This is a genomic window from Streptomyces sp. NPDC052040, from assembly GCF_044548405.1.
GTDB lineage: Bacteria > Actinomycetota > Actinomycetes > Streptomycetales > Streptomycetaceae > Streptomyces.
The window spans coordinates 136290-192002 of record NZ_JBIUBV010000013.1 but is presented as its reverse complement, the minus strand read 5'-3'; the positions used below and the strand labels follow the sequence as shown (position 1 = coordinate 192002).

Sequence of the window (55713 nt, the reverse complement as noted above, 5' to 3'; positions counted from 1 at the left end):
TGCCCTGCGTGCCCCCACCCTGCGGCCGAACCCTCGACGGAGGGATCAGCGGCTTCGCGCTCCCCCACAGCCCGTCCGGAACAATCCAACTCCACTCCACTTCTGTGTCGCCTGGCGGCCGGTGGTGGGGCGGCGAACTCCTTGTCTTGCTCCTGGACTTGGGCGCACCAGGCCCCCGGCATGGGCTTCTTGCGTCGGTCGACTCCCGGGTGGCGTCGCGCTGTTCCCGGTCGGTGATGTTCGCCCCGTCCTGCCGGAGTCAGCGGGTCAGCCGAGCAACGCGAGTCTCTTGCTGCGTGTTGGCGGTGGCTGCCGTGATCCACTGGATGCGCCAGGTCTGGTTGCTGTCATTTGTGTGCTGGGAGTGGGTCTGAAGTGCGACGTCGTCATGCGAGAAGCCTGGGAGGTCGAGGACTTGGTTGTCCTTGGTCACCAGCTTCCAGCCGCCGCCTTTCCCGTTCCACACCGGCACGATGCGCCACTCCTGCTGGTTGTACCCGCACGGGTACATGAACAGGTCCTGGGGGGTGGACTTGGGCGCGTGGGCGACGCAGGACCCCTGATTCTTCAGCCGGAAGTAGCCGCCAGCAGTGTGCTCCATCGTGAACTGCTGGGAAGCGCTGCTGGTGCCATTGCTTTGCTTGACCTTCGTACCCTCGCGGGTGGCGAACTTGCCCGACTCGGTGCTTTGGAGAGTCAGGGTGGCCCCGGAATGTCCGATCGGGCTTGCCGGCCACTCGCCCGCATCTGATCCGCTGGTGATGATGTTCACTTCGCAGTGGCCCCAGCTGGTGGGCCTGGACTTGAAGACGGCGTACTGGCTACGCACCACTTCACCGGTGAAGACGTTGTGCCCCTCGAACCACGCGCGCCACCTGTCAACGTCATTGCCGACATTGGAGACCGTCCGTGCCGGGTCAGTAGACGGATAGTCGAAGTAGTGGGCTGTTCCATTGAACTGGCCGCTATCGGAATTGTAGCGCTGGATCACCATCTTGACGTCGCTGAACTCTGCGTTCTTGGGCCATTCCCATACGATGTCGTGCACCTTGTTCCCGGTCAAGGAGCCGCAGTATCCCGGGGTGATTTTCGGCGTGAACGGCAGCACGGAGGAGGCTGCGCGGCTTTCTTTCCGGCCATTGTCTGCCCCGGCCGCTTGGGCGGTGCTTCCTGTACTCAAGGCGACTGAGGCCACTGCCGCTGCCGTGGCAGCGGCGAGAGACACCCTGCCGAGCCAATGCAGTTTTGTCGTCAGAATTCCAACGGAGTGGGACGTTCGAGGCATGGATCTTGCAGCCTTTCGGTGGATGGCGTCTGATCTGGACGGGACGCTGCCGTTGGGCGGTCAAGACTTGCTTGGGGGTGGGCGCCGAAGGCCGCCGGAGCACGGCAGTTGCACACGGGTCCACAGGTCCGGCAGCGTTAGCACGGGTGCTGCTGCCTTGTCCTTGGCGGCTATCCTTCCAGCGTGTTGAGGCTGTGATCCACGACGAAGGTTGCAACCTGCGCAACTAAAGTTGCATCTCCCGCGGATGGCTCATGCACTGTGTCGAGCTCTGGGGGGAAGGAGCTGCTGAACGAGCACGCGGAGCGCGGCGGGGTCGGCGTCGTCGTGGGTCGACGGGCGGTGAGCTCCGCAGGGCGCTGGGGTCTGGTGGCGTGGGTGCGGCGCCGTGGCGGCGACGTTCAGCGCGGCCGTCCCTGGCGACTGCCGCTCGAAGAGCGGGTGTTGCTGGTGGCCGCGTGCGGGCGCACACCGCGGCAGGTGGCGCCGCTGTTCGGAATCTCGAAGTCCGCGGCGGACCGCATTCTTGACCGTCTCGCCGCTGCTGGCCATCTCGTCGTGGCGATCGGGATCCCGAGCCCGGGTCGAACGCGCCCTGCCCCGGCTGAAGAACCGGAAGATCCTGCGCGACTGCCGATTCAAGGGCACCGGCGTTCACCGGGCCATGCTCGGCATCGCCCGACTTCACGCCTCTCGCTCTCACGGGATGAGCTGGCTCTGGTTCACAGCGAAGGTGCCCCGTCCATCCGGCGTCGTGACGCCGTCCGGCGAAAGGGAGACAGCCACGACTTCGTCGCCGCCCATCGCCTCGATGTAGCTCTGGACCTCGCACCCCACCGCGACCCTCACCGGGTAGACCGACTTGGGGGTCGGTTGCGGGTCATGACCTGATGTGACATGCGACAGGGGTCCGGCATGACGAAAGACAGCCCTGAGAGCTGCTGGAGGCCGCAAGCATAGGAGGGAAGACGGCAAGTGCCCGCACGTCTGCTTCCAAGCTTCCGTGGTTCCGAACCTCCTGGAGTCCTGCTGTGCCCACGACGATGCGCTCCTGTCCGCGCACGCCCCGGAGGCTCCGCCGGCCGGGGCCTGGACCGAAGCAGTCGTCCCCTCACGCCCTCAAAGGCCTGTGTTCAGCCTCGATGAGGTCAGCTACGCGTTCGATCCGTCGCTAGAGGGCCACGAGTTTCCGGACGTGCGGGGCCGCTGCCCGGGACCCTGCCCTTCTCCTGGTCCCGTGGGGCCTGGAGCCTTGAGCGTCCCACCCTCGGTTGCTCACCGGGCGGCGCATTCCGCCCGCGCAACGCATGCGAGCTGCTGAGCCCTTCGAATTCCGTCCCCTTTCCACACCCTCTGAGAGGACCCTCATGCTTCGCAAGATGCGGCTCCAGCCTATGAGGCGCGCACCGCTGCACGTACTCGTGCTGGCCACGCTGTTGGCCCCGCTGTCCGTGACCCTGCCGATTCCAGCCCATGCGCAGAGCGACTCGCAGCTCCCCGCCGTAGTGTTCGTGCACGGCATGAACGACACCGCAAGTGCGTTCGACGCGATGAAGAAGAAGTTCGCCGCCGCCGGATGGCCCGAGGGCGATCTGTTCGCGTGGGACTTCGAAGGCTGGCGAGACTCCAACACGATCAACGCAACTCGGTTCGTGGACGCGGTGAACGAGAAGTTCGGCAGGACACGCAAGATCGCAATCGTCGCGCACTCCCTCGGAAGCATTCCCACACGTTTGGCCATCCAGAACAGCGGCAGGCCCTATTCTCCTGAGCAGGTCACCCACGAATTCGGGAACCGGGTGGCCAGCTGGACCTCGTTGGGTGGACCCAACCTCGGCCCAGGGCAGAAGTGGTACGTAGAGCTGGGACTGGGGGTGGCCTGTGGCAAGGGATTGCTGAAGGATCTCGTCACCGCCTCCACGTGCGAACTCAACGACTCCGGGTTCATGGAGCCGCTCAACACCAACCCGACTCCGATGCCGACCGACTACGAGGAAGTCATCTCCGCCGACGACGGCGTCATCGACAATGGCGTATCGGGACTCCCGGCTGCCCCCAACAACCGTTCCGTTCACATCGACGGTGTCAAGCACGGAGACCTCCCGCGCAATGACAAGGTCATCGACCACGTGGTGAACCGTGTCCGGGAGTACAAGGACGGCCCGCACATCGTCGCCGACTCAGTCTTCCCGCCCTCGAATATCACTGCTACCACCGTCACTCACGGCCAAATCACCACCGTGACGAGTTTCCAGGGCTCCGTCGACCCGAAGGCGAGCAAGGTCCGCGTGGTCGTCAGGGACACCCCGCGTACCGTCGTCCGCGACGAGTTCGTCCAGCAGAGCGGCGGTTACTGGGAACTGGAAATTAACGGAAGCATCCGCGGTGGCGACTTCAGTGTGACCGTCACCGAAACAGTCAATGGGGTGGCTCATGAGGCCACCCAGCAAGTACGTGCGTAAGAATCGCCACCCCTGATGCTGCTTCCTGATGTCGGCTGTTGCGGACGTTGTGTGACGCTGGCTGGTTGCGTGCCACCGGTCGGAACCCTTCCCAGGGCAGAAAGTCGAACACCACAGCGTCGAGGCTTTCCCGACTGCTGGGTGGCGATGCACCGCCCCTGCTTCAGGCGGTTGAAGCACCCTTCCATGGCATTGCGGCGTCTGTAGACCCGCTTGGCGAAGGCCGGCGGTCGGCCGCCTCGGCTGCCGCTCCGGGTCCGGCCGGTGATCTGGCCGGACCGCTGGGGCAGTCCGTGGGCGATGCCCCGCGTCGCAGCCTGGTGCGGACGGCCTTCGGCTGTAGCCCCCGTCGTCGGTGACGTGGCTGGCCTCATCCGAGGCCGGCCCGGTCCGATCCGGGGCACCCGTATCGCGTCCAGCACAGCGGTGAAACGGGTGCGGGCCGCGTGCCGGTGGGCCCGGACGATGCTGGAGTCGCCCGACACCAGCCCTTCGATGCCACCTGCCGGGCCGGTGTTCGCCCGCGCGGCCTGAAGCATCCGCCCGGAGATCCCGTCGCCTGCCCACCGAAGGAGACGGGAGTGGACACTGGCCCACGATCCATGCCGCCCGGCACGTCCCGCCACGGGACCCCGGCCCGGAACTTCCGGGCGGTCCCGTTCAGTACCGTCCGGTCATCCCGCATCGGCCGCCCCAGCCCGGCCCGGGGCAGCAGGGGCCGCACGATCCTCAGGTCCGTGTGCGCCGCCGCCACCGAGGAGGGCCGCGCTCGAACGGTTCGCCGAGTTCGCCCACGCCCGGGGGAGGGAGTACCTGGCGGTCGTCAGGTTCTGGGAGCACACCTGGGTGGGGGTGCCCCCCTCTGGAGGAGAGTTCCCCCTGTTCCCCCGGTTCGCCCACGAGATCCGCGGCATCGTCTGCACGCACGACGCGATCGAGGCCGTGAACGCAAGGATCCGGCGGGCGGTCAAGGCCCGCGGACACTTCCCGAACGAGACCGCTGCCCTGAATTGCGTCTGCATGGCGATCATGTCCTTCACCCCCCACCGACACGGCAGCCGAACGCTGTCCGTACGTGATGGGTAGGTGGAACGTGACGTGCTCGGTACGCGAGATGTGCGCTTCGCGCTAAGGTTGCGGGGCTGGAGGTGCTGCATGTCCGAGCTGTTCGATGCCGTCGACGCGCTGGTCGCGTCCCGTTCGTCGTTGCCGCCCCCGGCGGAGCGCAGGCGGCTGCGCCTGGCGCACGGTCTGACGCTGGACGAGGTGGCCGCTGCCTTGCAGGTGCGGCGGGCGACGGTCAGCGGCTGGGAGGTCGGCAAGACCGAGCCGCGGCCGCCGGAGCGCGATGCATACGCCCGCATGCTCAAGCAACTCGCCGAGCTCTACCCGGCCAACGCTTCGGTGCCTCACGAGGACACGGCGGCCCCCGCGGCACCAGCCGTACCACCGGCTCTCGCGCAACCGGCAGTCGTACCGGCCCGGCTCCGTACGGCACCGGCCGCGGAGGCTGCGGACACCGCACTGCGCCCTGCCGCCCCTGCCGCTGTACCGCGCCCGGCAGCCGGCGGCGCGCCGACGTCGCGCCGCCCAGCCGTGCGGAGGGCGGCCCCGGCCGGAACACCGGCCCCCGGCTCCGATGCGCGTTTCGAGAACGGTCCGCTCGCGGTCGTCGACGTCGAGGCAGACGGCCAGGTGTCGGCGTACTGCGTCGGCGGTCTGGTCCTGGACGTACCGGCGAAGTCGATTCCGGCGCTGGTGGAGTGGACGCTGCGTGAAGGGCGGTTCGGTCAGCCGAAGTTGTCCGGGCCGGGCAAGGACGCCGACCCGCTGGTCGTGCTGACCGGGGCCGCGTGCGAGCACTACGGCCTGCCCGTCACGCTCACCCAGCAGGAGCGCCTGTCCGGGCGGATCCCGGAAGGCCACAAGGTCATCAAGCAGCTGACGCGTGCCGGCTGGCAGCTGACCAAACGCGGCTTCGGGCCGTGGGCGAGGATCTACCGTCCCGCGCAGGGTTCGGAGCGATCCTGCGTGCAGTTGTGTATTCCGTCGTGGGACGCGCTGGACACCCGGCACTGGGCCGGTGCGGGGCAGCTGCCGCCGGCGGACCTCGCCCAGTTGCTGGGCACGTATGCGGCCCGGGTGATGACGCCGCGCGGTTCCACCGCCGTGACCGGTCTTGAGCTGATGACCGCGCTGCATCCGCCGACCCGTGCCTCCGAACCGGATGCGGCGGGCAGGCGGCACTCCGAGCACAATCCCGGTTCGCTGGGCAAGGATCCGGTGGGCTGCGCGCCGTGCGAGGCACCCGACGGGCACCCGCTCCTGGCGGACCTGCCGCGCTTCCATCAGCGCACCCCGGCCGAGGTCCTGGTGGAGGAGGCGTACGACTGGGCGCGCCCGCTCACCGACGCCGAATGCCTTCGCCCTCACCTGGTGGGTATCGATGTGAACATGGCCTTCGCGGCCGGTGCGAACGGTCTCACGGTCGGCCTGGGCGCGCCGACGCACGTCAAGAACCCCGTCTTCGACGCGAGACTGCCCGGCTCCTGGCTGGTCGACCTCAGCCACGTCGACCTGTCCCATGTGAAACTCGCAAAGGAGTGGACGGACCTGGATGGCGAGCTGCTGCCAAGTCCGTTCACGCCGAAGGGTGACCGCCCGGAGGGGCCGGCCTGGTACGCGACGCCCACCGTCGCCTACGCGGTGGAGCTCGGCTACGACGTCACGCCGGTCGAGGCGTACGTCCGCCACGACAACGGCCGCTACCTGGACGCCTGGTACAACCGGCTGCGCGACGCGTACATCGCCACGATGGCCGACCTCGGAGTGGGCGCGGACCTGCCGCCGGAGGAGTTCCTTGCGGCGATGGACGGCTACCGGCAGCGTGATCCTCAGCTGGCGATCGTGGTGTCGGCGATCAAGGCGACCGTGAAGGGCGGCATCGGCAAGCTGCGCGAACGTCCGCGCGGCGAGGGCTGGAAGCCCGGGCAGCCGTGGCGGGCCCTCGCCCGGCCCACCTGGCGCCCGGACATCCGCGCCGCCGTCATCTCCCGGACCCGGATCAACATGCACCGCAAGATCGTCAAGCACGCCGCCTTCACCGGGCAGTACCCGGTGGCCGTCCTCTCGGACTGCGCCGTCTACGCGTCCGGCGGGCCCTCCCCACTGGACTTCCTGCCCTACCGTGACGGCAAGCCGCTGCCCGGCGGCTTCAAACTCGGCGTGAACCCGGGCCTGGTGAAATGGGAGGGTACCCAGAGCGTGCTGTGGGGTGAAGGCGTGCGCGAGCAGTTCAACGCCCCGGAACTCAACCTCGCCCGCTACATCAAGGACGGCACCGTCACCGACCAGGACACCGGGGAGTAGGTGAAGCGCGATGAGCCTGTTCGGCGACGGCCTGGACGCCGCGGTGCAGAAGGCGTTCACCCGCCCGGCGCCCAAGAACGCGCCCGCGCAGATGCGCTACCTGGTCAAGCAGCTCAAGGGCACCAGGGCGGTCGCCCAGCTGCTCCGCATCTCCCAGCGCACCGTCGAGCGGTACGTCAAAGACCAGATCAAAAAGCCCCGCCCGGACCTCGCCGCGCGCCTGGAGGCCGAGGTGAAGAAGCGGTGGCAGCCGCAGATCCGCGCCAGGGCACGGCAGAAGGCGGCGACCACCGGCGGCATCGTCATCGACACCCGCGCCCGGATCGGCTACACCGCGCCGATCGGCACGACGGACGAGGCCCGGCTGCGGCACCTGACGGTCGCGCTGCCGCCCCACTACGCCGCCCGCCTCTTCGACGCCCAGCAGGCCGGCGCCGGCGACCAGCAGCTCCAGCAGATCGCCGCCGAGGGGCTCAAGGAGGTGTACTTCCAGGACAACGGCCGCCGCGCAGGCCAGCTGGAGGAGGTTCGGCTCACCGAGGTCGAGCATCTCGAGTTCGACCTGTAGACCGGCGCCGGGGCGTTGTCGTCCCGTGGGCGATGTGACAGAGCACTTCCCATGGCGGATGTGCGTGTGAGCCGGTCCGCGACCGGCTCGCGGCCTGCCCGAACCACCGCGGCAGGAGGCGGCCCTGCACCGCCAGTGCCCACCTGTTCCTGTCCGGGACCCAAGGACCGCGGCGTGGAATCCGGTCAGCAGCGTCTGGATCGAAGACGGCCTCGGAATGGCCGCCCGCCGTCTCCGCGAGGACCGCCTCCTGGACGCTGCCGAGGCCGTCGGCGGGGTTTCCCGCGGCTCTGCGGCCTGACCGTCGGCCCGGGCCCGCGCCGCACCGCCACGGCCAACGAGGCGGCCCCCGTCGAGGACAACCTCCGCACCTCTGGGCCGGTCCCGCAGGCCCGGGTCGACGGCAGCGGCTGAACGCGCCTCGGAATCCCAGCCGGGCCGGACAGGCCACCGTCCTTGGCTTGAGGGCCTACTGGCGGGGGACACGGTGGAGGCATTTCGACTTGCCTATCGGGAAAGCCGACGCTAACTTTCCGCATGGGCAAGTGAATGCGGGGGTGTTCGGGCCTCATCCGGTCCGGTGTGCCCCGGCGGTCCAGCAATGTCTTCGGGGAGGCGATGGCATGACCACACCGGTGGATGCCGAGCGGGCCTGGCAGGATCTCCAGCGGATCCGGGTGCCGCAGGAGCGGGTGTACGACGAGATCGAGCGATGCGCGCACGGTGACCCCAAGTCGACCTACATCACGGCCGCGATCATGTGGGTCTTCCTCGCCGGCTGGGGGCTCAAGCTCCCGGTGTGGGGGCGGTGGCTGGTGCTGGCAGCTTATGCAGGCGCCCTGGGCGCCCTGGCCGTCGTCTACAGCCGCCGCGCCAGGATGCGGCTGCACCGCTCCCGTTACAGCTGGCGCAGCTTCGCCACGTTCATCGCGGGCGGGTGCCTCACCGGCGGCACGATCCTGCTCTCCGGCCACCTGGCGGACTCACTCGCCCTGCCCTGCCCCAGCGTGATCACGGCCACCGCCGCGGCTGCCGTGTTCGTCCTCTTCACGGGACCGGCGAACCGCTGGGCGGTCGGCACACTCCGCCAACGCGCGCTGCACGGCCACGCCGCACAAGCCACTCACGAGGAGGCAGGCCCATGAGTACCCCCACGGGCTTCGACGAACTGATCCATCCCTCCACCCGGTTGGTGATCGTGGCCCTGCTGTCCGCCACGGAATGGGCCGACTTCCCGTTCATCCGCGACAGCCTCTCGCTCAGCGACTCCGCGCTCTCCAAGCAGCTGCACACCCTGGAGGAGGCCGGGTATCTGGAGATCCGCAAGGAGGGCGGCGGGCGCAAACGCCGTACCAGGGTTCGGCTGACGGCCCGTGGACGCACTGCCTTCGAGGGCCATGTCGCCGCTCTCCGCGCCATCGTCGAGGGCGCGGGCCCCGCGGTGGCGCAGCCGACAGCCCCCGAACAGCAGCACGCGGAGACAAGCCGATGACCAGCACCCCCAGCATGGCCGCCGACTCTCGCCAACCGGTCGTCCTCGCACGGGAGTTACGGATGTCGTACGGCGGCACCGAGGTACTCCAAGGCGTCGACCTGGACATCCGCCGCGGAGAGATCTTCGCCTTGCTCGGCCCCAACGGCGCCGGGAAGACCACCACCGTTGAGATCCTGGAGGGCTTCCGGCAGCGCTCCGGCGGCGAGGTCCGGGTCCTCGGCAAGGACCCGGCGCACGCCGACGACGCCTGGCGCGGCCGGATCGGCCTGGTGCTCCAGTCGTGGCGCGACCACCGCCGCTGGCAGGTCGCCGAGCTGCTGCGGCACTTCGCGACGTACTATCCCGATCCCCGTGACCCCGAAGAACTGCTGGAGTTGGTCGGTCTCGCCCACCGGGCCCGGCACCGGGTCGACCAGCTGTCCGGCGGCCAGCGCAGGCGCGTGGACGTCGCGCTCGGCATCATCGGCCGCCCCGAGCTCCTCTTCCTGGACGAGCCAACCACCGGCTTCGACCCCGAGGCACGGCGCGAGTTCCACGACCTGGTCGAGCGGCTGGCCGCCGACGAGGGCGTCACCATCCTGCTGACCACCCATGACCTGGCCGAGGCCGAGCGTCTCGCCGACCGAATAGCGATGCTGGTCAACGGCCGTATCCGGATCTCCGGCACACCCGCCGAGCTCGCCCGGCGGGCAGCCGCACAGGCGGAGGTCCGCTGGACGGCACCGGACGGCGCGCCGCGCCGCGAACGCACCGCGGATCCCTCCCTGCTGGTCTGGGAACTGCACCGCAAGGCCGACGGCCCCATCGCGGACCTGGAAGTCCGCCGCCCGACGCTGGAGGACACCTATCTGCACATGGTGCACGAGCACGCCGACGGCACCGCGGATGCCGTAACCGCCGACAACGTAGCCCTTGTGGGCGCTGGGAAGGGGGACGAACGATGCGCATGAGGGAGACGGACATGACAGCGGTGCGGCACAGGACCGCGCGGGGCGGGACCGGCACGCCGGACGGGGCTGCCGACAGGACCACCGGCCGCCCGACATGGGAGGACCGTGCCCGCGGCCGACGGCGTCGCTCATGGCAGGCCGGGCTGCGGCGCGGTGGTATCGAGGTGCGTCATCTCCTGCGCAACCGCAAGGAGTTCATCGGCCACCTCAGCAATGTGGTGACCGCCCTGACGGTCGCCTCCTTCATCCACGACGACCTGCCCGGCACCCATGTCCCCGCGGCGCACCTGACGATCGCCGGGTTCACCGCGTATCTGCTGTTCCAGGTGGGGCTGATCAACCTCCCGCAGATCCTGGTGACCGAGCGCGACGAGGGCACCTTGCTGCGGTTGCGGGCCACGCCCGGCGGCATACCGGCCTATCTGGTCGCCAAGTCCGTGCTGATCGTCATCGTGGCGATGGGCATCGTCACCGTCCTCTTGGGCGCCGCCGCCCTGTTCGTGGACGGGCCCCTGCCGCACAGCCCCCGCGGCTGGCTGACGCTGATCTGGGTCATCGCCCTCGGCCTGCTCGCCGTCGTACCACTGGGCGCGGCCATCGGCGCCGTACTGCCCAACGCCCGCGAGGCACTGGCGATCATCATGCTGCCCGCGATGGCGCTGCTGGTCACCTCGGGAGCGATGTTCCCGATCGGCCAACTACCGTTATGGGTACAGGACATCGCGTCCGTCTTCCCCCTCCGCTGGATGGCACAGGGCGTGCGCTCGGCCCTGCTGCCGGATGACGCACAGGCGGGGGAGCCCTCCGGCTCCTGGCAACTCCCTACGGTCGCGCTGGTACTCACCGCCTGGGCCGTCATCGGCTCCCTGCTGGCCGTCCCGCTGCTGCGCCGCGCCGCCCGCCGCGAGTCCGGCTCCCGGCTGACCGAACGCCAGAGCAGGGCCGCATGAGCGGCGCGTTCAGGGGGTGATGAGCCGCAGGGACGCGAGTGTTGTGCTGCGCGGCCGATGAAACTCTGTGGTGATCACCGGGTGGCACAGGGAGACCTGACGGGTAGGCAGTGCGACCGGCTGGAGCCGTCGTTGCCCGGGGCGGAACAGGAAGGGGCACGGGCGCTAGGGTGCAACGGTGACTTCTCCGAGGGAGGACCCGATGCCGCTCGGCGAGGGCGATCGCGACACGGCCGTGCAGCGAGTGCAGGAGGCGTACGCCGAAGGGCTCATCTCGCACGAACAGTTGGAAGAACGCCTCCATGGCGCGCTCACCGCCACAACGCACAGCGACCTCGTTCCGGTGCTGACCGCGCTCGCGGCGAAGGAGGGCGTGGACTCCGCATCCGCGATTGCCGCTGCCAGCGGGCGGATCACGCGGCGCGGGGCATGGCACGTACCCCGCTTCCTCACGGTCCGGTCCGCATACGGCAAGGTGCGCCTGGACCTGTCCCGGGCGGTCATCGAGCATCCAGAGGTGGACATCGAGTTGCACCTGGGCAGCGGCAGAGCCAGGATCATCGTTCCGCGCGACGCGATCGTCGACCTCGACGACCTTGAGACCAAGTGGAAGGACACGCGCTACCGCCCCCTGCCGCCCTCCCGCCCCGGCGGCCCGCGGATCCGGATCCACGGGACCATGGAGTTCGGACGGCTGAAGGTCCGCCACGCGCGGCGTTGAGGAACCGCCCCCCCCGCAGGATCCGGGTTCCCCGCCGGGTGGAAAGCCCTGCCGCGTGCGCCCCGGGACCCGTACGGCGGGCACTGCCGACCGGCTCCGCGCGCTCAGGCGGTGACGGCCGCGCCGAACCAGTGCGACAGTTGGCCGAGCAGATCCCCCTGCTCCTCACCGACCCACGCCACATGGCCGTCCGGGCGTAGCAGTACCGCGGGTGCGTTGAGTTCGCCGCCGTTGGCGAAGTCGTCGCAGGCGTCGGGTTCCTCGCTGATGCCGATGACGTGATCGACCCGGTCCGCCCAGCCCTCGACCGAGAGCCGACCCGTTCGGTCGAGCAGCAGCCCCCGGCCCTCGTGCATCAACTCGTAGAGGCGCCCGTGCTTCAGGGGAAGGTCCCGCAGCCGTCGGCCCAGCAGTTCATGGCCCTCGCCGAGGTCGTAGCGGACCGAGATCGCGGTGGCCAGTCCGGTCATGTACCGGTTCACCTCCTCGAAGTCCATCAGCCTGGAGAGCAGGGCCCGCAGCGCGGTCGCGCCCGGTGCGGTCCCCAGCAGTGTCATCTGGGCGCGGGTGTTGTCCAGTACGGCGGCGGCCACCGGGTGCCGTTCGGAGTGGTAGCTGTCCAGCAGGCCTTCGGGGGCCCAGCCATTCACCTCCGCCGCGAGCTTCCAGCCCAGGTTGAACGCGTCCTGGATGCCGAGGTTGAGGCCCTGGCCACCGGTCGGCGGGTGGATGTGCGCCGCGTCACCGGCCAGCAGCACCCGGCCGACCCGATAGCGCTCGGCCTGCCGGGTGGCATCACCGAACCGGGACAGCCAGCGTGGTGAGCGGGCCCCGAAGTCCGTGCCCGCGTGCGCCCGCAGCTGCCGCCGGAAGTCCTCCAGGGTCGGCTCGGCCGCACGGTCCTCGGCCACGCCCTCGGCGGGCACGACGACACGGAACACACCGTCCCCGAGAGGCATCGCGCCGAATCGCAAGTGGGTCCTGCGGACCTCCGCCACGACAGCGGCGATCTTTTCCTGATCCTCCGTCATCTCCATCTCGCCCAGCAGTGTTTCGACCGTCGCTGGCTCGCCCGGGAAACCGACCCCGAGCGCCTTGCGGACCAGGCTCCGGCCGCCGTCGCATCCGACGAGGTAACGCGACCGCAGCCGTGTACCGTCCGCCAGTTCCACGGTCACCCCGTGCTCGTCCTGGCTCAGCCCGACCGCCTCGCAGCCGCGTCGGACCTCGGTGCCGAGTTCGAGGGCGCGCTCATTGAGCAGCCGCTCGACGACGGGCTGGGGGACGGTGATGCCGTAGGGGTGCGCCGTGTCCAGCCGCTCCGGCCAGTCCTTGTGGATACCGCCGAAGAAGCCGCCCACCCGGAACTTCTCGCCGACCGCGAGAAACCGGTCCAGCAGGCCGCGCTGGTCCATCATCTCGACGCTGCGTGTGTGCAGGCCCTGCCCGCGGGACTGCGCGGTCGGCTCGGCCAGCTGCTCCAGCACCACCACGTCCACGCCGTGCAGCCGCAACTCGGCGGCCAGCATCAGACCGGTCGGTCCGCCGCCGACCACGATCACATCGATCATCACAACCCCCGCCGTATGAGCTCTTGAGCTGTGCCGTGCATCCCTGATTTCCCCAGGTCCCGGCTTCGAGCGGAGATTGTGCAGCACACCGGGGGCCTTGCCGCAAGGCCCCCGGTGCGCTATAGGTTGAGAGTGGCAGGGAGCGGTCGGCTCCTTGCCTTTGTTTTTTTGGCTTTCTGCTTTTCGCAGTCCGTCCTCTGCTGCTGCCGGTCCTGTGCCGCTGCCCGTTCTGTGCCGCTGCCGGTCTCGCGTTGCGGTCCGTCCCGCGCTGCCGTCCGTCCTAGCCGAACGGTCCCTCGCTGACGAAGCGCCGCAGCTGGCTGGCGAAGGTCCTGGCCTCGTCGGCCGACCAGTCGGTGAGGCTGCTCTCGATATGGGTGGACAGGCGCTGGCGCAGGACGTCCACGATGCGCTCGCCCTCCTCGGTCAGGGCCAGCAGCGTGGCGCGCCGGTCCGCGGGGTCCGGCTCGCGCCGTACGAGCCCCGCCGCCTCCAGCCGGGAGGCCCGGCGGGTGACGCCGGAGCGGTCCAGTCCCACATCGGGAGCCAGGTCGGCGGCGCTGCGGGGGCCTCCCCGGGACAGGCCGCTGAGGATCGGATAGGTCAGTTCGTCCACGGCCTCCCCCAGACCGGCGGTCAGGGTCCGGTGCAGCTCGACCCGGGTGCTGCGTTTGAGCAGGACCCCCAGGGCGTCGGCGATCTCGTGTCCTACGTCGTTCGTCATGCATCCAGATTAGCGTGCGCGGCGCACGTGTATGGGTTACAGTATGAGCGAAGCGTGCGCAACGCACGCATTCTCACTCGTTGGAATCCATCAAAGGATCACGTAATGAACCGCACCGGCGTCGCCACCGCACTGACCGACCTGCTCTTCAACCCCGGCCTCGACCTCCAGGAGGCTGCCGACCGGCACTTCGCCCCCGACTACCGCCAGCGCACGGACGGCCGGTGGGACGACCGCACGGAGTTCCTGGAGCACATCGCCCACCTCCGTGCGGTCGTCGCCGAGGGCTCCGTCGAGGTGCACGACGAGCTGTACGACGGCGATCGCTACGCCGACCGCCACACGGTCCACGTCACCAAGAAGGACGGGTCGACCGTGCGCACGGAGGTCTATCTGTTCGGCGAGTTCGCGCCCGACGGCCGTTTCCGCCGTATCGAGGAGACCACTCTCATGCTCGAAGGCGCCGAGGCCGACCGGAATCTGGGCAGCGCCCGCTGAACCCGGGCGGCCCCGGAGCGGCTGCCGTCGCGGCAGCCGCCCCGGGGTGCGGGGGGACGGGCAGGGGCGGGCGACCCGGGTGTCCGGCGACGCGGAGCGGCTGACCGCCGTGGCCTCCGGGGCGCTCGGGGGTTTCACCGCGGCGGCGCTCACCATCGCCTCCACTCTGGTCGGACTGGCCGCCCTGGACTGGCGGTTCGCCCTCGCGGGACTGCTCGCGGTGCCGGTCCAGGCTCATACGCTGCGCTGGTATCTGCGCACCTCCCGGCCCCTCTACGCGGGGGGCCGCACCGCCGACGGGCGCCGCGCCTCGGCCCTGCTCAGCGCCTTCTCCGCACTGCCCACGCTGCGGGCACTGCGCCTGGGCCCGGACCGGCTCGCCCGGGTCGAGGAGGCCTCGGCGGAGGCGATGACCTACGAACTCCGGGCGATGCGGGCGGCGACCCGGTTCTACGGCCGTCTCAACGCCGCCGGGTTCACCGGTCTGAGTGCCATCCTTGTCGTGGCGCTCGTGCTGGTGCACTCGGGTGCGGCCGGGGTCGGTGCCGCGACCACGGCCGCACTCTTCTTCGTGGGGCTCTTCGCCCCGGTCAACACCCTGCTCGGCACCTTCGGCAGCGTGCAGCAGGCGGGCGCCGGTCTCGCCCGTATCGTCGGCATCACCACGGGCGGCGCCACGCCCCCACAGCAGTCCGAGGCGCCCTGCGGCCGCCCGGGGGCGGCGCTCGCCGTGCGCGAGGTCCGCCATCGTTATGGCAGCGGCCCCGAGGTGCTGCACGGCATCGATCTCGACATCCGCCCCGGGCAGCGCCTGGCGACCGTCGGCGCCACCGGGTCGGGCAAGTCCACGCTGGCGACCCTGGGCGCGGGGCTGCGCCAGCCGATCGAGGGACGTGTCCTGCTCGGTTCCGTCCCCCCGACCGACTTCGCCGCCGCGGGGGAGGGCCGCCGCAGGATCGCCCTGGTGACCCAGGAACACCATCTGTTCCTGGGGGCCGTCGCCGACAACCTCCGTCTGGCCCGGCGTGACGCGTCGGCGCGGGACATCGGCGCGGCGCTCGCCGCGGTGGGCGCGGCGGACTGGGTGGACGGGCTTCCCGAAGGGGTGGACGCCGTTGTCGGCGCCGGCGGCGCCGACCTGACACCGCGTCAGGTTCAGCAGCTGGCCTTCGCCCGCGTCCTGCTGCTCGACCCGGAGGTGGTGGTGCTGGACGAGGCGACCGCCGAGGGCGGCAGTGACGCGGCCCAGACCCTCGACCGGGCGGCCCTGGCCGTGACGGAGGGCCGTACGGCGGTGGTGGTCGCGCATCGCCTCTCCCGGGCCGCCACCGCCGACACGGTCGTGGTGATGGAGGACGGCCGCCTGGCCGAGCAGGGCACCCCCCGGGGAGCTGCGGGCGGCGGGCGGGATCTACGCCGACCTCTGGAACGCCTGGACGCGCGGCCGGGAGCAGGGAATCGCGGGCGAGGGGGAGGGGGCTGGGGATGCGTCACCCACGGCGTGTAGGTTAGGTTAGGCAAACCTAAGTTCCTTGCCCTGGAGGACCCGGATGCGTCGTTCCGCTGCCCCCGTTCCCGCTCCGTCGGCCGTCGAGCGGGCCCGCTCGATCCTGGCCGCCGCCCACTCGATGACCGTGGTGAGCGACGGCATCCACAGCGAAGTCCGCAGCCTCGACGGCGCGGGGGCGTTGGGCCACTTCCATCTTCACGCCCCGGCCGATCCCGCCGACACCCCACCGGCCGGCCGCGTCCCGGCCCGGCTGGAACTCACCGACATCGCCCCCACCCCCGTACGCGAACGGCTGCGTGCCCGTCTCACCCTCACCGGGCTGCTGGCCGCACCGTACGACCCGGAGGCCGTGGAGAGCACCTGCATGGAGTTCGGCCAGGCGGTCCTGGAGGACTCCGAGGGGCGCACGTATCTCACCTTGCAGGCCCTGGAGGACGCCGAGGTAGACCCGCTGGCGGTGAACGAGGCGGACATGCTGACCCATCTCGTCGACGACCACGGCGAGTTGGTGCCCCTGCTGCTCCGTCTCGTCCGCCCGCTGCCGGACCCCGGCGTCCAGCGCGTGCTCCCGCTGAGGATCGACCGCTACGGGCTGACCCTGCGTCTGGAGCACCCGCACACCCACCGGGACGCCCGCCTGGCCTTCAAGACCCCGGTCACCCACATCGACCAGGTCGGCCCCCAGATCCATGCCCTGGTCGCCTCGGCACGTCGGCTGTCCCACACGGGCCGCCGACTGCTGACCTGAACGGTGCCCGGCCGGGAGTCACGCGGGGCGGTGACGGGCGGCAGTGGCCGGGCAACGGTGAAGTGCCGTCCGCGCGGTCCGCACCCCGGCGGAGATGCGGACCGGGCGGCAGGGGGCGCGCCTCAGCCCGTGACGCTGGGGGCGCCCGTTTCGAGATGGCCCACGAAGCGCCGCGTGAAGCTGCCGTCGGTGCTGACCGTGACGGTGAAGTCGTACCATCCGCCGTTATAGGCAACGGCGTTGAAGAAGTCGTCCGTGAACTGCCCGGCGGCCACCCGGTAGGTCCAGGGGCCGTCACCGCGGTAGTTGTTCGACGTGATGGTGAAGGTCACGTCCGCGGTGGACTGGTTCGTCATACGGAACCACACCGCCTGCTTGCCCGTTGACGGAGCCGGGGCGTAGGAGCAGCCGACCTCGATGCCCTTGGCCGGGCCGAGGGCGTTGCCGGTGAAGCGGCGCAGAAAGCGGTTGGGGCCGACGACGCTCAGGTCGTAGAGCCCGTTCCCGAAGCCGCTGCCGACGTTGAAGTAGTCCTCCGCCAGGCCGTCCGTGTGCGTGGCGGCGTTGTAGGGGTCGACGGTGTACTGCCACGGGCCGCCGCTGCGATAGGCGTTGGCGTAGGCCGAGAAGTGGACCGCCTCGGTGGCCTGGACGCCCTGGTTCGCCATGTCGATCCACAGCAGCACCTGGCCGTTCGCCTGGTACTCGAACCGGCTGATGGAGGCGTTCGGCTGGTACGGCAGGGCGCGGGCCTGCCTGGTGCCCGCCTCCTGCGCGGGCAGCGCGTTGGTGTTGGCGCCGGGATTGGGCAGCAGAACGCAGTTGCTCTGGCCGATGACCGCGCTGGTGGAGGGCAGTGAGGGCATCCCGTGGACGGGGGAGCCGAAGTCGAAGCAACTGGTGAGGTCGCCGGTCACCTTGCGGCGCCAGGCGCTGATGCTCGGGCAGTGCGCCGGGGTGCCCAGGGCCGTGGTCCAGGTCTCCAGGAACTGGATGACCGATGTGTGGTCGGTGACCTGGGAGTTGACCCAGCCTCCGCGGCTCCAGGGCGAGACCACGAACAGGGGCACCCGGAAGCCGAGGCCGAGCGGCACGCCGTTCACGAACTCGTCCGGGGTCCCGGCCGGGGGCACCGGCGGCGGCACATGGTCGAAGAAGCCGTCGTTCTCGTCGTAGTTGATGAACAGGACCGTCGAGTCGAAGACGGCCGGATCGGCGTTGAGGGCCCCCATGACGAGGTTGATGAAGTGCGCGCCGTCGTTCGGCGGGGCGGAGGGGTGCTCCGAGAAGCCCTGGTTGGCGACGATCCAGGAGACCTGGGGGAGCGTGCCGTTCAGCACGTCGTGCCGGATGGCGGCCGCGATGTCGTCCGGTGTCGAACCGGTGCTCCGCGGCACCGATGCCATGCCCCGGTCGTACAGCGGGTTCCCGGCGGAGGCGTTGTGGAACGCGGAGAAGTAGGCGAGGCCGTTGTCGCCGAAGTTGTCGGCGGCGTTCTGGTAGACCTTCCAGCTCACGCCCGCGTTCTGGAGCGCCTCCGCGTAGGTCTGCCAGCGCAGCCCGGATTCGTCCGCGCCGTCGTACGCCGGGCCGCCCGCGGTGCCGTTGGGGTCGATCATTCCGCCCCACAGATAGGTGCGGTTGGGGCCGGTCGCGCTGAGGATCGAGCAGTGGTAGGCGTCGCAGACGGTGTAGGCGTCGGCGAGGGCGTAGTGGAACGGGATGTCCGCGCGGTTGAGGAAGCCCAGGGTGCGGCTGGTTCCCTTGGCGGACACCCAGCTGTCCATCCTGCCGTTGTTCCAGGCCTTGTGCTGGGAGGACCAGGCGTGGTCCAGGGAGCCGTCGCACTGGGCGAGCCGCTCTCCGTCCACGCCCAGCCAGGGGGAGGTGGCGCTCATCGGCCAGGGGTACTGCCGCCCCGAACCCGACGGCTGGTTGAAGACCGAGTAGCCGCCGGGCAGTTGGACCGTGCTGCGGTCCGCGAAGCCGCGGACGCCCTTGAGGCTGCCGAAGTAGTGGTCGAAGCTGCGGTTCTCCTGCATCAGGACGACCACGTGCTTCACATCGGTGATCGACCCGGACGCGGCCGACGCCGTCTGGTGCTCGCCTGCGGGCAGTGCGTCCAGGCCCAGGGCGGTACCGACCACGGCTGCGCCTCTGAGGAACGTACGGCGGTCGAGCGGGGACACATGGACCTCCGGAGGAAGGGGGGAGGAGACGGGGGCGGCCGTAACTGTGGGTGCACCGCATGGCCGGGGACCGAGGGCCAGCCAACATGGACATGAACCTTTCAAAGTCGCCGTGGACCAGACTCGTTACTGGATCGAGATAATACTTGACAACGCATTGTCACTCTGTAAATGTGATGTCAGCTTGCCGTCGTCGGAGCCGACCCGCCCCGCCGACGCCCCTTCCTCTACCTGCGGAGATACGACATGAGCACCGCGATATCGAATGTGCAGACCGCCCTGGAGCGCGCCGCCGCCATCCGGCCCAAGGTCGGCGGCTTCCCCTATCTCGCCGAGACGCTGCGCCGCGCCGGGGTGACCCACTGCCGGATGGCCGTGCCCTCGAACGCGATGCTCTATCTGACCGAGGCCGGTCCGGTGGCCGTCCAGGGAGAGCCGCTGCTCACCGGCACGGCCGACGTCCCGCCCTTCGACCGGGAGGGGCTCGTGGCGGCACTGCGCGCCGACCAGGCGGGCGAGACCGCCTTCCCCGAGTTCGTCCAGGGCTGCTGGAAGGCCGGTGTCGTCTGGTACGACGTCGACCTGGCCGCGCACACCTGCACCTACTACGGCGCCGACGGCGACAGCTACACCGAGACCTATCCCGCGGTCGGGATCTGACCCGTCCGACCTCGCTGTGGTTGGCTGAGCGGCATGACCGAACTGCGCAGCGAACGCCTTCACCTCCGTCGATGGCGTGCTTCCGACCTCGCCCCCTGGGCGGCGATGAACGCCGACCCCGAGGTCCGGAAGCACCTGGGCGAGCCGCTGACGCGGGAGCAGAGCGACGCCTCGGTGGCGCGGTACCGGGAGGCGTTCGACCGGCAGGGCTACGGCTGGTGGGCCGTCGAGGTGCGGGCGACGGGCCGGTTCATCGGCTTCGCGGGCCTGGACCGGGTGGACGACGACATGCCCTTCGCGGGCGTGGAGATCGGCTGGCGGCTCGCCCGCGCCGCCTGGGGCCGGGGCTACGCGACCGAAGCCGCCCGCGCCGTCCTGGCCCATGGCTTCGACGACCTCGGGCTGACCGAGATCCTGGCCGTGACCACGGTCGCCAATGTGCGCTCGCAGGCGGTGATGCGCCGCCTCGGGATGACCCGGGACCCGGCCGACGACTTCGACGACCCCACCGCCCCCGAAGGGCCGCTGCGCCCCAGCGTGCTGTACCGCATCACCCGCGGTGCGGGGCCCCGGTCGGCGCAGGCGTGAGAGCCGGGCGAGGTGTGCCCCGCCCTGCCCCCGGCGCGATGTCGGAATCCCGCCGGACACGGCGGTCGGGATGCCGCACAGTGGGGGGCGGGGAGATCGGCGAAGCCCGATGCCTCGGAGCACTTCGGGAAAGGACACCGGACCGATGACGGTCTACACGACGATGGACAGCCCCCTCGGCGAACTGCTGCTGGTGGGCGAGGAGTCGGACACGGCCAAGGGCGGCACCGCGCTCGTCTCGCTGTCCGTACCCGGTCAGAAGCGCGGAGCCGTCGTCCAGGACGGCTGGCTGGCGAGCCCGGAGGCATTCGCCGAGATCCTCGCCCAACTGCGCGCGTACTTCGACGGAACGCTCAGCCGGTTCGACATCGAGTACATCACCGCGGGCACGGACTTCCAGCGACGGGTGTGGACGGCACTGGACGCCATCCCCTACGGCACCACCCTCACCTACGGCGAGATCGCCCAGCACATCGGCGCCCCGCGCGCGGCCGTGCGCGCCGTCGGCACGGCGATCGGCGCCAACCCCCTGCTGGTCGTGCGGCCCTGCCACCGAGTGATCGCTGCGGGCGGCGCACTGTCGGGCTACGCGGCCGGACCGGAACGCAAACAGCAACTGCTGGACCTGGAGCGGCGGGCCGCCTGACGGTCACGGCACCCGTCGCCGTGCGGTGCGTGCGGTGTCGGCAGTCCGTGCCGTTCCCGGCGTCTCGGAGGGCGTAGGCGCGGTGTTCAGGGGGCCCGGCGGCGGCGGAGTGGTGCCCCCGAGGCGCCGAAGCAAGAGATAGAACGTTCCGTATACTGGCGATATGTCGAAGGTGAAGAGCACGTCCGAGACGGGGCGCCGGTCGGAGGCGCGGGAGCGGCTGCTGCGTACGGCGAGTCGGCTCTTCTACACCGAGGGCATTCGGGCGGTCGGCGTCGACCGTGTCATGGCCGAGGCCGAGATCGCCCGAGGCACCTTCTACCGCCACTTCGAGGGCAAGGACGATCTCGTACGGGCCTGTCTGGAGGGCAGGGACCAGGAGATCCGCTCCCTGCTGACCGCCGCCCGGGAGGAGCTGACGGACTCGTCGGTCTTTCTCGGGGCCGTGGCGGGCGGCATAGCGCAGGAGCTGTGCGGGCCGGGCTTTCGCGGGTGTCCGTTCATCAACGCCGCCGCCGAGTACCCGGACCGGGACAGCGTCGTGCATCAGGCGGTGCTGGCCCATCGGGCGTGGTTCCACCGGGTGCTGGAGGAGGCGTTCCGGGAGACGGGCGCCGTCGACCCGGAGCGGGCCGCCGATGCCATGGTGGCCCTGCGGGACGGTGCGATGGTCGCCGGGTATCTGGGCGATCCGCGGAAGGCGGGGGACACCCTGGCGCACGGCGTCGCCGCGCTGGTGGCCGCTCGCTGACCTTCCCGCCCGGACATGACGACCGGCCTCCGCCCCCTCGGCGGGAGGGCGGAGGCCGGTGGGCGGGGCGGGGTCAGCGGGTCTCGGCGGCACGCTCCACGAGGTGCGCCACCGTGCCCGGGTTGGTCAGCTGGACGGCGTGCGGGGCGGCGATCTCGGTGGTACGGGCATGCGCACGCGCCGCCATGAACCGCTCGGCCGCGGCGGGTATGGCGTGGTCGTCGCGGGCGACCAGGTACCAGGAGGGGATGGTCTTCCAGGCCGGTGCGCCCGACGGCTCCCCGAGGGCCTCGGTGGTGGCGGGGCGCTGGGTGGCCGCCAGTTCCGCGACGGTGGCCCTGCCGAACGCCTTGCCGACGAAGACGTCCTGGTACTTGTCGGGCTTCAGATACAGATCGGTGCCGGTGCTCCCGTCGGGCCGGGTGAAGGGGACGGCGTTCAGGGCGGTGGGGACGGGGGCGTTGGGGTCGTCGGTGAGGTGGCTGCCGGGGAACTTGGCGTTGAGGGCGGCGACACTCTCACCCTTGTCCGGGGCGAAGGCGGCGATGTAGACGAGTGCCTTGACGTTCGGGTTGCCGGTGGCGGCGTTGGTGACGACGGCACCGCCGTAGGAGTGGGCGACCAGGACGACCGGGCCGTGGATCGTCTTGAGGAAGTCCGCGAGATAGGCCGCGTCGCTGTGCAGGCCGCGCAGCGGGTTGGCGGGCGCGGTGACCGGATAGCCGTCGGCCTGGAGGCGCTTGACGACGCCGCTCCAGGAGGACGAGTCGGACCAGGCGCCGTGCACCAGGACGACGGTCGGCTTCGCGGCGGAGCCGGTGTGGTGGCCCGGGTTGGCCGAGGCGGTGGTGGCGAGGCCTGCGGCGAGGGCGAGTCCGGCTGCGCCGAGGGCGGCGAGGCGGACCGGGCGGCGGTGGGACATGGGTTTCTCCTTGGGTTCGATGGTCTCTGCGGGACGGAAGGTGACGTTGCGTCAGAGGGAGTCGTGGTCGTGGCGTACGGCCCAGTCGAGCGCGTAGTCGGCGACCTCTTCCCAGCCGTCCTGGCCGAGGGTGAAGTGGGAGCGGCCGGGGAACTCGTGGTAGTCGGTGACGGCCGGGGACTTGCGGTACCGGCGCCAGTTGGCCCTGTTCACCTTCGGCGGCGTGATGTGGTCGGCCCCGCCCGCGATGAACAGCAGGGGCGCGCGCCGCCCGTTGCGGAAGTCGACCTTCGCGGCGGCCCGGGGATGGAAGTTGGCGAAGGCTCCCTGGAAGAGCATGCGAGCCGAGCCGGGCACCTGGTAGCGCGCGTGGACGGCGGCGGACTCCGCCTCGCCGAGGGTGTTGGTGAAGGCGTAGTGGAACTGACGTGGTGTCAGGGAGATGGCCCTGCTCGCGTTGGCGGGATTGCCGAGCACCGGCCACGCCGACTTCAACGTGGAGTACGGCAGCGGGAGTACGCCCTTGACGGGAGCCGAGTCGATGGCGACACCGGCGCTCCCCAGACCCCGGTCCAGCAGGATCTGTGTGACGGCGCCGCCGAAGGAGTGCCCCATGAGGACGGGCGCCCGGTCCAGGCCGCGGACGACCTCCTCGTAGTGCGCGACGACTTCGCGCTGGCCCACACCCGCGATCCGGGAGGGGTCGCGTCGTATCTCCTCGACCTCGCCCTCGACGCCCGGCCACGCCGGGGCGAGGACCCGGTGCCCCTGCGCCCGGTAGCGCTCGGTCCACTTCTCCCAGCTGCGCGGGGTCATCCAGAGCCCATGGATCAGCACGACGGTACGGGCCGGGGAGGCGCCGGTCATCAGATCTCCCGAGGAAGGCAGGCAGGAAGTAGATAGAACGTTCTGTTCACTCCGAACGGTACGCCCGGTCGCGGCCCGGGGCAAACGGGGGGCGGGGACGGTTGGGTCACATCCGGCCACCGCGGCGCGGGGCCGTGGTCGGGCCCTCCTCAGCGCTCCCGCGGCCCGAACCGGGCCAGTGCCGCCGACACCAGGGCCGCCGTCCCGGTCTCCAACGTGAGGCGCACGCTGGGCAGATAGCGCGGCGAGTGGTTGGACGGCAGGGAGCGGAGCTTCTCGGCGGCGTCGGCACCGGGGGCGGCCGCCCACTGGACCGGGCCCACCGCGCCGAGCATCCAGTAGGCGCCCCGGATGCCGGGCCGACCGTGCAGATCGGCTCCCGCGCCGGTGAGCAGGGAGAAGTCCTCGGTGGCCGAGGACCCGGCCCAGCCGGTGACCCGGGCGGCACCGAACAGCTCCCGGTGGGTGGTGCGGACGGCGGCGGTGACGGCCGGATCGGACAGGGTGACCCCGGAGCGGGAGAGCGTGGTGACGGTGACCCGGGGCGGCCGTGCGGCGGCAGCGGCCTCGGCGTGGATCAGCCGCCGTACGGCGGACTCGGCCCGGTCCAGCGCGGCGGCGGAGAAGGCCCGGACGGTGAGGCGGAGCACGGCCCGGGCGGCGATCACATTCCCGGTGTGCCCGGAGTCCTCGGTGCGCAGCGAGGAAGCGGTGACGACCAGCCGCTCGGCGGGGTCGGCCGCGCGGGCGGCCAGGGCGGCCAGCCGTGTCACCGCACCGGCCGCGGCGAGCAGCGGGTCGGCGCCGAGATGCGGTGCGGCCGCATGGCCGCCGTCGCCCTCGATGAGCGCCTCCAGGGTGACGCTCCCGGCCAGCACCGGACCGTCGGCGTGCGCCACCATCCCCGCCGGAAAGGGCGCGGTGTGCTGCGCCAGCACCTCGTCGGGCGGGGTGATCCGCTCGTAGAGCCCGTCCTCCAGCAGGGCCCGGGCGCCGCTGAGGGTCTCCTCGGCGGGCTGGCCGACCACGAGCAGGGTGCCCCGCCAGACCCCCCGCCGGGCGGCCAGCCAACGGGCGGCCGCCGCCACGCAGGCCAGATGCGCGTCGTGGCCGCAGGCGTGCATCACCGGGACCGGCTGCCCGTCCGGACCGGCAGCGGTGGCGGTGCTGGCGTAGGGGACGCCGGTCTCCTCCAGGACGGGCAGCGCGTCGAGTTCGGCCCGCAGCAGGACGGCGGGCCCCTCGCCATTGCGCAGTTCGGCGGCGACACCGTGGCCGCCGACGCCCCGCAGCACGCGGAAACCGTCGCTCTCCAGCCAGTCGGCGAACCGGGCGGCCGTACGGCGCTCGGCGCCGGACAGTTCGGGATGGCGGTGGAGGTCGAGATACAGCTCGGCGGCGGGCGCCAGCAGGGCGGCCAGACCCGGCAGGGACCGGCCGTGGTCCGTGGCCGTCTCCGGCCCGGGTCGATGGGTGCTCACGGGCGGGGCTCCTGAAGGTGGGTGCCAGCGGGGTGACAGCGGACGGCAAGTGCCCTGACGCCAGGGCCGCGTAGAAAGGGACCTGCCGCAAGGCCCGGAAACCTCCGGCAGGTTCAGCGCACCACCGGCCGGGACCGTCCCGTCCCGCCCGGCGTCATGTCCCCGGACCCAGAAGGAGCCATCATGGCCGACAACACCCTCGCCTCCCTCGCCCAGGAGATCCTGGACCTGGAGTCGGAGACCTTCGAGATCACCGACTACTCCGACGCCAGCGAGGTCATGCTCGGCTCGTCCACGAGCTGCTCCTCCACCAGCACCTGCTCCAGCACCACCAGCACCACCTCCTGCACCGCCTGACGTCCGTCGCCGGTCCCGTGGGCCCCGGGCGCACCTCGCTGCCCCGGGGCCCACAGTGCCGCCCGGACCTCCCCGGCGAAGGGCCCCCGGCCCCGCACCGGTCAGGGGAACGGATGGGGCACCCGCCGCACCTCGGCCTCGCCCAGCGGTGCCGGGACCAGTCCGGCACGGTACGGCGCGGTCCGCAGCCGCGGCATGTGCAGCGCCCGCTGCCGCAGCCAGCCGAAGTCGATCGGCAGCAGCCCGGGGGCGAGGGTGGCGACCGTGTGCAGCCCCGTCCGGCGCTGCTCCGGGGTGGTCTGGTCGACGGCGATGACATCGCAGCCCGCGCCGGTCAGCAGATCGCGCAGCAGGAGCAGATCGTCCAGGAGATCCCCGGTGCGGGGCCTGAGCCTCTCCCAGTCGGCGAACTGCGCGTCCAGGGGCGTCACTCGGGGCGGGGCGAGATAGCCGCGGGCGTACCGGCGCATCCCGGGCAGCCCGAACAGGGCCGCATGGTCGGGCAGTCGTCTGACCAGGTCGAAGTCCGCGGCCATGGCGGCCAGTTCACCGGGCCGCTCGGCGACCTGGCGGGGCAGGTGCGGGATGTAGGTGAGGATCTCCGAGACCGCGGACTCCACCGCCGTCTCCGGGTCGAAGGAGGCGCCCGCGGCGAAGGCCAGGCTGCCCGGGGCGTCGTCGCGGCGGACGGCGAGACCGGTGACCACGGGCACCGGGAGGTCCACCCGGTTGTCGAAGACATGGACGTCGTAGCCCTGGAGCGCGGCCCGCGCCACCATGGCCCGCACCCGGGGACCGCGCACCGACGCGAGGTCGATCTCGGGCAGCGGCAGACCGCCGTACCAGCCGAGCAGAAAGGCGTCCCGCTCGACGAGTTCGAGGAGGCCGAAGAGGACGGCCTCCTCCAGGGTGCCGCCGGTGGCGCAGCCGTTGGAGCACTCGAAGACGAAGCTGTCCTCGCGGGTGCCCGCGCTGTAGTACACCAGCCGGGCCGGGACGAGCACCGGCCGCTCGTCCCGCAGCGACCAGCCGGTCACCCACGGCAGGCGTGCCGCCGGATCGAACGGCTCGACCATCGGGTCCTCGGCGTAGGCGCGCGGCCCGTACACACCGCAGTCCCTCGGGTCCAGCGCCCGGCCGCCCAGCTCCTCCAGGGACGCCCTGACCACCGGCGCGCGGTGGCGGCGGTGCGTGCCCGCATAACGCTCCAGGCCCTCCAGAAAGGCGAGAGTACGGCTGCGGGCGAAGGAGTTGGCCTGGCCGCTCCAGGTGACATCGGTCAGTCCGGCGTAGCCCCGCATGAAGACGCTGCCCGCGACCGGCGCCGTGGTCGGCGAGGTGACATCGATCCAGGTGCCGCCGCCGAGCACCCCGCACACCGGATTGGCCAGGCCCTTCACCGGCAGGGGGTAGGCATCGGGGCCGCGCAGCCGGTCGGCGTCCGGGTGCGGCTTGGGCCGGGACACCAGCGGCAGTACGGCGGCCTCCGCCGCGGCCGCGCGCACGGCCTCCTCGGTGAAGGGGCGGCAGTGCGGGCACATCGGCTCCGGTACGAGGGGGAAGGTCCGCACCCGCAGGGTCTCCAGGTCCAGTTCGGTGACCCGGGGCAGCGCGCCGTCCGCGCCGTCCGCGGTGTGCCGGGCGGCACCGGAGGCGGTGAGCCGGTGCAGCGCCCACACCGCGTCGACCGCATGGTCCGGCAGCGCGGGCCAGCGGCCCGCACAACCGGTCCTGGTGCCGGTCTCCAGCGCCTCCCGCTCGGTACGGGTACGCAGCCGCTGGCGGCGCATGGCCAGACAGGTGCCGCAGGCGGGACCGGCGTCCGGGGCGCCGCCCCAGGGGCCCAACAGCACGGCCTGAGCGGTGAGATGGACAGTGGCCGTGTGCGGTGGCACGGCCACCCGGGGCGTCTCGCCCAGGACATGGGTGTCACCGATGCGGGACACGGCCGGTGCGGCCGCCCCGGCGGCCGCGGCGCGGGCCGCCAGCCGTGCCTGGAGCTCCGCGCGGGCGGCCTCCAGCGGCGCAGTGGCCGGCGCGGGAGCGGTGGCGGTGGTCATGTCCGGTTGCTCCAGCGGAAGACCCTGGTGGCGATCACCCCGAAGACCAGGGCGAACACCACGAGCCCCGCACCGTCCACGGCGATGTCGCCGAGGTCCCCGCGGCCGCCCATGGCGTCGGTGAGTCCGTCGTTCAGATAGTGCAGCGGCAGAACCTTGGCGATCGTGCGCAGCCAGCCCGGCATCAGGTCGTCCGGGAAGAACGAGCCGGACAGGAAGGCCATGGGCACCATCACGATGTTGGCGATCGCCGCGACCGCCTCCGGGGTGTCGGCGACACTGCCGACGACCAGCCCCATGGCGAGGAAGGCCGTGACGCCCAGCACCAGCAGGGGCACCGCCGCCCACCAGGGCCCGTTCAGGCGCAGCCCGAAGAACGGCAGCAGGGCGACGGCCGTGAAGAGCACCGACTGCACACCGGCCACCCCCAGCGCCACCGTCCAGCGGGAGGCGAGGAGGGTGCGCAGCGGGGTCGGGGTGCGCCAGATCAGGCGCAGCAGATCGTCCCGGCGCCACTGCATCAGGGCGAAACCGACCGAGAACACCGCCGCGTTCCCGACGCCCCAGGAGAGCACACCCGGCGCGATGTAGTTGATGGACGACAGACCGCCGTCGACATGCTGCCCCCGGAAGATGAGGCCGAAGAGGACCAGGAAGGCGAGGGGGAAGGCGAAGGTGAAGAACAGAGTCGTCCGGTCGCGGACGCTCGCGACATAGGTGGCCCTGGTCAGTGCGGCATACGCGCTCAACGGCGGTGCTCCGTTCCGGTTCCGGTCAGCGTGAGGTAGGCGTCCTCGAGGGTGGCGGTGCGCACCGTGACGGTGCCGATGTCCACCAGGTCGCCGAGTGCGGTGAGGACCCGGTTGACGGCGGCCGTCTCGATGACCAGTTCATCGCCCTCCACGGCGGCCCGGTCCACGCCGTCCAGCGCGCGGGCGGCCTCCGGGGAGAGCTGGGCGGCGGGCAGCAGCAGCCGGGCCGGTGCGGCGAGGGACCGTATGAGGTTGCGGGGGCTGTCCAGCGCCACCACCCGGCCGCGGGCGATGATCGCCACCCGGTCGCAGAGGGCCTCCGCCTCGTCCAGGTGGTGGGTGGTGCAGATGATGGTGCGGCCCTCGGAACGCAACGACCGCAGCAGGGCCCACAGTTCGCGGCGGGCCTCGGGGTCCAGGGCGGCGGTCGGCTCATCGAGGAAGATCAGCTCGGGTTCGTTGAGCAGCGCCGTGGCGACGGCAAGACGCTGCCGCTGGCCGCCCGAGAGATGGTCGACCCGGGCACGCTCCTTGTCGAGGAGCCCGACGCGTTCCAGCGCGGTGTGCGCCGCGGCCGGGTCCATCCCGTAGAGCGCGGTGACGGTGCGCAGATGCTCCCCGGCGGTGAGCCGGGCGAAGAACGCCGAGGCCTGCGTCTGCACGCCGATCCGCGCCAGCAGCGCGGTGTCGCGCGGCCAGGGGCTGGTACCGAGGACGGTGACGCTGCCGGAGTCGGCCTCGCGCATCCCCTCGACGATCTCCACCAGGGTGGTCTTGCCGGCGCCGTTGGGGCCGAGGATGCCGAAGAACTCGCCGTGCCGCACCTCCAGGGAGACCCCGTCGAGTGCTGTCACCTCCCCGTACCGCTTGGTGACGCCGTCCACGGTGACGACCGCCTCGGTCGTGGTGCCCCCGGGGGCGGTCCGGGTCTCGCTGTCGGGTCCGCTCATCGTGCCTTTCCTTGCGTGGTGCGACGCGTGGTGCGACGCGTGGTGCGAGGCGTGCAGGGGCGGGTCCGGGGCGCGCTCCGCGCCTGCGGTGCCCGCCTGCGCCGAGGCGGAGCGCCCCGGAAGCGCATCGGGTGGCGGGGTCGGCCCCGCCGCGGCCGCCTGCGGCGGGGTGCGCCGGGTGCGCAGGCTCCGGCCCAGCGTGCCGAGCAGCCACAGCAGCAGGACGGCGCCGAGCAGGCCAGGCGGAAGCCACCGGGCGAGGGCGGCCTTGTCGTCCGGCAGCACGCTCCGGAGCACCGCCCCGCACAGGGCCAGGAGCCCGGCAGTCTGCACGGCGACGAGCAGCGTGAAACCGCCGTAGAGGAGACGCAGTCGGGGCGGGTAGGCGCCGGTGCCGGGGCCGCGGCGGAGCAGTGCGCGCAGGGAGAGCGCCACAAAGGTGCGGCTGCCGTCGGCGAGACGGGCGACGCCCAGGGCGTGGCCGAGGGCCCGGTAGCCGTCCAGCGGCGGCAGGGGCAGCAGATTGGCCAGGGCGCCTGCGGCGCCGAGCAGCAGCAGTGCGCCGAGGGCGGGCCGGGCCTGGGCACCGGCGGGCAGCAGGGCCCACACCGGGTAGAAGGGCACCAGGAAAAGGAGGTTGGCGAAGGCACCGGCGCAGGCGGTGGCGACCTTGCGGGCCCGGCTGCCGAGGAACTGGACGTCCTCGACCCGGCAGTAGAGATAGGTGGCGCCGAGAATCCAGCGCAGCCCGATCTCGGTGACCCGGCCGCCCCAGGCCCGCGCGAACAGACCGTGGGCCAGCTCGTGCAGGGCGAGGCTGCACCACAGGACACAGCCGATGGCGAGCAGCAGCACGGGCTGCCGGGCGCTCTCCCCGGTCTGCCGCCACAGCGTCCCGGCCTGGACGGCGACGGCCCCGAGCAGGGCCACGGCCAGGGCGGTGAGCACGGCCAGGACCGCCGGACGACGGGCCGGGGCCGTGACGCGGTGCAGCCGGTCCATCAGAGCGGGCGCGTCGGCGACCAGCCGGGTCCGCCCGGCGAGGATGCCGTTCGGACGGCCCGGTGAATCCGTGGCGGGCGAAGCCGCGGCGGGCGGCGGAGCGCCGTCGAGGAGCCCCCGGCCGTGCAGCAGCCGCAGCATCTGCCCCCACTGCGCCTCCCCGAGGCGGGTGCCGAACTCACCCGCGTACTCCCCGCCGATCTCCGCGAGGGAACGGGTGCCGTCCAGGCGGCTGATGAGGAAGTGCTCCTTGGCGCCCACCTCCAGGCGCTGCCCGGTGCGCCGGTCCTTCAGCAGATGCACTCGGACCGCGTCCCGTACGAGGGTTGGGCCCGCCACGACATCGGGGCGCACCCGCGGCCGGGCAGCGAGAAAGGCCTCGGAGGTCACCCCTGCTCCTCCGAGGCGCCGTCGCGCAGGGCGCGGCCGAGGACGTACGACAGGAACGCCTCGTCACGGATGGTCAGGCTCAGCCTGTTGTTGGTCATGTGCAGATACGGCGAGAGCAGCATGGGCAGCGCGCCGGCCGGATCGGTAGGGCGGATGTCCCGGCTGTCGTCCCAGGCGCGGAAGACCAGTTCGCCGCGTGCGGCCAACCCGGCCGCGCGGTCGCGGAGTTCGGCGCAGTGGGCGGCCCAGCCGCGCAGAAAGCCGGGGAGCCGCTCCGGAGCGCCCTCGGCGACCGCCGTACGGATGCGGCGGAAGCGCTCGGGGAGGCTGGCACCCATGGTGGCGTAGGCGCGGTCGTAGCCGTGGTCGGCCGTGTAGGCGGTGCCGCTGAACGCCCGGTTCCAGAACGTGTGATAGCGGTCGAGGAAGACCGGCAGGGCGTCGTCGGGGAGGAAGGTGCCCGACATCACCATCATCAGCTGGGCGGACAGCCCGAGAAGGACCGTCCGCAGATGGAGGTTCATGGTCCGCGCGGCCTCGATGACCAGGTCGCTGGAGTGCTGGAAGTGCCATTCGGCGAGCGCGACCCCGGCCGCCCCGCCGTACTTGCCGTACTCGGGCTCGTAGGGGCGGTCCTCGAAGGTGTTGTTGGGCCGCAGCCTCATCCGCCCGTCGGAGCCGAGGAGTTCGCCGCGCTGGTCCTCGCGGTACTCCAGGGTGAAGAGGGTCTCGTAGAGGTCCGCGAGGAACCCCGCCTTCACCTCGTACAGTGCGGGGCGCTCCCGCAGGAACGCGGCGAGCGCGGTGTGCGCCCGCTCCCGGACGGCGGCGCTGTGCTCCGCCCGGGAGGGTCTGAGGCGCAGCCGCAGATGGGGCCCCTCCAGCCAGTAGTTGATGAAGAAGTACCCGGCGAGCAGGCCCTCCTCGGTGAGGGCGTCCACCAGTGGCCGGACGCACTGGAGCAGCAGCGGCCGGGGGCTGGCCGCGTAGAAGACGTGCACGGCCAGCCAGTCGCCGGGCGCCTCGTCGGCCGCCGTGCCGGGCGGGGGAGCGGTGGGTGCGGTCATCGGGTGCCGACCTCCTCGGACGGCCCGGCCGGGCGGGGCAGCATTTCTACGGCGAGTTCGGCGACATGGCGGCCGTGCGGGGAGGTGACGTGGAGTTCGTCCTCGCCGGGGAGCATCTCCTCGAAGACGGTGCGGACGCCTCCGCCCGCGACCAGGGCGTCGAGCGCGGTGAGCGAGAGCGGGCTGTCGAAGTCCACGTACTGCGGCTTGGAGCCGCCGAACCGGCCGCCGCCCGCACCGTCCGGGCTCTCCTCGTGGACGGTCGCGAAGACGCGGGCGGGCAGCCCGTGCCGGGTGCGCCAGCGATGCCAGGCGAGATACCAGTCCCCGTCGGACGCGTCGCGGGCACGCCGCGGCAGACTCCCGTCGGCGGCCGTCCAGGAGCGCCGCTGGAGGACAAGGGAGTGGTGGCGGACCCGCGGCCGCCGGGTGACCCCCTCCACCGCGGGTCCGGCGGGCACCCCCCGCCACACGTCGGGCACGGAGCGGGCGGTCGGGGAGAACAGCAGCAGGGTGCGCGGGACTTCGGGCAGCACCATCGGGACCAGATAGCCCAGATAGAGCGGGACCACCTCCTGGTCCAGACGACGGGAGCGCAGGGCCAGCCGGTCGCCGCCGGTGTCATGGACGGCGTAGAGGTCGTCCAGGGGCAGGCGGGCCTCCTCGGGGGCGGTGCTGTGCTCGCCGGGGCAGACGATCTCGTAGTCGGTGAGGCGGCCGTGGAGGTTGAGGTTGGTGGTGGCGGCGCCGGCGGTGACCTCGGCGAACACCGCACCCGGCGGGAGCAGTCGGCGCAGCTCCCCGCGCAGGGCGGCGGTCAGTCCAGGTCCGGGGCCGTCGTCGAAGAGATGGGTGAAGCGGGTGAAGGGGAAGCAGAGGCCGCCGAAGGAGTCGTTGAGGACGACGAGCGGGTCGCCGTCGCGCCGGGCCGCCTGGAGGAAGTGGCTCACCGGCTGGAAGGCGGGCGCGGCGGCGGCCAGGGCGGCGGCCGCCTCCGCCACGGCCGTGTCGTCGAGGACGAACTCCTCGGCGTCCGTCGGGAGTTCGGACCAGCCCGCGCGGACCCGGGCGGTGAGTACCGCGCGGGCGGTGTCCACGGCGGTGATCTCCGGCATGCCGAGCCAGTTCTCCTCCGGGGCGTGGCCGCCGTCCGGCAGGACGTCGTCCTTCGCGGCGGTGAACTGGAGGTACTGCCGGAAGATGTCCTCGTGGAAGTCGTGCACCAGCCGCAGCAGGTCCTCGCACCGGCCGCCGCGGCCGAAGCGGGCGAGGAAGAAGCCCTTGAGGGTGAGCCGCTGCGGCAGCGCCACGTCGAACGCGGGCAGCAGCCGCCCCAGCGAGCGCAGCGGGCCCTCCGCCAGAGCGGCCCATTCGGCCAGGTCCGCGGTGGTGGTCCCGGCGGACACATCCTCGTAGAGCACGGTCTGCGGCAGGGCGGGGTGGTCGGCGCCCAAGTCCGCCTGAAGGGCCAGCAGATCGGCGCGGAGCGAGCGGAGCAGGGCCCGGCGGGTGGGCACATCCGCGTCCGGGTAGCGCGCAAGGATGTCGGCGGTGCCGTCCAGGCGGGCGGCGAGCGCCTCGGCCCAGGGCCGGTCCAGGGAGCGCAGCGACCGCTGGAAGGCGTGCAGCGGGTCGTCGCTGTGCACCCCGACGGCGAGACCGGGCAGTTGAAGCATGCCCAGGTCGCGCAGGGCGGTCAGATAGTGGCCCGCCTCCTCCCGGTCCGCGCCGGTGCTGTCGGCCAGCCGGCGCGCCAGATCGCCGTGGCGCAGGGTGCCGTCGTGGTCCCGCAGCAGGGCCAGCATGCCGTCCAGGGCGCCATGGCGGCGCAGGAAGAAGAGGCGGTCCCGGGCCGCGTCGAAGCTCACCGGGGCGCTGTCGTCGCCCGCGGTCACGGCGCGCTGGACATAGCGGACGCGGTCCTCGTCGAGCTTCCAGCCGGAGGCGAGGGCCACCGGGAGATCGTCGCGGCGCTCCGGGTCGGCCGCGATCAGTTCGGCGAGCCGGGTGAGGACCACGACATTGATCCGGGGGTGCCCTCTCCAGGCCCCGCCGACCCGGGTCGGCGCCGGTGGCGCTTCCGGCGCCGCAGCCTCGAATTGGCCCGCGGCGACGCCGGTGAGGGTGCTGAACGGGCTGGTCTTGCAGGCGGACCGGTACAGATAGGAGAGCAGCGAACGCTCCATCTTGCGGGCCCGCTTGCCGGGTACGGGCGCCCGGTCGGCGGCGAAGGCGTCGAGCCGCTCCTCCAACGTGGGCGAGGCGAGCAGCAGGCCCCGCCGCAGCCGGTCGTCACCGGCCAGGGAGCGCAGGGCGGCCCGGGTGCGCGCCAGCGCCTGCCCGAGCACCGCCTCGCCCTCGGCGCGCATCTCCTCCCAGCCCACCCGGGCGTCCAGCCAGTCCGCCAGGTCGGCTCCGGCGCGGGAGCCGAGCCCGGCGGCGAGGGCACGCGCCGCCTCCGGGTCGTCCGGCAGCCGGTTGTTGAAGACCTGTCGGCGCAGGGCGAGCAGACGGCGGCGCAGCGCCGCGTCCTCGGTGGCGCCGACCGCCTCCGCCAGCGGGTCGCTGAGCCGGGCGCCGAGAACGGCGAGCCCGTCCTCGGCGGCGGCGGTCCGCGCGGCCCACTCGGCCGCCTCGGGGGCGCGCAGGGCGAGGACCGTGTCGGCCGGGAGGCCGGCTACGCGCAGCATGAACCGGCTGTGCAGGGCGGCGTGTCCGCCGACGGTGGCGGGGAGGTCCCCGCCCGGGGTGGGGGCGGGCTCGCCGACGGTGGCGGAGATGTCCCCGCCCGGCGTGGCGGCGGTGTTTCCGCCCGGGGTAGTGGCGGTGTCCTCGCCCGGGGTGGTGGCGGTCGGGCGCACGCCCGCCTCCTTTCGTGTGGGGTCTGCTCCAGCGGGGACAGCGGCCGGGGGCCGGACCGTCGGAGCGGCCGGGGCGGCCGGAGCGCCGGGCCGGGGGCCGCGGTTCACGGGGCGACGATGTCGTAGCGGTAGTCGGCGGGGCGGGGCCGCTCCTGGCCGATCATCATGATCAGCAGCGGGATCTCGCCCCGTTCCGCCAGGCCGAGTTCCTCCTCGAAGGAGACACTGTCGAAGCCCAGGGCGACACCGCAGGCGGTACCGGCCGCGGCCGCGGCGGTGTACACGGACTGGGCGGTGGCTCCGATGACGGCGTTCACCAGCCGGTAGCCGCGGTCGCCCACGGCATCCAGCACGGCATGCGTCCGGGCCACCGGCACCACGACGGCGGCCGCCTGCTCCAGGTTGTAGTTGGCGAGGAAGTAGTTGTCCTGGAGGAAGGCGCCGTGGTCGCCCGCCTTCATCAGCACCAGCTCCCCGGTGTCCCGGTCGTACTCGTAGAGGCCGACGGGCACATGGCGGACATGGTTGACGACAACGCAGAGCCGGGTGAGGGGCGCGGCGCCAGGAGTCTCCGCGTCGCTGTCCAGGGTGCCCGCGGCGACGGCGGCGCGCAGCACGGCCGAGAGCGTGGCGGGGTCGAGCGGCACGGTGGCGGCGAACCGGCCGAAGCTGCTGCGGCGTTCGCGCAGCGCCCGGCGCACGGGGACGTCCAGCGGCACGGGCGGCGGCAGCGGGACCCGCTCGCCGACACCGGCCGGGGCGGCGAGCGTGGTGTCCAGGACGCCGGGAGCGGGCCGGTCGGCGGCCCCCTCCAGGGTGGCGGCATGGATCCGGCCGAGGGTCGGGAAGGACAGCAGGCGCCGGGACTTCTCGTCGGGTACGAGGGTGACGCGGGCGCCGGGTGCCGGGGGTGCGGGTGTCCCCGGCGTGCCGTCCGTCCAGCGCAGCGGGACCACGGCGAACACCCCGTCCAACTCGGGGTCCAGCCCGAGCAGCCGCCCGAGCCGGGCCTCGTCGAACCAGAAGGCGCTGCCCAGCCGCAGACCGTGGGCGCGGGCCCACAGCCGCCAGGTCTCCAGGAGGGCGCCGATGTCCATGGTGACGGCGTGGTAGCAGAAGCTGTTGTACTTGAAGGAGTTCTGCCAGAACGTCACCCCGAGGACAAGGAACTGGTCGGTCTCGGCGGCCTCTTCGAGATCCCCGAGGGCGGCGCGCACCTCGCCCGTGACATCGCCCGACAGCAGCCGGGTGACCCGGTGGCGGCCGGTGTCGTAATAGTGGACGCCCGGGGCGAGCGGGCCGCTCGCCCCGCTGATCCAGTGGATGCCCACGGGATAGAGGCCGCCGCCGGAGGCGGTGCCGCGGGACCAGTTGGCGTGGGCGTGGAAGGGCAGCGAGCCCAGATCGGTGTTGGCCTGCACGGCCAGGCGGCGCCCGGTGAGTCCGTAGGAGTCCCGGAGCATCGCGCCGAGCAGCGGCAGGGTGAAGGCGCCGCCGCCCGGCTGCCCGAACAGCCCGCGCTCGACCGTGGCTTCGTCCGCGCAGCCGCCGTCGGGCAGCGGGAAGGACGGGGCTCCGGGGAAGAACTTGCCCCTGCGGGGGCGGTCGGACCAGTCGGGGACGAAGTCGGCCGGTTCCATGGGGATCCTGCCCCGCCGCATCACCGCGGTCGCGTACTCATGGGCGTATCCCATGGTCACTCCCTCTTCTGCTCGTCTGGGGGTGGGGTCCGGCGGCCCGGGCGCCGGAAGGGGTGGGGTGGAGGGGCGTGGCGGGTCAAGGGAACGGATGCGGGGCCGGGTTGAGGGCGTCCGGTGCCAGGTCGTCCGGCCGGAGCCCGGCCTCGCGCAGCGCGGTGCGGACCCGGGGCATCAGCGGGCCGCGCTGACGGCTCTGGCCGAAGTCGATCGGGATCAGCCCCGGCACCAGCACCTTCACCGTGCACAGGCCGAGCGAGCGCTGCTCGGGCGCGGTCTGGTCGACCACCACGACGTCGAAGCCCCGCGCGGTCACGGCGGCGGCCACCGCCTCCACGTCCTCGCGCAGATCGGCGGCGGGGCGCGCCGCGCCGGGCCCGGACGCGAGTGAGGCGAGCGGCACCCGCGCCCCGCCGTCCCGGCCGCGCAGCAGGAAGTCCGCGTAGCGTCCCATCTCGGGCAGCCCGTAGAGCAGCGGATGGTCGTGCAGGACGCGCACCTCGTCGAAGTCGGCCGCCATACGGCGCAGCCGGGCCTCCTCGCGGGCCGTGCGGCGGCGGAGGTTGACGGAGTCGGTGGCGATCTCGCAGAGTCCCGCGGCGAGCGCCGCCTCCGGGTCGGGGGAGGCGCCCGCGCCGAAGCAGAGCAACCCCGGCCCTCCGTCGGTGCGTTCGGCGACGGCGGTCACCACCGGCACCGGGAAGGTGATCCGGGTGTCGAAGAAGCGGGCGCGGTAGCCGTACATCGCCAGCCGGTCGACCATCGCGCGGGTCGCCGCCCGGGTGCTGCTGCGCGGGTCGATCTCGGGCAGCCGGACCCGGCCGAACCAGGCCAGCAGAAACGCGTCCCGCTCGATGGCCTCCATCAGCCCGTGGTGGACCGCCTCGGTGAGGCTGCCGCCGGAGGCACAGCCGTTGGAGCTCTCCTGCACGAAACGACGCCGGGCGCCGCCGGGCGCGTGGTAGTACGCGACCACTTCCGGTACGAGGACCGGCCGGGCGTCGCGCAGCGACCAGCCCCACACCCACTCCACCGGGCGGTCCGGCGCGAACCGCGGGACGTCCGGCTCGGCGGCGTGGAAGGCGTCGGAGTACAGGCCGGTGGTGCGTGGGTCCACCGCCGTGTCCCCGAGGTCGTCGAGGGCGGCGGTGAGCACGGTCCTCCTGGCGCGGGCCCGCATTCCGGCGTACCGCTCAAGACCCTCCAGCAGACCCACCCGCACACTGGTGCCGTAGCCGCCGGTGTGACCGCCCCAGTAGCACTCCCGCAGCTGGCTGCCCGAGCGGGTGGTGAAGGCGCCGACCGTGGAGGAGGTCGAGGCGGAGGCCAGATCGGGCGCGACGGACGGCCCGAGCATCCCGGTGACGGGGTTGACGAACGCCTCCAGCTCCAAGTCGTAGGCATCCAGGGGGCGTTGGCGGAAGTCGTCCGGGGTGTGCTTCGGGGCGGGCCCCAGGGTGATCCGGGCCGCCTCGGCGGTGTCGTCGGGGCGTGTCCCGCAGCAGGGGCACTCCCCGTCGGGCACCAGCGTGAACCGGGAGACATGAAGGGTCTCCAGGTCCAGCAGCCAGACCCAGGGACGGCGGGCGGGGCGCGGCTGCCGGGCCGCCGCCGTGACGAGCGCGGCGAGCGCGTCCACGACGAAGGCGGCCCGCCACGGCGGGATCCCGGTGGCGCGTGGCTCCCCGCCCCGCTCCAGCGCCTCGCGCAGAAACCCGGCCCGTACCGCCTGCCAGCGCCGGGCGAGGCACCGCGGGCAGCCCGTGCCGCCGACCGGGGCGACCGGACCGACCACGGCCTGATGCCCGTACAGCCCGACCGGCACCACGCCGGGGGCGAAGTCCCGTGCTTCGCCCGCCAGTTCGTCGCGCACCCCGAGCGGCGCGACCCGGACCCGCGGGGTGCCGGGGCGCTCCGCGAGGGCCGCGGTCAGGGCGGCGCACACCTCGTCCCAGGGCCCGGCGGCGGTGACGCCGGGCCCGGTCCGCGGGTGCGGGACCGCCGCCGTTTCAGTGCGCACGGCGCTCCCCGCGGGTCAGCAGCACCCGCACCGCGTGGATCCGGCCGGCGGCGAGGTCGGGAGCGGCCACCGGCACCACCAACGCGTCCCGGCCCGCCGCGCCGAGGCCCTCCAGTACGGCGGCCCAGGTGCCCGGCGCCTCCGTCCCGGGCGCGGAGCCTTCGGCGACCAGGGTGGCGGCGTCCAGATCGGCCCACAGCGGGTCGCCGGTGTCGGTCCCGGCCCCCGCGCGGCGCAGCTGCTCCGCACCGAGCAGATCGCGCAGTGCCTCCAGCACCGCGTCCCGGCGGCGCAGCCCGCAGCCCGTCGCCCAGTGGGTCACCCCGCTCTCCCGGTCGGTGTGCCGGGCCAGCACGACGGGCAGGACGGCGGCGCCGCAGGCGGTGAGGTCGAGGATGTCCGCGGTGACACCGAGGTTCTCCGCCGACCGCAGCAGGAAGAGGAGTTCGGGGTCGTCCACCGGGGACCCCGGGTCCACGGCGCGCACCGGGGCGGACCGCCGGACGGCTCCGCACAGCGCGTCCTGCGCGAGGGCGGTCCGCAGGGCGCGCGTCAGTGCGGCACGCGGGCTCCCGGCGGCTCCGGTACCGGCCGAGGTCCGCTCGAAGAGGCCCTGCTCGTTCCAGCCGCCCAGGGTCCGCACGGCACCGGCGGGCACCAGCACGGTCCGCCCGTCGAGCAGCGAGGTCGCCTCGCACCAGTGGGCGACCCGCTCGACGGGCACATCGAGCCCGCTGGAGACGGTGAGCCGGGCGGGGGCCACACATGCCCACTTGGCGGCGGCCGCCTCCAGGGCGGCGCCGTCCAGCACCCGCGGGGGGACGACGGCCTCGGCGTAGACCTCGGCGGCGCGGAAGAGGGCGGTGAGGCGGGCGCCCGCGACATGATGGACGTCGATCGCCGATATCCGGCGCACCCGTCCCGGCGCGACACCCAGCCGCACGGTGCCCACCTTGAGCGGTGTCTGCTCCCAGTCCTCGTCGGCGTACGAGGTGAAGACACCGGCCCGCTCCTGCACCAGGACATCGCGCTCCTCCAGCGCGGCGAGGGCGGCCCGGGCTGCCTGCTCGTCGGCGGCCCCGTCCGACGGCAGGGCCGCGGGCCCGTCCTCCGCCCGGGACGCGCGCAGCAGGTCGCCGGTCACCGGACCGCCCCCGGCCGTGCCGCTGTCCGGCCCCGCGCAGAACGGGCAGCGGGGATGCGGCAGCAGCGGCTCGGACAGCACATCGAGGGAGTCGAGGTCCTGGACGATCACCCGGTTGCGGGTCTCGGCGGGCAGCGCCCCGGTGACAAGGCGGAACACCTCGAAGGCGAGCAGATTGCCCAGCATCCCGGCGAGCGGGCCGCCCAGGTCGCGCGGGGGAGTGCCGAGCGGGGCGGCGGGGCCGACGGAGGACCAGAGCTCGGCGCTGTCGGCGGCCTCGGCACCCGCACCGAGCCGCAAGGCCGCACAGGACCAGCAGCCGAGGGTACCGGCGGTCATCACCGGGCCCACCACGGCTCGGTTGCCGAACGTCCAGGCGCCCAGCAGCCGCCGCCCGGCGGGCACCCCCTCGTCCAGCAGCCGGAGTATGCGGCGGGGGGCCTCCGGGCCGGTGACCAGGACGGTGTCCCAGCCGTCGAGATCGTCCCAGCTGTACGTACCGTCGGCGGGCGCACGGCCGCCGCGCGCGGGCGACGGTGGGGGCGGGGGCAGGAAGGCGAGGCGGGCGTCGCAGCCCGCCTCGGCCAGGGCGGCGGCCTCGGCCTCGATCTCGGTCACGCCCTCCACCCCGTGAAGTTCACGGCTCGGCCCGCCCTGCGGGGCGTCCTGCCCGGTGACGGCCACGGCGGCACAGCCGTTGCGGAGCAGGCCGAGCGCCGCCCACCGGGCGAGGGCGTCGTCCCCGAGGACGGCGACCGCGGTGGAACGGAAGCGGGAGAACCGCCCGGCCGCGTCGTCCGCGTAGTGGTCGAGATAGTCGAGCTGGTGCGCGAACCGCGCGGCGACCTCCGGGGGCAGCACGTCCGCGGCGGTGAACGGCCCCGCATCCCGGGCGAAGCCCCGCGCGTAGAGGGCGCGCACCAACTGGACCACCATGGCGCGCTGCTTGTCGCCCAGCCCCGCGTACAGCTCCTCGACCCGGCGCTCCCCGTTGAGATGGGGCACGATCAGCGAGGCGAACCGGTATGCCGACTGGGTGACGACGTTGAACCCGCCGTGGGCGTTGTGGAAGAGCACTCCGGACGGGGTCCGGGTGAAGAGCACGTCCTTGCGGATCCGGGGCCGCGACTGCGCGATCTCCTCGTCGGACGCGGGGGTGTGGGCCATGGGGTCGGAAACCTCCGAGGGCAGCGGGGCGGTCAGCCGAGGGGAGACGGGGGAGACGGAGGAGACGGGGGTAGGTCCGTCGGGTCGTTCTGCCGGGAGGCCGGGAGGGCGGTACCGGCCGCCTGGACGAACAGGCGCAGCAGATCGTGGACGCGGTAGCGGCCCGGCGGGCCCTCCTCCAGTAGCCCCGCCTCGACGAGGGAACGCAGCACGAGGACACCGGGGGTCGCCGGAGAGGCCCGCCCCAGACTCGGGGACATCCCGCCCGGCGCCGCGGTACCGGCCGGGGGCGGCCCGGGATTCGAGAGGGGCGGTTCACCGCGCAGTACCGCGAGTTGCAGTCCGCGCAGCCCGGGGCCGGGCTCCACCCCCAGCTCACCGACGAGATGGGCGTGGATCCTGCGGTACTCGGCGAGCGCCTCCGCGCGCCGCCCCGAGCGGTACAGCGCCTCGATCAGCAGGGCGGAGAGCCCCTCGTGGCCCGGATGGGCGTGCACGGCCCGGCGCGCCTCGGCGATCATCTCGCGGTGCCGCCCCAGCCGCAGTTCACCGTCGAAGACCCGCTCCACGGCGAGCAGCCGCTCCTCGGCCAGCCGCGGCACCTGGTCGCGGTGCAGTTCCTCCGACTGGACATTGCCGAGGAGGGGTTCCTTCCAGAGCGTCAGCGCCGCCCGGGCCAGCCGAAGGGCCGACTCCGGATCGTCGTCGGCCTGCGCCCGCGCCAGCAGACCGCGGAACCGGAGCAGATCGAGCGAGTCGGCGTCGGCATCCAGCCGGTAGCCGCCGGGGACGGCCTCGATGGCATGGTCGGTGACCCCGTACTTGACGAAGAGTCTGCGTAACCGCAGGACACAGGTGTGCAGCGCGGACTTGCCGCCCGCGGGCGGCCGACTGCCCCAGACCACACGCTGGAGAAAGCCCGAGGAGACGACGGAGCCCGGGTGGAGCAGCAGTGCGGCAAGCAGGGAGGCGGGACGCGAAGGCTGGAGTACGACCGTCTCGCGGCCGTCCGTGATGGCCAGCAGACCGAGCACCAGGAACCGCGGGCTGCCGGGCGAGGGCGCGGCGCCGTGCCGCTCGGGGAGCGCGCCGTCGGGCGCGGGGACACCGGTCTTCTCCACAGCCTCTCACATCGCACGGTGGTTGATGCATCAACGGGCTTGCAGGAAAGGCACGTTGACGCCCGCGCCGGGATACGGGACGCGGGCGAAACCGATGCCGAGAGGGGAACTTAGAAGCGATCGACGCGTGCGTCCAGTGGTTGAAGCGAAACGTCGGGTGACGCCTGAGGTGACAAACCCCGCTGCCGCGCGTTCCGTTGGCGAGCGGACCCGAGGGGCCTATCCTGGAGCGGGAGTGCCGCGGCGCTCCCCCGGAGCTTTGCACCCAGGGGAGGACCCATGTCGTGGTGGCCGCTGATCCCGGTGGTCTCGATGATCACCGGACCGGTCGCTCTGTACCTCCTCACCCGCCGCACACGCGGAACGCCCGACACCGACGAGCGCTACGAGGAACTCTCCCGCAAGTACACCGCCCTGCTGGAGGAGTCCACCTCCGGCGAACTCCCCAACGGCCGCGACCGCTATCCCGAGAGGCCCTGAGGCTCCGGGCGGACCGGCGGCTCCCTCGGACACTCAGGCCGACGGCCGGGCGAGAAGACAGCCTGGGACGGAGCCGAGGCTCCCGTCATCCAGAACGCGCGTGTCCGACCGGTTGCGGTGCTGACAGGGTGCCAGAAGGGATTCGACGGTGCACGACCATGCTTGGCACAGTTCCCGCAGGAAGAGTCCGTACAGTCCACCCGACATGCGCCACCACGTCTACTGCCAGGTGAGTGTGGTGTCGTTGCGTGCGGACTCGTAGCCGGGTCACGGTTCTCGACCTCGGGGAAGACGAGGCAGCTTCCGGCGGCTGGCCGCCGCTGACCTGGACTAGGCAGGTCGGCTACCAGCTCGGCGCCGACCGGGCCGCACTCGAGGCATACGAACGCGTCGTGGTCTCACAGAAGCTGAACGAGTTCCGCCGGTTCATCACCGGCACCGTCGCCCCGCATGCCGCTGCCCACCCGAACGACAAGTGGGTCAAGCACATTGTCGCCCAGCTCAACTCCATCGAGGCCACCCTCGACCTCATCGCCAGCTCCTGACCCTTCATCGCGGGCCCCCGCCGCAGGTCAGACGGGAACAATCAACGGCCGCAAGCGGCACCTCGTGGTCGACACCCGCGGGCTGCAGCTGATGGTCATGGTCATCCCGGCCGACCTCCACGACTCCGCCGCGGCGAAGGAAGTCCTCTTCCGCCTCCGTCTGATGCACCCCGAGATCACGATTGGGCCGACCGCGCTTACGGTACAAGCTCGTGACCTGGGCAAAGAAGCACCTCAACCTCACGATCAAGACGGTCGCACGGCCGAAGGACACCTCCGGATTCGTCATCCTTCCCCGCCTGGGTGGTCAACGGCCCCTGGCCTGGATGATGAACGCCCGCCGGCATGCCCGCGACTACGAACGGCTCATCCAACACTCCGAAACCCTCATCACCTGGGCCGCCATCACCTTGATGACCCGTCGCATCACCCGCGCAGGCGCCACCCACCTGGACGAAGCCGCCGAAGCCCGCCGCACCCGCCGCCTGAGCCCCCTTCAACAGCACCCATGGAACCCATTTCGGCAGGCCAGCAGGCCCGACCTTCGGAAACACTCACTTGCCGAGCCTGTGACGTTCTGGAGGAGTTCCGGCGGCGCGTCGACGAACGCGGCGGCGGAGCCGATGTCCCTGCGACGTTGCGCGAACGCATCCGTGAGCTGAGCGGCGAACTCCGTGAAGCCCGCAAAGCCCGCCATGAGGAGATCGCAGACCTCCGTCGGACCGTCGACATTCTCGCGCAGCAGGTTCAAGCGCTCGCCCTGGACAACCGCGCGTTGCGCGAGCAACTCGACCAGTACGGCAAGGTGGTAGCACTGCCGCCCGCAGCCGGCAGACGACACTAGCCAGCCGTTCCGGCGCCGACGAAGTACGCCACAGGTTCGGTGGAGGAACCGGCGCTCTCCCGGACACGCTGAAGCAGAGCCAGGCAATCCCCGACGGCATCGTGAGGGCCACCGAGCCGTTGGCGTTCAGGGGCGCCCTACTCGGCAGACCCCAGTCCGCGCCAGATACTTACGGTGCCACGGGGCGCTTGCGCCGTCGCCGCACAACGAGCAGTCTCACCACCGCCATCCCCGCCCCCGCCACGACGAGCGCTCCACCGATCAGCCACGCCGGGGACCTTGAGCCATCGCTCGGCGCCTTGGCCGGGTCGATGGAACTTGAGTCATTGCTGGGCGCCTTGGCCGGGCTGATCCAGAACACCGCCTTCTTGACCGCCTGCCCGCCGTGTGTGACGACTCGCGCCTGAGCCTGTCCGGGATGCACATCCGGGCGCAGGCGCGCCTTGCCCTCGTACTGGCGGCCGTTGAACGTCAGCGTCGCGGGGCCTTCAAACGCCGGCGACGTGACCTGCACGGTCTTCTCGTTTTCGTCGCGCCACTCGTCGAGCCACAGAGCCTCGACCTCGTGCCCGGGGGTTCCGGTGTCGACGTTGAGGGTGGCTGAAGGGGCGTACTGGGGTGGAGGCGAGGTGGGCCCCGCCAAGGCCGGAGACGCAAACGCTCCGAGCGTCAGAGCGGCGGCTGCTGTGCAGCTCACCAATGGCGGGCGCGCGGCACGAAACATGGCAAACACCCCTTATCAGTAGTCTGGTATCACCTGTACTTTACTCGCCCATTACGTGAGCTTGAGGCGAGGATGAACCATCGATAGCGCATAAGGTACTAATGAGATGCTTCACTCTGGGTGCTGCCGCACTCGGACTGTGCACCGCACTTCTGGCCGCTCCTGCGATCGCCGCAACGGCAACACCCGCGCCGACGGCAGCAGCGCCGAACACCCCCGCAGGGACCAACTCCTCTACGTCCGGCCCGACATCGCCATCGGCAGCGACCTCACTTCAGGCCCTGACAAAGGCATCCGGCGCGACGCCCGTCCTGCCGAGCCCGGCCCCGGCGTCCTCGCGGATGTCGGACGAGGAGTACTACCGCTCGCTCGGTATCGACCCGACGCCCCGTCCCCCGGCTCCCCTTGACGCCGAACAGCTCCGGGAGGCCAAGGAGCTCGACGCGTACTGGACGCCCGAGCGACTGCGCAATGCACGGCCTCTGGACGACCCGGACGGCGCCCCGCTGGGCGACACCAACGGCACGGGACCGGCGCTGCGCGCGCCCAGCCACGAAGTCGCAGGCGGCTTCGGCAACGTCGGTGTGTTCGTCGTCACGCGCGCCGGCGGCAAGGAGGACCGGTTCTGCACCGCCTCCGTCGTCGACTCACCGTCCATGAACCTCGTCATATCCGCGGCGCACTGACTGTCGGACACCGACCGATTCGAGAACTTCGGCTTCGTCCCGAAGTACAACGATTCGCCCAACCCCAAGCCCTACGGAATCTTTCGACAGCGCCTTCGGTTTCGAGAAAGACCGCAAGCTCATCGGCCCCAATGATACCTGGAAGAACGTGAAGGCCATCACCGCCGGCGACTTCGGCAGCGCCGACAACAACGACCTGATGGTCCTCTGGACCGATGGCGAACTGACCGTCTACAAGGACCTCGGCATCAGCGGCCTCGGCGCCCAGAACCAGGTCCTCGGCCCCAACGCCCTATGGCGCGACCACGCCAAGGTCATCTCGGCGGGCAACTTCGGAGGCAACACCTGGCCCGACGACCTCATGGTCCGCTGGTCGGACGGCGAGCTCACGATGTACGGCGACTCATCGGCCTCCCAACTCGGCAAGGAGTTCGTTCTCGTCCCGCCCGCGTAACTCGGCACGAGCCGAACCCGTACACCGCCTTGGACTTCTCCGGGCGATCATGTGACTGCTTCGCGTGCCGGTCGTTGGCATCCGGCGTTGCCGGGTTGCGGAGCGGAACCGGGGGCGAGAAGGGCATGGGACCAGCGTTCTCGGGGATCCAGGGGCGACGGCCGATCCACGGTCGTGATCAGCTGCTCCCGGGTCGCCGCCGGGGAGCGGCGACGGCATGCACCGCTCGAGGGGGTGCCGGGGCGGCGCCGGACTGTTGCGGAAACGGAGCGGGACGGCAGGGCGCCCCCGGCCGGCGTGTGTTGCCTCGGAGGTGCCCCGCCGTCCGCTGCCGCGGGGGGTCAGGACGTGCAGGTCGGCACGCCGTCGAGCCAGGCGGGGCCCTGGATGTAGATGTTCGTCATCCAGGCGCCGTAGTCGGGCAGATAGGACCAGGCGTCGTTGGTGTAGCCGTCGGCGGTGACGAGTTCCGCGTGCTTCTGGCACGCGATCCGGACCGCGGTCGGGCCCGGGAAGGCGTAGACCCGGGCGGCCCGGGTGGACGGCTGGGCCTTGGTCCAGACGCCCGTGCCCCAGGTCGTGAACACATGTCCGGTCACCGCGCCCGTGTTGACGCGCAGCGCCCCGAAGTAGTCACCGCCCAGGCGGACATCGCTGACCATCACCTTGGTGCCCGACTGCCTGGCCTCCACCATCCTGCCCGCGCCCAGGTAGATCGCGATGTGGTGGAGGTCCTGCGAGGTTCCCCAGGCCAGCAGGTCGCCGGGCAGCAGCGGGGCCAGACCCTGGGCCGCGGTGAAGCGGGCGGCGGCGCGGGGCGTGTAGTACTGGGAGCTGGCGTCGCCGTTGAGGATGTCGGCCCCGGCGGCCTGCGCATAGGCGTAGCGCACCAGCCCCGAGCAGTCGAAGCCGAGCCGCTCGGGATCGTGCTCGCTGGCCGGGTCGGTCGGGTCGACCTTCCCGTAACTGACGCCGGGCTGCGGACCGTGGCCGCCGCCCCAGGTGTACCAGACCCCCGCCGCGACCTGGGCGCAGGCCGCGGCGACCGCCCGCTCGGCGGCCGCGGAGGCGCCCGGTGCCAGAACGGCGCACCCCTCGTCCGCGCCTGGTGCGGTGACGGCGGCGGGCGGCCGTCCGGCCGCCTGGGCCGGGGACGTGGCCGCCCCGCCGAGGAGGGCGAGGACGCCCATGATGACTCCGATGAGACCGGCCCTGCTGCGCATGCCGGTACCCCCGTTCCTGTCGTGGATGTGCGGTCGTCCCGTGCGGCTCGCGGTGCCAAGCGCCGCTCTCCGCACGGGAGTCCAGGCTGCCGACCCGGCCTGCCGCGCGTCGACGCCGACGCGGCACCCCACCGGGGAAGGCGACGGGAAACCCCCGGGAAACGCCGCCCGCGCGCGGGGGACGGGCACGGGGGGGCGGCGGGTCGGACTCCGGTGCGGCTCGGGCGGCGGACCGGAGGCGGCGGGTCGGACATCGGTTCGGGCTCGGGCGGCGGACCGGGCACCGGTTCGGGCTCGGGCGGCGGACCGGGGACGGCGGGTCGGAGGCGGCAGTTCGGACTCCGGTGCGGGCTCGGGCCGCGGACCGGGGCCAGCGGCTCGGACATCGGTGCGGGCCCGGGCAGCGGACCGGGGATCAGGTGCCAGGACAGACCCGGGCCGTGGTCATGCCGGACTCGGGGGCCGGTCCGGCCGTCGCGGCGCTGCCCGCCGTGCGGAGCAGGCGGCACACCTCGGCCAGCCGTGCGGAGAGGTCGAGGTCCCACAGCCGTACGGTGCCGTCGTTGCTGCTGCTGGCGACCGTCCGCCCGTCCGGGGAGAAGGCGACACCCCACACCGCGTTGGTGTGACCGGTCAGGGCGGCCCAGGCGCGCCGACCCCGCACATCCCACAACCGCACGGTCCGGTCGCTGCCGCTGCTCGCCAGCAGATGTCCGTCCGGGGAGAAGGCGACACCCCGCACCGCCCCCGAATGACCGGTCAGGGACGCCTCCGGCCGGTTCCGGTCCAGGTCCCACAGGCGCACGGTGCCGTCGTTCCCTCCGCTGGCCAGCGTGTGCCCGTCGGGGCTGTACGCCACCGCCCGCACGGCCCCCGTGTGACCGGTGAGCGTCGCCCTCAGGCGCCGGGCGGGCACGTCCCACAGCCGTACGCTCAGATCGTCCCCGCCGCTGGCGAGGGTGCGCCCGTCGGGGCTGAAGGCGAGGCCGTTGACGTAGTCGGTGTGCCCGGTGAGCACCGCCAGCGGGCGGCGGGTGGGCACGTCCCAGAGGCGCACGGTGCCGTCGGAGCCCGCGGAGGCCACCGTTCGGCCGTCGGGAGCGAAGGCCACCGCGAACACGCTTCCCCGGTGGCCTTCGAGCGTGCCGAGCGGGCGTCGGGTCGGCACGTCCCACAGGCGTACCGTGCCGTCGGAGCCCGCCGAACCCAGCGTGCGCCCGTCGGGGGCGAAGGCCACCGACACCACGCTCTCCCGGTGGCCGGTCAGTACGGCCGACAGCCGCCGCCGGGCCACGTCCCACACCCGTACCGTGTGATCGGTACCGGCACTGGCCAGCAGCTTCCCGTCCGGACTGTAGGCGGCGGCCGAGACCTCCGTGAACGGCGGCGCGGCCAGCGTCCGGCCCCGCAGGTCCCACAGCACCACGGACTGGTCGAACCCCGCGGTGGCCAGCAGGGTGCCGCTGCCGTTCACCGCCACACCGAGCACATAGTCCGTGTGCCCGGACAGCGTCGCGGTGGGCCGCCCGCTGTGCGCGTCCCACAGCCTGGTGGTGCCGTCACCGCCCGCGCTCACCACACTCGCGCCGTCGGGTGTCCAGGCGACCCCGTTCACATCGTCACCGTGCCCGGTCAGTGTCGCGGTCGGCCGCCGCGCGGCCACGTCCCACAGCCGCACGGTACGGTCCACGCCCCCCGAGGCCAGAGTCCGCCCGTCCGGTGAGAACGCCACCCCCAGCACCTCGTCGGTGTGCCCGCGCAGTTCCGCGAGGGGGCGCGCCGCATCGGTGCTCCACAGCCGTACGGTGCGGTCGGAGCCCGCCGAGGCCAGCGTCCGCCCGTCGGGGGAGTACGCCAGCGCAGTGACGGTCCCCACGTGGCCGCCGAGTACGGCACGGGCCCGGTGGGCCGGCCCGGTGTCCCACAGCTGGACCGTGCCGTCCCGGCCCGCGACGGCGAGCGTACGGCCGCGGGGGTCGAAGGCAACCGCCCGGGCGCCCGCGGTCCGTTCGGGCAGCACGGCCCGCGTCCGGCCGTCGGCCGTGGACCACAGCCGCACCGGACCGCCCGTCGAACCGGCCGCGAGGGCCGCGCCGTCGGGGCTGAAGGCGACGGAGCGCACCCGCCCGGGCAGGGTGAGCCTGGTGACGGTACGACGGTCGGCCAGTCGCCGCAGCAGCACGGTCCCGTCGGAACTCGCCGTCGCCAGCAGCCGGTCGTCCGGTGAGAAGGCGAGCGAGTTCACCGGCCCCCGCTGCCCGCCCAGCCGACCGGCGAACGGCTGGGCCTGGGTGCTCAGCAGCGCCCCGCGGGCCTCCGCCGTGACGCGGGCGCGACAGGCCGCGACCGCCAGCAGCATCGACGCCTCGGGCCGACCGGGCGCCAGCGAGACGGACTCCAGGGCGAGGGCGTGTGAGCGGGAGACCTGCTCCTGGGCGAGGGCCGCCGTCCGCTGCCGGTAGGCCAGGCCGCCCGCGGCCAGGGCGAGACCCAGCAGTACGACGAGCGTGGCCAACAGGGCCCCGCGCAGCCGCTCCTGACGCCGGACTCGCCGCGCCCGCGCCTCCTCCTCGGCACGGCTCGCCCGCAGAAAGGCCTCCTCCCCGCGGCTGAGGCGGCCGCCGCCGTCCAGTTCGTCCGCCCAGGAGCGGGCCGACTCCAGCCGGGTGCCCCGGTACAGGGCGGACGGGTCGCGGCCCTCGCGCTCCCAGTCCGTGGCGGCCCGGGCGAGCTGCTGGTGGATCAGCAGCCCGGCCCGGTCGGCGTGGATCCAGTCGCGCAGCCGGGGCCAGGCATGCAGCAGCGCCTCGTGCGCGATCTCCACCCTGTCGTGGTCCACGGTGACCAGCCGGGCCCCCACGAGGGCGTCGAGCGCCGCCGCGACATCGTCCGTGTCACCGAGCTGCTCCAGCAGTACGGTCCGGCGCGTTCTGCGCCGGGTGGCACCGGTGTCCTCGCCGACCTGCACCAGCCGGGCCAGGACGCGCCGGACCGTCCGCTGCTCGGCCGGATGCAGTCCGGCGAACACGTCCTCGGCGGTGCGGGCGACCGCTCCCCGGATGCCGCCCGCGCGCTGGTACCCGGCCACGGTCAGGGTGGACTGCTCGCGGTGCTGCCAGGTGGCCAGCAGCGCATGGGACACCAGGGGCAGCGCCCCGGACGGCGTCTGCGGGGCCTCCGCACCCTCCCGGGCGGCCGCCCCGTGCTCCTCGCGCAGCCCGGCGTCGCCCAGCAGCAGCGGCACCAGGCCGGGTTCGAGGGCGACACCGGCCAGTTCCGCCGGGCGGATGACCGACTCACGCAGCTCCGCGACGGTCATCGGGGGTAGTGCGAACAGCCCTTCGGTGAACACCGGTGCCAGTTCGGGTAGTTCCAGGCAGCGCCCGGAGAAGTCGGCCCGCAGCCCGATCACGATCACGGCGGGGTCGGGTCCCGCTCCCGTCGGAGGCGATGCGGCCAGGGCGCACAACACCCGGACGTAGGCCCGCCGTTCGTGCTCGTCGGCGCAGAGGGTGAACAGCTCCTCGAACTGGTCGACGAGCAGCACCGGGCACACCGGCGGTGGCCTGCGACCGTCCCCGCCGGACTCCGGCCGCCCGGCCCCCGTAGCCCGGTGCACCGCTGCCAGCAACGCCCGTGGTCTCGCCCGGAGTTCGGCCGCGCTCAGCCGGAGGTCGCAGCCCAGCGCCTTGGCCGTGCGCTCCAGCAGCTCCTCCAGCGGGTGTGCCGTGGGGGTGAGGGCGACCACCGGCCAGCGGTCCGCGCCCGGCACGGGAAAACGTCCCGGCCGCCCGAGAGCGGGCACCAGACCCGCGCTGAGCAGCGACGACTTGCCCGCGCCCGAGGGCGCCACCAGCATCAACGGCCCCCTGCCGATGCGCTGGAAGAGCCGCTCGACGAGCGCGGCCGTCGCCCGCTCCCGCCCGAAGAACCACTCCTCGTCCTGCGCGGTGAACGCCGACAGCCCGCGATAGGGGCAGGCGGGCGCCCCGATATCGTTGTCACCGGCCCGCTCCCGGGCGGTCGCCGTCTCCGCCAGCGCGAGCAGCGCGCCCCCGGCGGTGAGAGCACGGTCGCAGCGCCGGGCCACATCCACGGTCGGCGGCTTCGCACCCGTCTCGATCTTGCTCAGATAGCCTTTGCTGTAGTGGACCTGCCGCGCCAGATCCGCCAGGGACAGGCCCCGTTGCCGCCGCAGCCGTCTCAACTGGGCGGCGAAGGACCCGGTGATGGCCCCCGCAAAGGCTCCCGCGGCTTCCCCCTGATTGCTTTCGCGACCGTGCGCCGACTGCTCCGGCCCGCTCGACGCGTCCCCCATGGCATCCCCCTGCCCGTGCCGTGAGACGGCAGGTGCCCAGACTACGATCCGGGCAGGACGCAGGGCGAAGCACTTCACCCGTAAGTGGCGCAAACGCGCGCTTCCGGAACCGCCCGGCACGGAGCGGTTCCGGAAGCGCGCCGATCGGCCGTCAGGGCCGGTTGAGCGTGATGGAGTCGACCGGCGTGAGATCCGCCCACACACCCGTCTGCTGCTTGAACGCCGCTCCGCAGCCCTGGCCGTTGTAGCCCGTGCACAGGCTTGCGGTCGCGCCGCCGTACTGGTTGTTGAGCACCCAGTGCCATCCGTACTGGTTGCTCAGATTGTGGGCGCCGTAGCTGTAGAAGACCAGGCTGGGCGAGACGGCCGGGTTCTGGTTCTGCGGATAGACGCAGACCGCGCCGGACGGACAACCGGCCCAGTCACCGGCCGGTTTGGCCTGGGCCGCGCCGCCCAGGGCCACCACGGCCGCGGCGGCGGTGGCGAGTGCGGCGGTGCCGCGGAAGATGGTGCGCATGGATGTTCCCCTCCTGCTGGGTGCCCTGCGGAGCACAGGACGTGCTGGGTGCTGACGGCTCCAGCCTGGGCACGGGGGACCCCCGGGTCGACGGGTTTCCCGTTGCCCGCCGGACCGGGCGCCGGGGAAACCGCTCGGAGCAGGTACGTCGGCGAGGAACCCGCCCGCCGGGGGAGCGGGGCCGCTCTCCCGGCGGACCGCCGTTGTCAGACCCCCGGGATAGCTTTAGCGCGAGTCGCCGCCCTCCGGGCCCGTACGGCCCTGCCGCGCCGGGGTTCCACCGGCGTTCCCCCGCACCCTTGAGGAGACCTCCGCCATGAAGAGCCTGCCGCAGACGGACGAAACCCTGCTGGTCCGCACCGACTTCTCCGACCAGGCGGCATGGGGCGCCCTCCGCACCGCCATCGCCACCCCCAACGAGGACGACTTCCTCGCGCATGTGCACATCGTCGACGACCCCGCCCACCGCGACCTGACCGCGGAGCAGGTGGTCGCGCTGGCGCCCGCCCGCGGCTCCCTGATGATCGTGGCCGACACCACCGCGCTCACCGCCCCCGAGATGCCGTTGCTGGCCGTCATGCCCCACGACGAGGAGGACGCGCAGCCCGGCGAGGAGTTCAGCGAACTCCGGGTCATAGCAAGGGAGCTGTGGTCCATCGAGAACAACCTCTCCATCGCCAACATGGACTGGGAGGAATTCGCCGACGCCGCCGACGAGGACGGTGTGTTCCGGGGCTTCTGAGGCCGACCGCACCACCCGCCCGGCCCCGGAGGGCCATTGGAGCCACCCGGCTGGGCGCGGGTGGGGCCCGTCCACGCGGTCCGCCTACGATCATGCGATGAACGCCTGGACACAGAGCCTCACCGCAGCGGGGATCCGGGACCCGGAACTGCGCGGCGACTACGGCGCCCAGCGCCGACTGGTGGCACGCTTCCGCCCGGCCTCCTATCTGGCCGTCCGACTGCTGCTGCCCCGGCCGGTACTGCCCCATGCGGTGGCGGCGACGGCCCTGATGCACCACGGGGACAACCTGCTGGACACCGGGCCGAGGGCACAGCGCGCCGCCGCCTGGGCGTCCTGGGAACAGCAGGTGCGCCAGGTGCTGGACACCGGCACCGGCAGTGATCCACTGCTGCGCGCCCTGGCACACACCCTCGCCGCGCATCCGCGGCTGCGCGGGCCGGTGGAGGACTATCTGTCCACCGCGACGGCGGAGCTGGACTTCACCGGATTCGCCGACGAGCGGGACTACCAGGCCTATCTCGACGCCTATGCGCTGCCCGCCTTCATGCTGGTCGCCACGCTGCTGGGGCCGGAGCACGACGAGGGGCCGTACCGCGCTGCCTGTCGCACGTTCATCGACGGCAGCCAGCGGCTGGACTTCGTCAACGACCTCGCCGAGGACATCCCCGAAGGCCGCCTCGGCATCCCGGCCGAGACGCTGCACCGTTTCTCGGTGACCCGGGAGGACCTGGCGGCCCGTCGCGACACCCCCGGCGTGCGGGACCTGGTGAGCCACCAGATCGGACAGGCCAGGGCCGCGCTGGAGGCGGCGGCCGCACTGCCCGCGCTGGCACCGGCCCCCTTCCGCCCCCTGATCGGCGCCCTGGTGAGGATCGAGATGCTGACCGCGGACGCCGCACTGGCGCGCGGTGCCGCTCTGCTCCGAGGCTCCGCACGGCCACCGCTGGTGCCCTCCCTGCGGGTCCTGCTGACCGCGCGCCGCACGGCACGCACCGCACACCGACCGCCGGCCGACGGCCCCACCCCCTGACCCCACCCCCTGACCCCACCCCCTGACCCCACCCCCTGACCCCCGTCCCCCTGACCCCCGTCCCTCTCGCCCCTGACCCTCTGGCCGCCGTCCCCTTCGCCCCCGACCTCTGGCCCCCGCCCGCTGACCCCGACCTCTGGCCCGGGCACCGAACTTCCCATGTGCTCCGCCCGCTGCCTACGATGCCGTCCCCGCCGCCCGCCACTCAGCGCCCGTGCCCCCGTCCCCGCCGACCGGGAGCGACCGGCGCGAACCCCAAGGACATCACCCCATGCGCGTGCTCCTCGTCGAGGACGATCCCGATCTCCGGGACACCCTGATGGCCGGGCTCCGCGAGGCCGGATACGCCGTGGACGCGGTGCCGGACTGGCCCGACGCGGACGCCCTGCTCGAACTGGCCCCCTACGACTGCGTCGTACTCGACCGGCTCGTGCCCTCCGGCGACTCGCTGTACGCGCTGCGGGAGAAGCGCCGCTCCGGCTGGACGGTACCCGTCCTGTGCCTGACCGCACTGCACACCCTCGCGGACCGGGTGGACGGTTTCCGGCTGGGCGTGGACGACTATCTGCCCAAGCCGTTCGCCATGGTCGAGCTGGTCATGCGGGTCGGCAGCCTGGCGCGGCGCGCGTCCGCCCGGCTCCCCGTGTATCTCCGGCACGCCGATGTCGAGCTGGACGAGGCCCGCCGCGAGGTGCGCCGCGGCGGGGTACTGCTCTCCCTGACCCCCAAGGAGTACGCGGTCCTGCGCCATCTGTTGGTCCACCAGGACTCGGTGACCACCCGCAGCTCCCTGATCGAGCACTGCTGGGACGAAATGGCGGACCCCGCGTCCAATGTGGTCGACGCGGTGATGGCGGGACTGCGCCGCAAGCTCGGCGAGCCCCCGGTGATCCATACCGTGCGCGGCCATGGATTCCGCCTCGAAGCGGCTGCCGACCGGCCGTGACACACGACGAGCACACGGCGCCCGACCGCCACCGCCGCTCCGGTGCCCTCGGATTGCGGTTCCCACGCAGAACGCGCGGACCGGCCTCGCCCCCGGCCACCGGAGCCTCGGCACGCAGACGGCTGCGCCGCCTCCAGATCCGGCTCACCCTCGCCTACGCCCTCACCACCCTGGTGGGGGTCGGCGCCCTGTCCTGGCTGGTGATCCGCACGGACGCACGCTCCTGGGAGTCGGCCGAGTACGAGGAGATGTACCGCAGGGCCTCCGTGAGCGCCTCGCTGCTCTACTACGACGACCACGGCCTCGAACTCGACGGACTGCACGACGACGAGGCCACCACCGGACGCATCCAGGTGGGCGTCGTCCGCGCCGGGCCCGACGGCCGACTGAGCACCGTGTTCACGTCGTTCGGCACCGGCCTTTCGGTGCCCGCCGCGCAGAGCGACCGGATCGTGCGCTCGGCCATGCGCCGCGACACCACCGTACGCACTGAGGGACATGCCCACGACGGCCGGCCGGTGTATCTGCTCGCGCTCCCCTTCTACAACGACGAGACCCACCGGACCGCGGGCGCGGTGGTGACCATCGGCGGCCCCGGGCAGGGCCACGCGGAGCACCGGCGGCTGGAGACCGCCGTCCTCACCGGATCCGCGGTCCTCACCGCCCTGGCGGCAGTCGCCGGACAGCTGATCTCGGGGCGCAGCCTGCGACCGGCCTGGGAGGCCCTCGAAGCACAGGAGCGGCTGCTCGCGGACGCCGCGCACGAACTGCGCACCCCCGTGGCCATCCTGCGCGGCTCGGTGGACATCGCGGACAGGGACCCCCAGGGCGTCGAACGGCATCTGCCCCGCATCCGGCGGGCCACGGACCGGATGGCCGATGTCGTCGACAACGTACTGGTACGCGGCAGGCTGCGCGCCGCCCCCGACACCTACGAGCCCGTACCCCTGCGCCTGGACCAGCTGGTCGAGCAGATTTGCGACGAACTCACCCCGTCGGGCGCCCCGATCACCCGGCAGCTGCACGAGTCGGTCGTCGAGGCCGATCCCGCCCTGGTCCGCATCGCCACCCGCAATCTGCTGGACAACGCGCTGCGCCACGGCCGCACCCCGGGCGACCCCCGCGACCGCGCCGAGGTGGAGGTCACCGTCCTCGGCCCGACGATCGCGGTCGCCGACCGCGGCCCCGGAGTGGCGACCGGCGACCTGCCGGGGCTGCTGGAACGCTTCCGCTCGCCGGGCGGCGGCACCGGCATCGGACTGGCCCTGGTGCAGGAGATCGCGGCCGCGCACGGCGGCTCGATCACCGTGGCACAACGCCCCGGCGGCGGCGCCGTCTTCGCCCTGACGCTGCGGAACACCGTCCCCCCACGGCCCCGGCCCTGGCGCCTGCTCCGGCTGCGCCTGCCCGGCTCACGGAAAACTCATGAACCGGGCGACAGGATGCGCGGGTAAGCACCCGTGCACCACAGGAGCAGACATGCCCCGTCACACCGCCACCCCGTTCCTCCGACGCAAGAGCACCGCCGTGGCAGCCGCCACGGGCCTGGTCGCGACCGTGGCGGCCGGCGTGTGGCTCTCCAACGCCTTCGCCACACCGTCCGGTTCCGCCGCCGAGAAGCCCGTCAGGCTCCCGGGGGCGAACATGTCCGTCGACTA

Annotated in this window: 47 protein-coding genes and 3 pseudogenes (1 of these 50 cut by a window edge); 29 read left to right on the top strand and 21 right to left on the bottom strand. The window is 72.5% G+C overall.

Annotated features, from left to right (window positions below; all coding sequences use genetic code 11):
• Nucleotides 1-100, bottom strand: a pseudogene (locus ACIHAA_RS24265) (IS5/IS1182 family transposase); the annotation flags it as partial.
• Between the two features lie 159 nt (nt 101-259).
• Entirely contained in the window at nt 260-1063 is an 804-nt protein-coding gene (locus tag ACIHAA_RS24260; protein ID WP_399820528.1) for an RICIN domain-containing protein, read from the bottom strand.
• 549 nt (nt 1064-1612) lie between these two features.
• Here ACIHAA_RS24260 and ACIHAA_RS24255 point away from each other — a divergent pair.
• From ACIHAA_RS24255 to ACIHAA_RS24210, 10 genes and pseudogenes are all read left to right on the top strand, one after another.
• Nucleotides 1613-1973, top strand: a pseudogene (locus ACIHAA_RS24255) (transposase family protein); the annotation flags it as partial.
• A gap of 679 nt (nt 1974-2652) precedes the next feature.
• A complete protein-coding gene (locus ACIHAA_RS24250) occupies nt 2653-3747 on the top strand; it encodes an esterase/lipase family protein (RefSeq protein WP_399820526.1) in 1095 nt (364 codons plus the stop codon).
• A gap of 537 nt (nt 3748-4284) precedes the next feature.
• Nucleotides 4285-4833 carry a transposase gene (locus ACIHAA_RS24245; RefSeq protein ID WP_399820546.1) on the top strand — a complete coding sequence of 183 codons (549 nt, stop codon included), beginning with the start codon at nt 4285-4287 and terminating at the stop codon, nt 4831-4833.
• Nucleotides 4834-4902: 69 nt separating this feature from the next.
• A complete protein-coding gene (gene tap / locus ACIHAA_RS24240; protein ID WP_399820523.1) occupies nt 4903-7116 on the top strand; it encodes a telomere-associated protein Tap in 2214 nt (737 codons plus the stop codon).
• 10 nt (nt 7117-7126) lie between these two features.
• Nucleotides 7127-7684 carry a telomere-protecting terminal protein Tpg gene (gene tpg / locus ACIHAA_RS24235; RefSeq protein ID WP_399820520.1) on the top strand — a complete coding sequence of 186 codons (558 nt, stop codon included), beginning with the start codon at nt 7127-7129 and terminating at the stop codon, nt 7682-7684.
• 623 nt (nt 7685-8307) lie between these two features.
• Nucleotides 8308-8829: a hypothetical protein gene (locus ACIHAA_RS24230; RefSeq protein ID WP_399820518.1), complete on the top strand. Its 522-nt coding sequence runs from the start codon at nt 8308-8310 to the stop codon at nt 8827-8829.
• Entirely contained in the window at nt 8826-9176 is a 351-nt protein-coding gene (locus tag ACIHAA_RS24225; RefSeq protein WP_399820516.1) for a transcriptional regulator, read from the top strand. The genes ACIHAA_RS24230 and ACIHAA_RS24225 overlap by 4 nt, the downstream gene beginning before the upstream one ends.
• Complete coding sequence (locus ACIHAA_RS24220; RefSeq protein WP_399820514.1) at nt 9173-10129, top strand: ABC transporter ATP-binding protein; 957 nt, start codon at nt 9173-9175, stop codon at nt 10127-10129. Before ACIHAA_RS24225 ends, ACIHAA_RS24220 begins: the two co-directional genes overlap by 4 nt.
• An 11-nt stretch (nt 10130-10140) precedes the next feature.
• Complete coding sequence (locus tag ACIHAA_RS24215) at nt 10141-11079, top strand: ABC transporter permease (protein WP_399820512.1); 939 nt, start codon at nt 10141-10143, stop codon at nt 11077-11079.
• Between the two features lie 178 nt (nt 11080-11257).
• On the top strand, nt 11258-11800 hold the full coding sequence (locus tag ACIHAA_RS24210; protein ID WP_399820510.1) for a DUF1707 domain-containing protein: 543 nt from the start codon (nt 11258-11260) through the stop codon (nt 11798-11800).
• Nucleotides 11801-11904: 104 nt separating this feature from the next.
• On the opposite strand, the gene rox is transcribed toward ACIHAA_RS24210, so the two are convergent.
• On the bottom strand, nt 11905-13371 hold the full coding sequence (rox, locus tag ACIHAA_RS24205; protein WP_399820508.1) for a rifampin monooxygenase: 1467 nt from the start codon (nt 13369-13371) through the stop codon (nt 11905-11907).
• 280 nt (nt 13372-13651) lie between these two features.
• Nucleotides 13652-14095, bottom strand: coding sequence for a MarR family winged helix-turn-helix transcriptional regulator (locus ACIHAA_RS24200; protein ID WP_399820506.1), 444 nt, complete (start codon nt 14093-14095; stop codon nt 13652-13654).
• Nucleotides 14096-14200: 105 nt separating this feature from the next.
• On the opposite strand from ACIHAA_RS24200, the gene ACIHAA_RS24195 reads away from it, so the two are divergent.
• The 3 genes from ACIHAA_RS24195 to ACIHAA_RS24185 all read left to right on the top strand — a co-directional run bounded on the left by ACIHAA_RS24195 (nt 14201) and on the right by ACIHAA_RS24185 (nt 16851).
• Nucleotides 14201-14593: a nuclear transport factor 2 family protein gene (locus tag ACIHAA_RS24195; protein ID WP_399820504.1), complete on the top strand. Its 393-nt coding sequence runs from the start codon at nt 14201-14203 to the stop codon at nt 14591-14593.
• Between the two features lie 79 nt (nt 14594-14672).
• Complete coding sequence (locus tag ACIHAA_RS24190; protein ID WP_399820501.1) at nt 14673-16100, top strand: ABC transporter ATP-binding protein; 1428 nt, start codon at nt 14673-14675, stop codon at nt 16098-16100.
• A 43-nt stretch (nt 16101-16143) separates the two neighbouring features.
• Nucleotides 16144-16851 carry a DUF2470 domain-containing protein gene (locus ACIHAA_RS24185; protein ID WP_399820499.1) on the top strand — a complete coding sequence of 236 codons (708 nt, stop codon included), beginning with the start codon at nt 16144-16146 and terminating at the stop codon, nt 16849-16851.
• A gap of 122 nt (nt 16852-16973) precedes the next feature.
• On the opposite strand, the gene ACIHAA_RS24180 is transcribed toward ACIHAA_RS24185, so the two are convergent.
• The gene (locus ACIHAA_RS24180; RefSeq protein WP_399820496.1) at nt 16974-19040 is read right to left on the bottom strand and encodes a phosphocholine-specific phospholipase C; all 2067 of its coding nucleotides are present in this window, start codon (nt 19038-19040) and stop codon (nt 16974-16976) included.
• 246 nt (nt 19041-19286) lie between these two features.
• Here ACIHAA_RS24180 and ACIHAA_RS24175 point away from each other — a divergent pair, with 246 nt between their 5' ends.
• The 4 genes from ACIHAA_RS24175 (at nt 19287) to ACIHAA_RS24160 (ending at nt 21685) form a co-directional block, all read left to right on the top strand.
• On the top strand, nt 19287-19700 hold the full coding sequence (locus tag ACIHAA_RS24175; RefSeq protein WP_399820494.1) for a DUF1398 domain-containing protein: 414 nt from the start codon (nt 19287-19289) through the stop codon (nt 19698-19700).
• A gap of 33 nt (nt 19701-19733) precedes the next feature.
• Nucleotides 19734-20288 carry a GNAT family N-acetyltransferase gene (locus ACIHAA_RS24170; RefSeq protein ID WP_399820491.1) on the top strand — a complete coding sequence of 185 codons (555 nt, stop codon included), beginning with the start codon at nt 19734-19736 and terminating at the stop codon, nt 20286-20288.
• A gap of 145 nt (nt 20289-20433) precedes the next feature.
• On the top strand, nt 20434-20934 hold the full coding sequence (locus ACIHAA_RS24165; RefSeq protein WP_399820489.1) for a methylated-DNA--[protein]-cysteine S-methyltransferase: 501 nt from the start codon (nt 20434-20436) through the stop codon (nt 20932-20934).
• A 163-nt stretch (nt 20935-21097) separates the two neighbouring features.
• Nucleotides 21098-21685 (top strand): TetR/AcrR family transcriptional regulator, encoded by a 588-nt coding sequence (locus tag ACIHAA_RS24160; protein WP_399820487.1) that lies wholly within the window; start codon nt 21098-21100, stop codon nt 21683-21685.
• 73 nt (nt 21686-21758) lie between these two features.
• Here ACIHAA_RS24160 and ACIHAA_RS24155 read toward each other — a convergent pair whose 3' ends face one another.
• The 3 genes from ACIHAA_RS24155 to ACIHAA_RS24145 all read right to left on the bottom strand — a co-directional run bounded on the left by ACIHAA_RS24155 (nt 21759) and on the right by ACIHAA_RS24145 (nt 24955).
• Entirely contained in the window at nt 21759-22607 is an 849-nt protein-coding gene (locus ACIHAA_RS24155) for an alpha/beta fold hydrolase (RefSeq protein ID WP_399820485.1), read from the bottom strand.
• A 51-nt stretch (nt 22608-22658) separates the two neighbouring features.
• A complete protein-coding gene (locus ACIHAA_RS24150) occupies nt 22659-23474 on the bottom strand; it encodes an alpha/beta hydrolase (protein ID WP_399820483.1) in 816 nt (271 codons plus the stop codon).
• A 149-nt stretch (nt 23475-23623) separates the two neighbouring features.
• Complete coding sequence (locus ACIHAA_RS24145) at nt 23624-24955, bottom strand: amidohydrolase (protein ID WP_399820481.1); 1332 nt, start codon at nt 24953-24955, stop codon at nt 23624-23626.
• 183 nt (nt 24956-25138) lie between these two features.
• Here ACIHAA_RS24145 and ACIHAA_RS24140 point away from each other — a divergent pair, with 183 nt between their 5' ends.
• Nucleotides 25139-25312 (top strand): thiazolylpeptide-type bacteriocin, encoded by a 174-nt coding sequence (locus tag ACIHAA_RS24140; protein ID WP_031179489.1) that lies wholly within the window; start codon nt 25139-25141, stop codon nt 25310-25312.
• Between the two features lie 101 nt (nt 25313-25413).
• Here the strand turns inward: ACIHAA_RS24140 and ACIHAA_RS24135 are convergent, their stop codons facing one another.
• The 9 genes from ACIHAA_RS24135 to ACIHAA_RS24095 all read right to left on the bottom strand — a co-directional run bounded on the left by ACIHAA_RS24135 (nt 25414) and on the right by ACIHAA_RS24095 (nt 41543).
• Complete coding sequence (locus tag ACIHAA_RS24135; RefSeq protein ID WP_399820479.1) at nt 25414-27372, bottom strand: TOMM precursor leader peptide-binding protein; 1959 nt, start codon at nt 27370-27372, stop codon at nt 25414-25416.
• Nucleotides 27369-28121 (bottom strand): ABC transporter permease, encoded by a 753-nt coding sequence (locus ACIHAA_RS24130; protein WP_399820477.1) that lies wholly within the window; start codon nt 28119-28121, stop codon nt 27369-27371. Before ACIHAA_RS24130 ends, ACIHAA_RS24135 begins: the two co-directional genes overlap by 4 nt.
• Nucleotides 28118-30466: an ATP-binding cassette domain-containing protein gene (locus ACIHAA_RS24125; RefSeq protein WP_399820475.1), complete on the bottom strand. Its 2349-nt coding sequence runs from the start codon at nt 30464-30466 to the stop codon at nt 28118-28120. Before ACIHAA_RS24125 ends, ACIHAA_RS24130 begins: the two co-directional genes overlap by 4 nt.
• Nucleotides 30463-31533, bottom strand: a complete 1071-nt coding sequence (locus tag ACIHAA_RS24120; protein WP_399820472.1) for a lantibiotic dehydratase C-terminal domain-containing protein — start codon at nt 31531-31533, stop codon at nt 30463-30465. The genes ACIHAA_RS24125 and ACIHAA_RS24120 overlap by 4 nt, the downstream gene beginning before the upstream one ends.
• Entirely contained in the window at nt 31530-34223 is a 2694-nt protein-coding gene (locus ACIHAA_RS24115; protein WP_399820544.1) for a lantibiotic dehydratase, read from the bottom strand. Before ACIHAA_RS24115 ends, ACIHAA_RS24120 begins: the two co-directional genes overlap by 4 nt.
• A 275-nt stretch (nt 34224-34498) precedes the next feature.
• Nucleotides 34499-36088, bottom strand: coding sequence for a nitroreductase family protein (locus ACIHAA_RS24110; RefSeq protein WP_399820470.1), 1590 nt, complete (start codon nt 36086-36088; stop codon nt 34499-34501).
• Nucleotides 36089-36170: 82 nt separating this feature from the next.
• Nucleotides 36171-38111 carry a TOMM precursor leader peptide-binding protein gene (locus ACIHAA_RS24105; RefSeq protein WP_399820468.1) on the bottom strand — a complete coding sequence of 647 codons (1941 nt, stop codon included), beginning with the start codon at nt 38109-38111 and terminating at the stop codon, nt 36171-36173.
• A complete protein-coding gene (locus ACIHAA_RS24100; protein ID WP_399820466.1) occupies nt 38101-40422 on the bottom strand; it encodes a TOMM precursor leader peptide-binding protein in 2322 nt (773 codons plus the stop codon). The genes ACIHAA_RS24105 and ACIHAA_RS24100 overlap by 11 nt, the downstream gene beginning before the upstream one ends.
• Nucleotides 40423-40454: 32 nt before the next feature.
• The gene (locus ACIHAA_RS24095) at nt 40455-41543 is read right to left on the bottom strand and encodes a BTAD domain-containing putative transcriptional regulator (protein ID WP_399820463.1); all 1089 of its coding nucleotides are present in this window, start codon (nt 41541-41543) and stop codon (nt 40455-40457) included.
• A 279-nt stretch (nt 41544-41822) separates the two neighbouring features.
• Here ACIHAA_RS24095 and ACIHAA_RS24090 point away from each other — a divergent pair, with 279 nt between their 5' ends.
• The 4 genes and pseudogenes from ACIHAA_RS24090 (at nt 41823) to ACIHAA_RS24075 (ending at nt 43412) form a co-directional block, all read left to right on the top strand.
• Nucleotides 41823-42023: a hypothetical protein gene (locus tag ACIHAA_RS24090; RefSeq protein WP_399820460.1), complete on the top strand. Its 201-nt coding sequence runs from the start codon at nt 41823-41825 to the stop codon at nt 42021-42023.
• Between the two features lie 233 nt (nt 42024-42256).
• Complete coding sequence (locus tag ACIHAA_RS24085; protein ID WP_399820458.1) at nt 42257-42568, top strand: hypothetical protein; 312 nt, start codon at nt 42257-42259, stop codon at nt 42566-42568.
• A 7-nt stretch (nt 42569-42575) separates the two neighbouring features.
• Nucleotides 42576-43054: pseudogene (locus ACIHAA_RS24080) on the top strand (transposase); the annotation flags it as partial.
• A gap of 22 nt (nt 43055-43076) precedes the next feature.
• Nucleotides 43077-43412, top strand: a complete 336-nt coding sequence (locus tag ACIHAA_RS24075; RefSeq protein ID WP_399820457.1) for a hypothetical protein — start codon at nt 43077-43079, stop codon at nt 43410-43412.
• Nucleotides 43413-43581: 169 nt separating this feature from the next.
• Here the strand turns inward: ACIHAA_RS24075 and ACIHAA_RS24070 are convergent, their stop codons facing one another.
• Nucleotides 43582-44136 (bottom strand): hypothetical protein, encoded by a 555-nt coding sequence (locus ACIHAA_RS24070; protein WP_399820456.1) that lies wholly within the window; start codon nt 44134-44136, stop codon nt 43582-43584.
• 341 nt (nt 44137-44477) lie between these two features.
• Between ACIHAA_RS24070 and ACIHAA_RS24065 the strand changes: the two genes are divergently transcribed.
• Nucleotides 44478-44822, top strand: coding sequence for a hypothetical protein (locus ACIHAA_RS24065; RefSeq protein WP_399820454.1), 345 nt, complete (start codon nt 44478-44480; stop codon nt 44820-44822).
• Between the two features lie 148 nt (nt 44823-44970).
• The gene (locus tag ACIHAA_RS24060) at nt 44971-45276 is read left to right on the top strand and encodes a hypothetical protein (RefSeq protein ID WP_399820452.1); all 306 of its coding nucleotides are present in this window, start codon (nt 44971-44973) and stop codon (nt 45274-45276) included.
• Between the two features lie 341 nt (nt 45277-45617).
• On the opposite strand, the gene ACIHAA_RS24055 is transcribed toward ACIHAA_RS24060, so the two are convergent.
• From ACIHAA_RS24055 to ACIHAA_RS24045, 3 genes are all read right to left on the bottom strand, one after another.
• Nucleotides 45618-46499 carry a C40 family peptidase gene (locus ACIHAA_RS24055; RefSeq protein ID WP_399820450.1) on the bottom strand — a complete coding sequence of 294 codons (882 nt, stop codon included), beginning with the start codon at nt 46497-46499 and terminating at the stop codon, nt 45618-45620.
• 415 nt (nt 46500-46914) lie between these two features.
• Complete coding sequence (locus ACIHAA_RS24050; RefSeq protein ID WP_399820448.1) at nt 46915-50817, bottom strand: helix-turn-helix domain-containing protein; 3903 nt, start codon at nt 50815-50817, stop codon at nt 46915-46917.
• Nucleotides 50818-50968: 151 nt separating this feature from the next.
• A complete protein-coding gene (locus ACIHAA_RS24045; protein WP_399820447.1) occupies nt 50969-51334 on the bottom strand; it encodes a hypothetical protein in 366 nt (121 codons plus the stop codon).
• Between the two features lie 316 nt (nt 51335-51650).
• Here ACIHAA_RS24045 and ACIHAA_RS24040 point away from each other — a divergent pair, with 316 nt between their 5' ends.
• The 5 genes from ACIHAA_RS24040 to ACIHAA_RS24020 form a co-directional block, all read left to right on the top strand.
• Nucleotides 51651-52076, top strand: coding sequence for a DUF6924 domain-containing protein (locus tag ACIHAA_RS24040; RefSeq protein ID WP_399820445.1), 426 nt, complete (start codon nt 51651-51653; stop codon nt 52074-52076).
• 97 nt (nt 52077-52173) lie between these two features.
• The gene (locus ACIHAA_RS24035; protein WP_399820443.1) at nt 52174-53109 is read left to right on the top strand and encodes a squalene/phytoene synthase family protein; all 936 of its coding nucleotides are present in this window, start codon (nt 52174-52176) and stop codon (nt 53107-53109) included.
• A 271-nt stretch (nt 53110-53380) separates the two neighbouring features.
• The gene (locus ACIHAA_RS24030) at nt 53381-54055 is read left to right on the top strand and encodes a response regulator transcription factor (RefSeq protein ID WP_399820441.1); all 675 of its coding nucleotides are present in this window, start codon (nt 53381-53383) and stop codon (nt 54053-54055) included.
• The gene (locus ACIHAA_RS24025) at nt 54052-55509 is read left to right on the top strand and encodes a sensor histidine kinase (protein ID WP_399820439.1); all 1458 of its coding nucleotides are present in this window, start codon (nt 54052-54054) and stop codon (nt 55507-55509) included. The genes ACIHAA_RS24030 and ACIHAA_RS24025 overlap by 4 nt, the downstream gene beginning before the upstream one ends.
• A gap of 25 nt (nt 55510-55534) precedes the next feature.
• Nucleotides 55535-55713 carry the beginning of an endo alpha-1,4 polygalactosaminidase gene (locus ACIHAA_RS24020; RefSeq protein ID WP_399820437.1) on the top strand. The gene runs 682 nt beyond the window's last position, so the window shows 179 of its 861 coding nt (coding positions 1-179); the start codon lies at nt 55535-55537; its stop codon lies off the right edge, out of view.

Bases quoted from the DNA above. Each gene is read 5' to 3' on its own strand.
- ACIHAA_RS24250 (WP_399820526.1), top strand. From the start codon at position 2,653: ATGCTTCGCAAGATGCGGCTCCAGCCTATGAGGCGCGCACCGCTGCAC.
- tap (WP_399820523.1), top strand. From the start codon at position 4,903: ATGTCCGAGCTGTTCGATGCCGTCGACGCGCTGGTCGCGTCCCGTTCG.
- tpg (WP_399820520.1), top strand. From the start codon at position 7,127: ATGAGCCTGTTCGGCGACGGCCTGGACGCCGCGGTGCAGAAGGCGTTC.
- ACIHAA_RS24230 (WP_399820518.1), top strand. From the start codon at position 8,308: ATGACCACACCGGTGGATGCCGAGCGGGCCTGGCAGGATCTCCAGCGG.
- ACIHAA_RS24225 (WP_399820516.1), top strand. From the start codon at position 8,826: ATGAGTACCCCCACGGGCTTCGACGAACTGATCCATCCCTCCACCCGG.
- ACIHAA_RS24220 (WP_399820514.1), top strand. From the start codon at position 9,173: ATGACCAGCACCCCCAGCATGGCCGCCGACTCTCGCCAACCGGTCGTC.
- ACIHAA_RS24215 (WP_399820512.1), top strand. From the start codon at position 10,141: ATGACAGCGGTGCGGCACAGGACCGCGCGGGGCGGGACCGGCACGCCG.
- rox (WP_399820508.1), bottom strand. From the start codon at position 13,371: ATGATCGATGTGATCGTGGTCGGCGGCGGACCGACCGGTCTGATGCTG.
- ACIHAA_RS24200 (WP_399820506.1), bottom strand. From the start codon at position 14,095: ATGACGAACGACGTAGGACACGAGATCGCCGACGCCCTGGGGGTCCTG.
- ACIHAA_RS24195 (WP_399820504.1), top strand. From the start codon at position 14,201: ATGAACCGCACCGGCGTCGCCACCGCACTGACCGACCTGCTCTTCAAC.
- ACIHAA_RS24185 (WP_399820499.1), top strand. From the start codon at position 16,144: ATGCGTCGTTCCGCTGCCCCCGTTCCCGCTCCGTCGGCCGTCGAGCGG.
- ACIHAA_RS24175 (WP_399820494.1), top strand. From the start codon at position 19,287: ATGAGCACCGCGATATCGAATGTGCAGACCGCCCTGGAGCGCGCCGCC.
- ACIHAA_RS24170 (WP_399820491.1), top strand. From the start codon at position 19,734: ATGACCGAACTGCGCAGCGAACGCCTTCACCTCCGTCGATGGCGTGCT.
- ACIHAA_RS24165 (WP_399820489.1), top strand. From the start codon at position 20,434: ATGACGGTCTACACGACGATGGACAGCCCCCTCGGCGAACTGCTGCTG.
- ACIHAA_RS24160 (WP_399820487.1), top strand. From the start codon at position 21,098: ATGTCGAAGGTGAAGAGCACGTCCGAGACGGGGCGCCGGTCGGAGGCG.
- ACIHAA_RS24155 (WP_399820485.1), bottom strand. From the start codon at position 22,607: ATGTCCCACCGCCGCCCGGTCCGCCTCGCCGCCCTCGGCGCAGCCGGA.
- ACIHAA_RS24150 (WP_399820483.1), bottom strand. From the start codon at position 23,474: ATGACCGGCGCCTCCCCGGCCCGTACCGTCGTGCTGATCCATGGGCTC.
- ACIHAA_RS24140 (WP_031179489.1), top strand. From the start codon at position 25,139: ATGGCCGACAACACCCTCGCCTCCCTCGCCCAGGAGATCCTGGACCTG.
- ACIHAA_RS24135 (WP_399820479.1), bottom strand. From the start codon at position 27,372: ATGACCACCGCCACCGCTCCCGCGCCGGCCACTGCGCCGCTGGAGGCC.
- ACIHAA_RS24120 (WP_399820472.1), bottom strand. From the start codon at position 31,533: ATGACCGCACCCACCGCTCCCCCGCCCGGCACGGCGGCCGACGAGGCG.
- ACIHAA_RS24115 (WP_399820544.1), bottom strand. From the start codon at position 34,223: ATGCTGCGCGTAGCCGGCCTCCCGGCCGACACGGTCCTCGCCCTGCGC.
- ACIHAA_RS24110 (WP_399820470.1), bottom strand. From the start codon at position 36,088: ATGGGATACGCCCATGAGTACGCGACCGCGGTGATGCGGCGGGGCAGG.
- ACIHAA_RS24100 (WP_399820466.1), bottom strand. From the start codon at position 40,422: ATGGCCCACACCCCCGCGTCCGACGAGGAGATCGCGCAGTCGCGGCCC.
- ACIHAA_RS24090 (WP_399820460.1), top strand. From the start codon at position 41,823: ATGTCGTGGTGGCCGCTGATCCCGGTGGTCTCGATGATCACCGGACCG.
- ACIHAA_RS24075 (WP_399820457.1), top strand. From the start codon at position 43,077: ATGGAACCCATTTCGGCAGGCCAGCAGGCCCGACCTTCGGAAACACTC.
- ACIHAA_RS24070 (WP_399820456.1), bottom strand. From the start codon at position 44,136: ATGTTTCGTGCCGCGCGCCCGCCATTGGTGAGCTGCACAGCAGCCGCC.
- ACIHAA_RS24065 (WP_399820454.1), top strand. From the start codon at position 44,478: ATGTCGGACGAGGAGTACTACCGCTCGCTCGGTATCGACCCGACGCCC.
- ACIHAA_RS24055 (WP_399820450.1), bottom strand. From the start codon at position 46,499: ATGCGCAGCAGGGCCGGTCTCATCGGAGTCATCATGGGCGTCCTCGCC.
- ACIHAA_RS24050 (WP_399820448.1), bottom strand. From the start codon at position 50,817: ATGGGGGACGCGTCGAGCGGGCCGGAGCAGTCGGCGCACGGTCGCGAA.
- ACIHAA_RS24045 (WP_399820447.1), bottom strand. From the start codon at position 51,334: ATGCGCACCATCTTCCGCGGCACCGCCGCACTCGCCACCGCCGCCGCG.
- ACIHAA_RS24040 (WP_399820445.1), top strand. From the start codon at position 51,651: ATGAAGAGCCTGCCGCAGACGGACGAAACCCTGCTGGTCCGCACCGAC.
- ACIHAA_RS24035 (WP_399820443.1), top strand. From the start codon at position 52,174: ATGAACGCCTGGACACAGAGCCTCACCGCAGCGGGGATCCGGGACCCG.
- ACIHAA_RS24030 (WP_399820441.1), top strand. From the start codon at position 53,381: ATGCGCGTGCTCCTCGTCGAGGACGATCCCGATCTCCGGGACACCCTG.